This window comes from Pseudomonas sp. BF-R-30 (assembly GCF_019956175.1).
Classification (GTDB): Bacteria; Pseudomonadota; Gammaproteobacteria; order Pseudomonadales; family Pseudomonadaceae; genus Aquipseudomonas; species Aquipseudomonas jessenii.
In genome coordinates this window covers 1-57,671 of record NZ_JAHBDE010000023.1, presented here as the reverse complement: position 1 = coordinate 57,671, position 57,671 = coordinate 1, and the positions used below count along the sequence as shown (strand labels likewise).

The following is a 57,671-nucleotide window of genomic DNA, read 5'->3' as shown; positions in this document are numbered from 1 at the left end:
CTTTTCCGCGAAGGTGACCTGAGCATCGAACGGTTCTCCGAGCTGCAGCTTGATCGCAACTTCTCACCGCTGACCCTGGTACAGAATGAAGGCTCTTGAACCACTGGCGTTCGAGCGGGCGGGCATCAAATAACGGCAAACCAACTGGCGGGACCAAGGCGCTGCTTTTGCGTCTGCTGCCTGCTCAAGGGTGAGCGCGTCGTTGTTTCGTGATCGTTGACTGAGGGAAAAGATCTGCATATACAATCCGTTCTTTCAATTTTTGTTTCGGTAAGTCATGAGCGAAGAACGAGATATTCCCGAGCCTGAGCACGACCATCTGCTCGATCATGAATTCCATGATGACGAGTCATGGGTCGAAGAAGACGCTCAAGCAATTTTTGACGAAGAGGATGATGACGTTGATTTTCTTGATCAGATAGATCAAGAGGACTGACACAGCAAAATCTAAACGCAAGTAACCCAAAGGGCCCGCCCATCCGCACGGGTCTATATGCTTTGAATCAAGCCCTGGCAGCCGCCGGGGTTTTTTATGCGTGCGCCAGGCAGGGTGCGTTGCGCGCAAGCGCAACCAGCTCGGCTGTGGTGGTCACGCTGGTGACTTGGAGGTGAAAGTCCTCTACACACCCGGCAAGGGGAAGTGTTAGCCAGAGGGAAGGGTGTCGCGGGTGACTGCGAATCTGAAGGAAGCCCGAGGCAAAATGCTGGCCTGACGAACAGGAAGCGGATGAGGCGGGGTAGGGGGGCGAGTTTCCCCAAAGCCCAATACTTGCACGGAACGCTGCGACGTAGAAGCGACGTTAAAACACCCATTTTGAACGGGTCTTGCATTGCTTGGTTACCTGCTTCTGACACATTGACCTCAAGGTCATAACCGCGCCGAAATTGGCGCAATCCCAGTCCTTGGGTTTGCAGGCAAGGACTGGGGGTATCCGTTGCGTGAAGGCAGGAGGCTACTACGGAAGGGCAGTTCACGTTACTGTGCATTCATCCACGTTGGATGACTGGCCAGCCCGCTCTAACAATAACAGGGAGGTTTCAAATGATACCGAAGCTACTCGTGACTATTGGGATTGTCTTCTACGCCGTCGTTGTACCGGTGTTAGAGCTCAATGATACCCATGTTTTTAACCAGGCTTGGGAGCCCCACGCTCGGCTACATGAGGTCTGGCAGTTGTTCACCAATACTGCAATTGGTGCATTTAGCCTTTGGCTTGTGTGGCTCAAGGGTAACCTCCGCCTCTCCAGTCTTCTTACATTGTTTATTACTGGCGGGTTCTTGATGGCTTACTGGCTTCGAGAGTCTTACGGTGGATCGATGATCCTCACAGATGGCTCAGAGAAAATGATTCTGGGGGTGAACTTAGGCCTTCTTGCATACACCCTTGCAATTTTGTTGGCTGGTATCGCAGTTGTAATCGATCTGCGAAAACGAGCGGCGCGAGTCTCAATCTGAACTGAGGGAGGGGGCGCAGCCTAGCAGTTGTCAATCGTGAGGGATGGATGAAGGGGGCGGTCAGCAGGACGCCGTAGGAGGGAATCAATCTTGTACCAGTTTTTGTACCACTGACCGTGTAATTAGGGCGTAAACCGGGCATTTCCGAAGTAAGGAAGTGCCCGGTTTCATTGGCTCTGCGTACTTTGCCTTACCCCTTTAGAATCGCGGTGTAATTCTGCACGGAATTAGGCCAGCACTGCCTATCGTGAAGGGCTGCAATCCACCAGTCGTGATCAAACAGCACGCCATATCGAAACGAAAACTGCTGCCAGAAAAAACGAAATTGGAATTGGCAGTATCGATTGCACAGCAGTTAATTGCTTACCTGTGCGTCGAGTGACAATCCTGAACATGCCTACGACCAACACAAACGCTGTAATGAGCGCCCACCCATATTCACTCATGAGATACACCTAGCCATTCTTGTTTTACATTAAACATCGACTCCATAGGCCGCCCCAAAGCATAACGACTACTCTATCAACACACCTTCATAGCCGACCATCTGCTTGATCGCATTCACACATTTGCTAATAGATTGTCCGTTTTGGGTCGGCTGCTGCCCCTCGTAACTGGTCGTTATCGACCGAATGTAAGGAAGTAGGAACCTTTAAAGCCCACCCACCTACAACTCAGCAGCCACCTGCGAGCATTGTTACGTCCAGTAATCGACCTGATGATGCCAGCCGCTCGACAGAAGTCGCAATTCAATCCCGAGCAATCTTGTCATTTACCAAAGCTTAGGGCAGGGTCGATACCACTGACATCTCTGCCAAAGGAGTCACCCATGTCCAAGCTATATCCCAGTATCGATCCTGAGGGGCTGGTCGAGTACTCGGTGGTCTACACCGACCGCTCGCTCAACCATATGTCGCAGTCATTTCAAGGCGTGATGAAGAACATTTCCAGCACCCTGAAACAGGTCTACAACGCTCAGGCTGTAGCGGTGGTCCCGGGCAGCGGCACATTCGGCATGGAAGCGGTGGCGCGACAGTTTGCCACCGGCCAGCAATGCCTGGTGATACGCAACGGCTGGTTCAGTTATCGCTGGAGCCAGATCCTTGAGATGGGGAACATCCCGGCGGCTACCACGGTGCTGAAAGCCCGACCGGTCGAGACTGGTCGTCAGGCTGCCTACGCCCCACCCCCTCTGGACGAAGTGCTGGCAGCCATTCAGGCGCAGAAGCCGCAGATTGTCTTCGCCCCCCATGTTGAAACCTCATCAGGGATTATCCTGCCCGACGACTACTTGCGGGCCATCGGCGACGCCGTGCATGCGGTGGGTGGCCTGTTCGTGCTGGACTGCATTGCCTCAGGCACGCTTTGGGTTGATATGCACAAATGCGCAGTCGACCTGCTGATAAGCGCACCGCAGAAAGGCTGGAGCGCCTCCCCTTGCTGCGCCCTGGTGATGCTCAGTTCTTTGGCCCTCGAGCGCATCGAACAGACGCATAGCAGCAGCTTCGCCTGCGACCTGAAAAAGTGGCTTCAGATCATGCAGGCCTACGAACAGGGCGGACATGCCTACCATGCGACAATGCCCAGCGATTCTCTCGCGCGATTCAACGAAGTGATGAAAGAGACGCAAGCCTACGGTTTCGACAAGATCCGCGGCGAACAACAGGCTCTGGGCGATCGGGTGCGCGCAATGTTGACCGGCAAAGGCATCAAAAGCGTGGCCGCAGCCGGCTTTCAGGCCCCTGGCGTAGTGGTGAGCTACACCGATGATGCCGACATCAAGAGCGGCAAGAAATTTGCCGACCACGGCCTGCAGATCGCCGCCGGAGTGCCGCTGCAATGCGACGAGCCGGCCGACTTCCAAACCTTCCGCATCGGTCTGTTCGGACTCGAAAAGCTGCACAATATCGAGCGCACAGTCAGCACCCTCGAGCAGGCACTGGACGAGGTGATGGTTAACTAAGCCCTCATCTTGCCCGCAGCACATACCGAACTTGTGAATTCCAGGAATGCATCCTGCCCTGGGCACTGCCGGCCCATGGCGCTGATCTTCGACAAATATGACGCTGGTCGTCCGGACGTCATGTTAGAACCACAAGGGAAAGCCCGTGCACGTGTCTTACTGACACGTGCGCCCTTCAGCGCTATCAGAAAAGGTTTCCGATGAAGCCTTTCACGGGGCGGATGATTGGCGGCTTTATGACTTGGATCGACCCCAAGCGGACATCTGAATATCTGGCCGCTCGCGTAACGGATAAGGCCGTAAGATGTGTGCTTCATTGCCGATAAGGAAATCGTCATGTCACCGAACAAGGCTTGCCCGGTCATCCTCTCCAGTATTCCTGGCACACACATCCTTCTGTTCCGCCATCCAATAGCAGGCGTACAACTGGTCAAAGGGACAATCGAGACAGGTGAAACTCCGGCTCAGACCGCTCTGCGTGAATTAAGCGAAGAATCAGGCATAGAAGCTGCCTCGGTTGTCAGCGATATGGGCTGCTGGGACGCCGCGCATCTCGACCAGATATGGTCATTTCAACTGTGTTACACGCAGGCACTTTTGCCGGAGCAATGGACTCATCGCACGCTCGATGACCATGGTCACACCTTCAGCTTTTTTTGGGCTCCGCTCGATGATTTGCCGTTTGCCGACTGTCATCCGGTCTTCCGTCGAGCATTACGGTACCTGACTGCCACACTGACAGCGCAAGGTTATGTATTGGCTCATGATCAAAGCACAAACATATCGTCCGAAGCTCCGACTTGATGTTCGCAAGCGGCTTTCGAGCGGCTGTTTCTGGCCCTGGCTGTGTAAAAACGCAGGTGCCATTTTGAATTCTGCGTTGCTACGTGAAATCAGCCGGTGTTGCGGTCAGTCGGAAGACCTGAAATTGGCGTGGGAACGCGTTATTTGACACGACTCAGCCCGCTATTACTGGCCGAAAACGTTTTTACACAGTGTCGGCCGATTGCTGCCTGTCACGAAGGACCGAGATCGACCCTTAACGGACGCTCGCAAGGTGCCAATTGTCAGAGTGAGTTTTCTGTCTATGAGAAGTGGGGAAGCGGCAGCCGCAAATGAGGCTGCCGCCCAACCGCTAGTTAGGTATTGGAATGTTCACACCTTCCTTCTGCAGGTCTTCGCGCACCGACTGGAATTTCTGGTACTTGGAAATTTCCACCGGGCCGTCGTAGGTCATGCTTTGCATTTTGCGTGGAGGGTACTTGGCGTAGGTTTTCATCAGGTTGTTGATCGCGATGCTGATGGGAACCATCGACCAGGTGCGTTCGGTGAAGTTGCTCATGAAAATGTCGTAGCGTTCCTGCGGATCCTGCAACAGGTCGAAGACCTGCGGCACGGTCGCCACGTACTTACTCTCACCTTTCCAGCCCAGGTTGGAATCGACCGCCAAGCCACCGGTCTGGGCGCCGTTATCGCCGCGCAGGTTGAACACGGCCTTGAAGTTGCCGACACGGGCAGCACCAGGGGACAGTTCGTTCTCCGTGAAGTAGAACCATTCCTTGCGTGGGGATGGGCCGGTGCCAAGCAACACCGGGGACATGTCGTAACTGTCGAACATGATCGGCTGACCTTCGCGGTCTTTCTCTGGCAGTTTGATGCCGGCCACCGCGGCAAACGTCGCCATCAGGTCCAGTCCACCGATGATGTCGTGGTTTTTCACCGCGGGTTTGATTTTGCCCGGCCAAACCATGATCGCCGGCACCCGGTTGCCACCTTCACGTACCGTGCCTTTGGTGCCGCGGAAGGGCGTGTAGCCGGCGTCTGGATAAACGTCCTGCCAGGCGCCGTTATCGGTGGTGTAAACCACCAGGGTGTTTTTATCCATTCCCAGCGCTTTCAACTTGTCCATGATGCGGCCAATGCGGGTGTCGAGTTCCACCACCGAGTCGGCGTACTTGGATTTGGAGATCGATTTGTGCACGAACTCTGGTGCTGGCAAGTTCGGCTGGTGCACCTTCATGAAGTTGACGTTGATGAAGAACGGCTTGTCAGATTTGGCGGCGGTGTCGAGGAACTCCATTGCGGCTTTCTCGACATAACCGTCAAAGTAGGGAATCCCAACCACGCCGGGTTTTCCATCAATGACCGGCGTATCAACATACTCGCCATTGATCTTGAACTCCTCGACCGGTTTTTCACCGGCCTTGCCGGACAATGCGCCCTTGGTAACCTTGACGAACATGGCGCGAGTCTCCGGGTCCATGTCCGGGAACCATTCGGGATCTGCGTAGGTGTAGGCGTTGAGATGATAAAGACCGACGTATTTCATGACGTCGTAACCCTGGGCGTTGGGCATTGCATAATCGGCTTCGCCCAGGTGCCACTTGCCGGTGAAGTAGGTGTCGTAGCCACCGGTTTTCAGCACGGAGGCCAAGGTCCATTCCGCTGCCGGCAAGCCACCGCCCTGGCCCTGGAAGGCCACGGTGGTCATGCCGCTTCGGTTGGGAATGCGCCCGGTTTGCATGGCCGCCCGACCCGGCGTGCAACTGGGTTGGGCATAGAACGAGAAGAAGGTTGTGCCTTGCGCCGCCAGTTCGTCGATGCTCGGCGTCGGCATGCCGCGACCCACACCGCCGCCATAGGGGCCCAGGTCACCGTAGCCGGTATCGTCGGATACGATAAAAAGGATGTTTGGTTTTTCTGTCTGCGCTGCCTGGGTAAGGTTAATTGCCATCAGGAGGGAACATGCTAGGTACAATCTAGTGCGGTGCGAGAGCCTATTCATGTGGATTTCCTTTCTCAAGTTCCGATCCTTGTTGCGGCCGCTCAAACATCGAGAGCAATACAACAAGGAACTGCGTCAGTAATCCCCCCAACTTTTAGCCTGGACGGTTCAAGGGAACGGTGTAACGATTGGATCGAATCCCTCTTACCGTTCAACGCGCTCGTGAAGCCTAGTACGAAAAATTTCTATCTGTCTTATTTGGGGGGCGCAATTAGAGTCATTCGTCGCCTTTTTGCCCGTGATCCCACATCAGCTTTTTCTGGCTTTCGGTGTAATAGATCCGAGGTCTCTGCTTCATCTGCAACACTCCTTCTGCTTACACAGAATTTAGTTGTGTTGCATCGACCGGTTGAATCCACAACCCATTGCGGACACTCAGAATGATACGAGGAGGCGATTACCCTTTGTGTGAGCCAGTAAGTGACCAGGCTGTTTGGGCGAACCGACTTTTTCAACAGAACCGACCGTTTTCTGTCGGTCGAGATTGGCAGCAATGGGTTGATCAGCGCTGATCGCAATAAGGACCGTTTGGAGTGCTCTGTAGGTGTTGCGCCTGGCACAGAGCGACCAAGGCGGACGTCCACGGGGACAGCGCTCTGACCGCAGGCAACGGCCGTACTATAATTAATGTCTGTCAATGTTTGTGTGGCGAGCGCTCCAAAACGAATCAGGTATCCATAGCGTTCACCTGACAGGCAGAGGGCAGCACAGCAAATGGGATGGACAGTATATCTGATTACGCGAGAGAGGGTTCAGCCATGAAAATTCACTCCTTCCAGCATTATTCTCATGGTCTGGAAATGGCCGTTCACGATGCATGGATTACCGCCAAGGTGAAGTCGGCCCTGGCATTTTCCGATCCGACCCTTAGCCTGCATATCAATGTCAAAACCCATGCGGGCATAGTGGGGTTAAGCGGCCGCGTCAACACTCATAGACAGTGTGAGCAGGCCATTGGTCTGGCCCGTTCGGTTCATGGTGTCGCCGAAGTCGATGCCAGCGACTTGCAGACCCATGTGTTCACGCCAGGGAGTTTTCCAGAAGCGCCCAACGCCGAAGAGAGCACTGAGCGCCGGCCACAATCGTCAACAAAGATGGACGACAAATGATAATGGCAACTTTGTAGGCGCCGCGCTCCCAGTCGGGAACCGAGGTCTCTGCTTCATCTGCAACACTCCTTCTGCTTACACAGAATTTATTTGTGTTGCATCGACCGGTTGAATCCACAGCCGAAAGCAGTCACTCCGGCGCCATCATCAGCGCGAGTGTCATCTTGATGAGCTCTTCATTTTTGTCGATGGCTTCCAGGGCGCCGCGCACGTTGTCGGCGACATCGGCCGCGCTGCTCGACCCAGTTCGAATGCTCCAAGATGGCGGCTTCGAGGGCGAGCTGGTTTTCGTTGATCTTGAATAGCAGGGAAGGGAGCAGGTCTGAATTCGGCATAGGCGATTACTCGGCGGATGAGCGCATCGCAGCAGTGGCAGTACTGGTTCGCGTGATTGCCATGTCGTGGGTTACAGCGTTTCTGGTGATCCTGTGATATAGCTAGTGGCCATGTGTCTGCACATTTCAGTTACCATCGCGTATCTAGGAATAGTGAGCGACTACTCGCACGCGTTGCACATGGAAGGGAATCAATAACATGGATGGTGTGCGTTCTGTACAAGTTATCGCCGTGACCGGCGGAAAGGGCGGCGTCGGCAAGACGACTGTGGCTGTGAATCTTTCATTGGCGCTGGCGAAACTTGGAAGGCGAGTCGTATTGCTTGATGGCGATCTTGGCTTGGCGAATATCGATGTCCTGTTGGGGCTTTCCCCGCAGTACACGCTTGCCGATTTAATCGAAGGTCGCTGTGAGCTATCCGATGTACTTTTGCGCGGTCCGGGCGGGATACGAATCGTCCCTGCGGCTTCAGGCATCCAGAGCATGGTGCATTTGTCTCCGACTCAGCACGCAGGCCTGATCCAGGCCTTCAGTGAAATCGGCGACAGTCTCGATGTGCTGGTGATAGACACAGCTGCGGGCATCGGCGCGTCGGTGGTCAGTCTCGTCCGGGCGGCCCACGAAGTCTTGCTGGTGGTCTGCGACGAACCGACCTCGATCACCGATGCCTACGCACTGATCAAACTGCTTAATCGTGATTACGGAATGGACCGTTTCCGGGTGCTGGTCAATATGGTGCAGAGCCCGACGGAAGGTCGCGCGCTGTTCGCTAAATTGGCCAAAGTCACCGATCGCTTCCTCGACGTAACCCTGCGGTATGTGGGAGCGGTTCCGTACGATGAATGTGCGCGTAGGGCAGTGCAGAAGCAGCGAGCAGTCTACGAACACTTTCCGCGCTCCAAGTGCGCCCAAGCATTTCAGGAAATCGCTTTAATGGTCGACGCTTGGCCCTTGCTGGCTACCCCCAGAGGGCATATGGAGTTCTTCGTTGACCGACTCGTCCATAATTCGAGAAGGTGACATTTCTCTCCCGGCCGTATGAGTGGTGCGATTGTGGTGTCCGCTTCTGCCTAATAAGCCTGGAAGCGCTTTTGTTGGGTCGGCTTGCGCAAAACCTCCTCTGGAGGCCGCGTGTTTCCGTTTGTATACGCACAAAAAAGCGGGTGTTTTGCCCCCCCTTGTAAGTAGCTATATTCGTTTAGAAACAATAGGTTAGGCTGCTACAGCCCCCAGCATGGGGTGCTAGGGGGCGAGTGTTCGAATCACTCCGTCCCGACCATATAATTCAAAGGGTTGCGAGATTTTATCTCGCGACCCTTTTTTATTTTTGGTCGTTTTTACCCCTGCAAAACGACTGGTTCTGGGTGGATGCGTCTTACATCTTGTCCGGTTTGATACGATTTGTTCGCGATGAGCCTGTTTAGAAGACGACTTGGTTTGGCCGCAGCCATTGAAGCAGGTGTCAGGCGCTTCATTCTGGTCTCTGTCTTCCCCCGATGCGCTGCGTGGAAGCCCGTTATCCGAAGGTTTCGAAAATTACATTGCCGTGAAAAAACGAGCAGATGATCACTTGGTGGGGACGGATTTGAATTGGGTGGAAACGGCAGCGGCCAAGAGAAGGGGTTTACTTGCGGGTGATTCTTTATTTTGTTTATGTGGTCAGTCATCCTATGATTATCCTAAAACGACATCAATCGCTGTTTTCTTAGGTTGGAATGACACGTCGTGGCTCAGGCGCAGTGTTTGCACGAGCCGAGCCTGGTTAGATACCGTCCACGCAGCCCGGCGCTGACCCGCGAGCTTGAAACATTTATAAACACACTCGCTCAAGATTAGTTGTACGACGTCGTATCTAATGTGTTCGACTGCGCTCGTTCTCACAAAAAAAATAAATGGAGATACCCTCTATGACGAGCATTCCTTCCGTAGAAGGCCAGGCTGCGGCGCCCGCACAAAATCGATTTTCCCGAATACTCAAACTGCTGGGCCCAGGAATCATCGCCGTACTGTCCTGGCTGGGCGCAGGTGATCTGATCACGTCGTCCGTGGCCGGTGCCAATTACGGTTACGCAATGATGTGGGTGCTGGCGGTCTCTCTGCTCTTGAGATACCTGATCGTAAACATCATCGCTCGCTTCCAGTTGTGCAATAACCAAGGCATGACCATCCTGCAAGGCTATGCGCAGCTGAATCCCTTTTTCGCCTGGTTCATGCTCGTCTACGCCCTGCTGATGGGGCACTTGATGAACGCCTACATGATCAAGGGGGCGGGTGAGTCGCTGGCGATGCTGTTCAAAATCGACCAGCCACTGCTGTGTTCATTGGCGGTGGTACTCGCTGTGTGGATGCTGGTCGGTCGTAATATTTATTCGATGATCGAAGGCGTGATGAAGATGCTGCTGGCGATCATGACCCTGGCCTTTATTGCCTTGGCCGTAATGTCAGGTCCCGATGTCGCCGGTATCGTTAAAGGCACCATCGGCTTCAGTATCCCGCCGGATGAAGGCGTGCATGGCGCGCTGCTGGTGGCGGTATCGGTTATCGGCGCGGTTGCAGGCTCCATTGCCAACTTCGTGCATCCGTATGTCATGCGCCAAAAGGGCTGGGTAGGGCCGCAGCACAAGCGTGTTCAACGTAACGATTTGCTGTTTGCAGTGTTCGTCGGGATCGTCATCAACCTGGCCATCTGGATCGTCGGCGCGGAAATTCTGCGGCCCAACGGCATCGAGGTGAAGACCTTGGGCGACCTTGGCAAGGCGCTGGAAATTTTCTTTGGCCCGATTGGTTGGTATGTGTTCTTCATTGGCGTGTTCGCGACACTGTTTGCCAGTATTTCAGGCAAGACCACCGCGTTCCCGATGCTGATTACCGATGCCTTCCAACACGTTCGTCCTGAACGTCGCGAAAAGTACGGTAAAGAGTTTCATCATGATCCGATGCACAAATGGTTCATGCTTTTTATCCTGGTGACGCCGTTGATCTGGTCGCTGCCAGGCATGCCGGATTTCGTAACCCTGACCATTGGTGTCAGCGCGTTGAACATCATTGGCTTGCCGGTCATTTCCCTGGGCCTGCTGATCATGTCCAACCAGAAGTCGCTGCTGGACAAGAAATATCGCAACAACCTGTTTGAAAACATCGCGCTGCTCTTTGCTACAGGCCTCGCGCTGTGGGTCGCCTTCCAGTTGGGCGTCGATCTGTTTACCTGACACCGAGCCGCCAAGGGGACGCAACGTCCCCTTGGCGGCTAGCGTTCAATCAGTCACAGACCCTTGCGGCATTCTCCCGGCGAAACTGTCCACCAGGCTCGCCACCACCATCTCGCCCATCCGCGTGCGGGTCTGCAGCGTCGCGCTCGCGCGATGGGGCTGCAGCACCACTTTTTCGTTGGCAAACAGTGTCTCGGGGACGTTCGGTTCATCGACAAACACATCCAGCGCCGCACCCGCGATCTCACCAGCGGCAAGCGCCGCCACCAGATCGACCTCGTTGACCAGCTTGCCGCGCGCCACGTTGATCAGATACCCGTCCTTGCCCAGCGCCTGCAGCACCTCGGCATTGATGATGGCTTCAGCCTTGTCGGCAGCGGCCGCGAGAATCAGCGCATCACTGTTGCTGGCAAGCTGCTTCAGGTCGGCGATGAAGGTGTGGTTTACATCGCTCATCGGCTGCAAATCGGTGTAACTGATCGGGCAACCGAACGCTGTGGCGCGGGTCGCCACGGCACGACCGACCCGGCCCATGCCGACGATGCCAATGCGCATGCCGGACACTTGGCGCGCCAACGGCAACGGGGCCAACGGTGTCGGGCTATGGGGCCATTGGCCCGAACGCACATAACGATCACTGGTGCACAGACTCCGGCACACGGCAATCAATAATCCGATGGCCAGGTCCGCGACATCTTCGGTCAGCGCGCCGATGGTCGCGGTTACGCGAATTCCGCGATCCCTGGCGTATGCCAGATCCACCGCATCGGTGCCCACGCCATTGACCGCCACCACTTCCAGCTTGGGCAGTTGCGCCATGAGTGCCTGGCTGATACCGGTATGCCCGCCGGTGATCACACCGCGAATGTTCGCGCCGTGTTCCTGCAAATAAGCCTGCTTGTCGGCCTGCTGGAAGTAACGTCTGACGGTAAACAGCTCATCGAGCCGAGCGTTGATTTCAGGGATCAGGATCGGGCTGAGCTGCAAGACTTCTGGCTTCATATAAAACCTCGCGTAACGGAATAAAAAAGGCCGGTTTAACCGCGACCGGCAAACGGCATGGCGCTGGCCATGACGGTCATGTTCAGGACGTTCGCCTCCAGCGGCAGACCGGTGATGTAGCGCACGGCATCGGCCACATGCTTGACGTCCACCATCGGCTCCACGGCGATGGTGCCGTTGGCCTGGCGCACGCCTTTAGTCATGCGCACCGACATTTCGGTCAGGGCGTTGCCGATGTCGATCTGGCTGCAGGCGATGTTGAATTCGCGCCCGTCCAGGGCCAGGGATTTGGTCAGTCCCAGCACCGCGTGTTTACTGGCGGTGTAGGCGCTGCTGAAGGGGCGTGGGGTATGCGCCGAGATCGAACCGTTATTGATGATGCGTCCGCCCTGTGGCTGTTGCCGGCGCATCAGTCCGAAGGCACCACGGGCGCAGAGGAAAACGCCGTTGAGGTTGGTGTCGATCACGTTGCGCCACTGCTCGAATGTCAGTTCATCGAGCGGCACGGCAGGGGCGTTGACCCCGGCATTGTTGAACACCACGTCGAGGCGTCCGTATACCTCGGTGATGGTTGCAAACAGTGCATCGACACTGGCCGGGTCACGCACATCAGTGGGGACCGCCAACGCTTCGTGTCCTTCGCTGAGTGCCAATTCGACCAAGGCCTGCAACGGCTCCGGCCGACGTCCGGCCAATACCAGGGTGAATCCGTCGGCCATCAGAGCCAGGGCCACGGCGCGGCCGATTCCGCTACCGGCGCCGGTGACCAGGGCCACCTTTAAAGGAAGAGTGTTAGACATGTTGTTATCTCCTTTTTCAATTCACGAGGGCGTGTGCCGGGTTCAAGGCGCGCTGACCAACGCGCATTTCCAGTTGGCCGATGCCGGCGATCCCGGCGTTGATGATGTCGCCTGGTTGCAGCACATCGACGCCTGCCGGGCTGCCGGTCATGATCAAGTCACCGGCCCGCAGCGCTACCGATTGCGAGATGCGGCTGATGATTTCACTGACCGACCAGATCTGGCTGTCGAGGCTGTCGCGCTGGCGTTCTTCGCCGTTGACGTTTAGCCACAACTCGCCGTTCGGGTGTCCCGCGTGAGTCACCGGCACGATGGCGGTCATCGGTGCGGCGCCGTCGAACACCTTGGCACCTTCCCACGGCAAACCATTGCTTTTGGCCGCGCGCTGGACATCACGACGAGTCAGGTCAAGTCCGACGGCATAGCCCCAGACATAGGCCAGCGCCTGACTCTCCGGAATATTGGCGCCGCCTTCACCGATGGCCACGACCAATTCGATTTCGTGGACAAACTCTTCAGTCAACGGCGGGAAAGTCACTTCACCCGCCGCATCCACCACGTTGCTCGCGGGTTTCATGAAGAACACTGGCGGCTGACGGGACTGGCCTTGGGTGTCTGGCCAAGGGTAGTTGCGGCCGACGCAAAATACCCGGCCGACGGGAAAGCGCTGCTGGCTGCCGGCAACCGGCAAGGTCGCAGGCAGATCCGGGGTAAAAACGTATTCGGTCATAGTCATTTTTGTAGTTGTCCTGTTGGAAGCATCAGCCTACGGCGGCTTCGTTTTGCGAAGTTGGACGAATGCCACCTCGTGTTGGAGAAAAACGCTTTTCTGCGCTCAGCGCGCCTTGAGTTCGATGCGATACAAACGACCGAGCAGCAACGAATAGGACAAGGTACCCATCAGCGCCACGCCACCAATGAACCAGAAGGCGTAGGCAAACGAGCCTGTCGCGTGGACGATGCCACCAATCACAATCGGAGTGACAATCCCGCCGATGTTGGCGGCCAGGCTGGTGACCCCGCCGGTCAGTCCTATCAATTCCTTGGGCGCGACCTCCGACACTGCCGCCCACGACGAAGAAGCGATTCCCTGGGCGAAGAAGGCAATGGTCAGCACGGCAATGCAGATCACGTTCGAGTCGGTGAAATTCACCAGCACAATCGACATCCCCAGCATTGATCCGACCACCAATGGCAACTTGCGAGCGAAGGACATTGAGTAACCACGGCGTATCAGCAAGTCGGAGACGATGCCGGCGAGCAAGATGCCGACCGTTGCGCCCACGAACGGTAGCACCGCGAAGATCCCGGCCTTGATCATGGTCAACTTGCGTTCTTCGATCAGGTACGTCGGGAACCAGGTCAGGAAGAAGTACAGCGCTGAGGTGCTGGCGAACTTGCCGATGCAAATCGCCCGGATCTGCCGATAGCTGAACAGCTCGGCGATCTGCCGCCAGTTGAACCGGGTGCGTTCCTGGCTGCTCTTGACCAGTCCACCCCCGGCTTCGATGTACTTCAGTTCTTCCGGGCTGACGGTCTTGCAGTTCAACGGATCGCGGTACAGGTACAGCCAGATCACTCCGAAAACAATGCCGAGTAATCCGGTGCTGTAAAACACATGGCGCCAGTCATAGGTCGTGGCCAGCCATAACAGCACGCCCGTGAACAGTGCCGTGCCCAGATATTGGCCGCACACGTAAATGCTGCTGGCCAGGCCCCGTTCGCGGGCCGGGAACCATACCGTCACCGCACGGCTGTTGGCCGGAAAGGCTGGAGCTTCCATGGCGCCGACGGCTAGGCGCAGTCCGAACAACGACGCGAAGCCCGTGGCGAAGCCCTGGCACACGGTGACCGTCGACCAGCTGATCAGTGATACACCGTAAGTGAACCGGGAACCGAAGCGATCGGCAACAAACCCGGCGGGCACCAGGGCGAGGGCGTAAGTCCAGGCAAACGCGGAAAAAATCAGGCCCATTTCAATCTTGTCCAGGCCCAGGTCCTTGGCGAGGAACGGCGCCGCAATCGAAATGTTCACGCGGTCGATGTAGTTGATGATGGTTGCAATCAGCAGCAACGACAGCATGAACCAGCGCCTACGCGTCGGCAGTCGTTGTGGCAGCAGGGCGTCCCGGGCGCCGGCATTCACCGACGGCGCGGTGGACGGGGAGGTTTGCGAGTTCGACATGAGTAGACCTTTTTATTGTTAGAAGAATCGAGATGTTCGCGCGCAGCCGAAGCCGATGCCGCCAGTGTCGGGGCAGAGCAATCGCTACTTGAATGAGAGGCGCGGACAGCCGCTGTCAGGCGCTCAGATACGCCTTCGGACTGGCTCGATCTGGGGAGGGTTGGCGAGGGGGAAAATCAGGTTCATCACGTGCGCACCTTTTGATTGTTTTTGGACGGGTCGGGCTGCATTGGCTGTCACAGTGGTCGTACAACATCTCAAAATCAACGGGGGCGTTAGATCGTTTTTTCTTCTGAAAAAGGCGATTAATGCAGATGTCCAAGAAAAATCAAATCAGCTCATTTCCTTAGTCATGCTTCATGCGTTTAATAAGATTATGTTTTTAAAGGATTAATTATTTTTATGTGCTCGTAGTTTTTTGGACGGACGACAAATCACACACGGATACAATTAATTCTCTGAATTTCGTTGTCATCCTATGACATGTTGAGGTCAGCAGGGTCTGCCTTCACAATCAGCGCGGTCGCCGCCTGCATCGCGGCGCGACGACAACCTGTCCATGTACCTGTCGAGGATCCTCAGGCGATGTCGTCACCCAGTCGAGTACCCACTTACGTCATGCAGCAGCGCAGCGAATTGACGGACTTTTACATCCGCGACAAAAAGGGACGGCGCGCCGAAACCAGCCCGCATCGCCACGAGTATTTCCAGATCCAGGTCAACCTCGGTGGCGATACCATGCAGCACATCGGCAACGTCGAACGTCCGTTTCCGCGCAACACGCTGGCCTTCATCCTGCCGCATCGCGTGCACGTGATTCCGCATCCGGCCGACAGCAACTTCATGGTGATCAATTTTTCCCAGACCTTCCTGCTGCCGCATTTGCAGTGCGATCCGATGGATCTGGAGGAAGTCTCGATTCTGCTGGCGCCGGAGTTGTCGCCGTTCCGCTTTCAAGAGCATCTGGATTTCATTCTGGCCGATGAGGATTTCAACAAAGTCTGTGCCTTGATCGAACAGATGCGAGTCCTGGATGAGAAGCGTCAGTTTGGCACTCGCGAGATGCTCAAGGGGTTGTTGCTGCAACTGGTGGGGAGCGTTTGTGCCTTGTATGCCGAGCCGCTCAAACGATTGGCCGAAGAGAATGCCGCCGAAGTCAGCCGACGCGATGCGCTGAGCAGGATGTCGGAATACTTGCGCAAGAACATCGCCGACCCCGACCTCAACTTGATTAAAGTTGCGGCGGCGACCTACCTGTCCCCGACGTACCTGACGCATTGGCTGCGCAGGGAAATCGGCAAGACCTTCACCGAACTGGTGCTCGAACGCCGAATGCACGCTGCACGCAATTATTTGCTCAATGGCACACGACCGGTGGGGGAGGTGGCGAGGTTGTGCGGTTTCGCTGACGAGGCATATTTTTCGCGACGCTTCCGCCAGATCCACGGCCAGCCACCTGGGCAATTCAGACGTCAGCAACTCAATCCTGATACGCCGCAATCGCCGTCCAACACGTGATCGACAGTTGTAGGTGATGTGGCGCTAGATACGAGGTCGATCCGGGCGCACCGGATTGGGGATGGGGTGATCGGCAGTTGGGCGCAACGCAGCGCGCTGCACTGAGCGAATCGTTCATTCGCAGAGTTGGCCGTCAGTAAAATCTGACGGCCTTCGCTTGCCGCTCTTCAACCTGCAGGTGCCCCACAAACGCCACGTTGCTCAAGCGCGGTTCACTGCATCGGCACCTTGAGGTGGCAGGTGAACATCAGCTGTACTGATTTGCCGAACCAGCAGCGGATTTTAGCTTCCTGGAATGGGTCAGCTGATAAGCAATTGCCAACCAAATGAACCACCCTGGCATGACCAGTAAGGCAATACGAGTGTCAGGTCTTAATGCCAACAGGCAGAGAACAAACCCCAGGAACGCCAAGGAGAACCAGGCCATCGGCACGCCGCCAGGCATCTTGTAGGTCGATTGCGCATGCAGGTCGGGTCGGCTTTTGCGATAGGCAATGTACGACGCGAGGATGGTCGACCAAGTGAAAATCACCAGGATCGCCGACACGGTAGAAACGATGGTGAACGCTGTCATGACTTCCGGAACGATGAACAGCAGCAGTACACCCACCAGCATCAACAGTGTGGTAAACGCCAGGCTTAGCAGAGGTACGCTATTGCCCGACAAACGCCGAAAAATCCCAGGCGCATTGTCGTGACTGGCCAGTCCAAACAGCATGCGGCTGGATGAAAATACGCCACTGTTGGCCGATGAGGCGGCAGACGTCAGCACCACAAAGTTGACGATACCTGCTGCTGCGGGAAACCCTGCAACCAGAAACAGTTCGACGAAAGGGCTCTTGTTGGGCGAAACCTGCTGCCAGGAAGTCACTGCAATAATGCAGGCCAGTGCCAGCACATAAAACAGGATGATTCTCAGCGGAATCGAGTTGATGGCTTTTGGCAGGGTCTTCTCGGGGGAGCGAGTTTCGGCGGCTGCAGTACCGATCAGCTCAGTGCCGGCAAAGGAGAAGATTGCCATCTGGAATCCGGCAAAGAAACCAAACAGGCCGTTGGGGAAGGCCGCCTGTTTATCCAGCAGGTGGTTCAGGGATGCTGTAACGCCACTAGGTGATACAAAGGAGCTGGCAATCATCACCATGCTGACGCCAATCAGGGTGACGACGGCAATGATCTTGATGATCGCGAACCAGAACTCCACTTCACCGAAAAGTCTGACGGTCAGCACGTTTAGGGCGAACAGCGTCATCAACATACCGATGGCCGGGATCCAGGCGGGTACATCGGGGAACCAGTACTGAAAGAATCCGCCGACCACCACGGCGTCGCCCACCACCGCGACGCTCCAGCTCAGCCAGTACGACCAGCCGAGGAAGAATGCCGCCCGCGGGCCGAGGTAGGCACCGGCAAAATCCGCGAAGGTTTTGAAGTTCAAGTTGGACAGCAACAGTTCGCCCATGGCACGCATGACGAAGTAGACGAACAGACCGATGATCATATAAATGAGGATGATCGACGTGCCGGAGAGGGCAATGATCTTCCCGGAACCCATGAACAGGCCTGTACCGATGGCACCTCCCATGGCCATTAATTGAATGTGACGATTGCTGAGCGTGCGCTGCAGCGCGGGCTGTTCAACCCGCTCGGACGGAGTCGATTTCATTACAAAACCTCTTGATTTTATGTTTTTGAGTTTTGGCAGAAAGGTGGCTGTCTAGCGTTCTTGTTAGGGATGCAACGGCTACTGACGGTGGTGGTTTGCGGGCGGCAGGGTTCGCGTTCACTGCAGGGTGAGTGGCCCCTTGGCACTTTGTTCAGGGGCACCACTTGTGGCTATCAACTGGCCGTGCGCAGGCGCGAGGGGACGATTGCTGGCTGCTGATCAAGCAGTTGGTAGAGATTTTTTATGTTGGAAGGCGTCGGCACCAGATGGATGCGCTCACCGATGGCATGCTCTCGCGCCAGGTCGTGCACGTAGCGCAGTGACGAAAAGTCTTCGAGGGCAAAACCCACCGAATCGAACACGGTGACCTGTGCGTCGTTCTCGCGCCCCGGGACTTCGCCCAGGACAATCCGGAAGAACTCGACGACAGGAAAGTCGGGCTCCAGTTGTTGAATATCGCCTTCAATCCGGGTTTGAGGTTCAAACTCAACGATGACCCGGGCATTGCGCAGGATCTCGGCGTGCAGTTCGGTTTTCCCCGGGCAGTCGCCGCCGACGGCATTGATATGCATGCCGGGCTCGATCATCTCGGGCGTCAGAATCGTTGCATAGGCTTTGTCTGCGGTGACTGTGGTGACGATGTGCGCGCCCTTGACCGCTTCCTGTACCGAGTTGGCCAGAATCACCTCAATATCCGGGAATGCGGCCAGGTTGTGCTTCAATTTGAGTGAAGCGTCGCGATCGATATCGAAAATGCGTATTTGCTTGATGGACAGCATTTCGTGGAAGGCGAGGGCCTGAAATTCGCTCTGGGCGCCATTTCCGATGATTGCCATGATGCTTGCACCCGGGCGCGCCAGGGACTGCGCAACCAGGGCAGAGGTCGCGGCAGTGCGTACGGCAGTTGTCAGCGTCAGTTCGCTGAGCAATGTTGGATAGCCGCTGTGGACATCGGCCAGGACTCCGAAGGCCATGACCGTCAGCATGCCTCTTTGACCGTTGTCCGGGTGACCATTCACGTATTTGAACGAGTACTGCTGGCCGTCGTCGGTGGGCATCAACTCGATCACACCGTCTGCTGAATGATTGGCAGTGCGGGGCGATTTATCAAACTGCGCCCAGCGTGAATAGTCAGCCTCAATGTAAGCCGCCATTTCGCGGATGGCCCGACAGATTCCCACCTTGGCGAACAGGTGTGCGGCATGATCGACATCGATAAAATGAGTCATTTTTTTATTCTCCGATTCAGTAGTTGAAACGCTGCGATTCAGGGCATGACTCAGGCACGTTTGCTCTCGAAACCATGCAGTACGTTGACCGCATTGATCCCGATCTCATCGACCATGTAGCCGCCTTCCATCACGAACAGGGTGGGGCAGCCCACGCCCGCGATCAGCTCGCCGATGCCGATGAAGTCTTCGCTTTCCAGCAGGAAGTGGCTGATGGGGTCGTCCTTGAACGTATCGACGCCGAGTGAAATAACCAGTACTTCAGGGGCGAATTGCTGCAGTTTCCTGCAGGCGTGGAGCAGGGCGTTGCGGTAGCTTTCCCAGGTGGTGTTCTTCGGCAACGGGTAGTTCAGGTTGTAACCTTCGCCGTGGCCGGCGCCGACTTCGTGGCTGTAGCCTGAGTAGTACGGATAGGACACTGCCGGTTCGCCATGCAGCGAGACAAACATGACGTCGCTGCGCCCGTAGAAAATGTTCTGCGTGCCGTTGCCATGATGAAAGTCGACGTCCAGTACGGCGACCCGTTTGGCGCCTTGAGTAATGGCCTGTTGTGCGGCAATGGCGGCGTTGTTCAGATAGCAGTAGCCGCCCATGTATTCACGTGCTGCGTGATGGCCAGGTGGGCGACACAGGGCAAAGGCACTGTCGTGGCCTTCATCGATCAGCGCCAGTCCGGTCAGCGCGATATCGGCGCTGGTTTTTACCGCTTGCCATGTGGTGGCGGTAATGGGGGAGCCGGCGTCCATGGCGTAGAAACCCAGTTTGCCGTCGATGAAAGTCGGTACTTGCTCGTTGGCCAGATCGCGCACGGGCCATACCAGCGGCAAGGCATCGTGGGTGCGTCCGGTTGCGCACCATTCAGACCAGGCAGTTTCCAGAAAGGTTACGTAGCGCTCGCTGTGCGCGTTGACATAGCACGACCGGTCAAATGCTCGCGGTTCGATGACCTGGCCAAGCCCTACCTGTTTGACCCGATGATGGACGGTATCGGCCCGACTGGGCTGTTCGAAGGAGGGCTTGAGCACGCCGTCTTTCAATTCGGAGCCGTGGTGCAAACGGTGGGAATCACTGAAAACTGTAAACATTGTGCGCATCCGTTGATGTGAACCAGTGCAAATATTCTGTTCCGGTCGGGAGGCGCTTTCTTTGCTTTGTTTTCGTGTTTTACTAGATTGTTCGGGATTTATTACTCAGGAATGGCGTAATGCAGAAAAAATCATCCAGGCGCATCAGTCTCGACGACACCGACCTGGCGATTCTCGCGTTGCTGCAGGAGGACGCGAGTATTTCCAACGCCGAGCTCAGTGAGCGGCTGTCGTTAAGCCTTACGCCTTGCTGGCGGCGGCGTAAGAGAATGGAGGAGGCGGGCGTGATAAAGGGCTACCAGGCCAACCTTGATCGACGAATGCTGGGGCTGGATATCATGGCGTTCGTGCACATCCGTTTTTCCACCCACGCCGATCACGCTCCGGACGCCTTCGAGGCGGTGATTGCGCAATTGCCCGAAGTGTTGTCCTGTCACAAGATCACCGGGGATGCCGATTACGTACTGCAAGTGCTGGCAGAGGATCTAGATAGCTACAGCGACTTTATCGAACAGGTACTCAGGCGTCAGGTGGGTATTGCATCCATCCAGTCCAGTTTGTCGTTACGCGAGGTCAAGACCAGTAGCCGTATAGCGATACCCAAATCGAGCAGGGGGTAAAACGATTGAGGTAGTCCGGAGCCCCGACGATGACCCAGGCAACATTGGGCGACAGCCGCTGAACAATCATGCCTTCCTGAAAAACAGATCAGAAGGTGTAAACCTATTTCAGGACTACACAGCCATTAAAAAAAGCAGCCCTTTGGCACCGATAACATCGTTTCTCGGGCGCACCGCTTTTCAATATATTGGCCGCCAGATCTGGTGAATGACTCAACACTCACCACCCTCAGTGCGAGTAGTCTTAATGAACAATAAACCTGACAACGCAGGGCTTGATAACGCCGGAACCGGGACCCGAGCGGTCTGGGGCGGGGAGCAAGTCAGGCATCCCTACAACGCCACTCAAACACCGATCGTGGTCAGCGCCGCTTACGGTTACGACGACATCGACGTCTGGTACGACGTTGCGTTGGGCAAGACGCCGGGCTTTATCTACAGCCGCATGAGCAACCCGACAGTCGAGACCCTCGAAGCAAAGATTCGCGAGCTGGAAATGGCCGAGTCCGCCGTGGCCTTCAGCAGCGGCATGGCGGCGATCAGCAGTGTGCTTTTCACCTTCCTGGCCAATGGCGATCGTGTGGTGTCGACCAAGGACAGCTACGGTGGCACCAACAAGATTTTCGAAGAATTCCTGCCGCGCACGGGTGTGGAGGTGACATTGTGCGAGACGTTCGATCACGAGGAGATCGAGCGTGAAATCGCCAAAGGCTGCCAGTTGGTGTACCTGGAAACGCCGACCAACCCGACCCTGAAAATACTCGATATCCAGCGTCTGGTAGCTGCAGCCAAGCGCGTCGGTGCCGTGGTGGTGGCGGACAACACCTTTGCCACGCCGCTGAATCAGAACCCCCTGGCGTTAGGGGTGGACGTGGTCATCCACAGCGCGACCAAGTTCCTCAGCGGTCATGGCGATGTACTTGGCGGCCTGGTGTGCGGCAGCGAATCCTTGATGGCCAAGGTTCGTCATTACCGGGAAATCAACGGTGCGACGCTCGACCCGTTCTCGGCCTACATGATCATCCGGGGCATGAAAACGCTGGTGCTGCGCATGCGTCAACAGCAACGCAGTGCCCGTGCCCTGGCGGAGTTCCTCTGCACCGAACCGTTGGTTGAGTCGGTCAATTATCCCGGCTTGCCCGGTCATCCGAACCACGCTGTGGCGTGCGCGCAAATGTCCGGCTTCGGCGCCATCGTCAGTTTTGTTCTGGTCGGTGGGATGGACACGGTCAAGGTGCTCTTGCCACGTCTGCGATTCGCCCACTGCGCGGGCAATCTCGGTGCAGTGGAAACCATTTACGGCCCGGCCCGGACCACCAGCCATGTCGAGAACACGCTGGAGGAACGACTGGCTCTGGGTATCTCCGAAGGACTGGTGCGGGTCTCGGTCGGCATTGAAGACACTGACGATCTGCTCGACGATTTGAAGCAGGCGTTCGCGTTTGTCAGGTGTTCGCGCGATGAGCTGGCACAGGCAAACACACAGCACTCAAACAACAAAACGTGCATCGAGGCAGCAAGCTGAAGTTTTAACGTTAGTACCTCACGACAAGGCTGTTAGTGAGGCGTTCATGAAGTGGAATAATAATAAAACTTAGTGGCGACCTGTTTTTACTCTGCCCAGTAACTGATCGCAGACGTTAATGCGCGCCCTGACAACTTTCATGAGAACAACCATGTCCATAAAAGAAGAACAACTCACTACGCGTGCCGGTTTTAAACAGGAAATGCAGACGCGCCACATTGTCATGTTGGCATTGGGTGGCGTCATTGGTACCGGGCTGTTTCTCACGTCCGGGTACACTGTTAACCAGGCCGGTCCGTTGGGTGCAGTCATCGCCTACATCATTGGCGCACTCATGGTTTACATGGTCATGATGTGCTTGGGCGAATTGGCGGTGCAGATGCCGGAAACGGGTTCGTTCAGCACCTACGCCACGCGTTTTCTCGGACCCGGCACCGGCTACACCGTGGCGTGGTTGTATTGGCTGACCTGGACTGTGGCAATCGGCTCTGAATTTACCGCCGCCGGGATTTTGATGGCGCGCTGGTTTCCGGATACACCGGTATGGATTTGGAGCGCGCTGTTCGCAGGCTTGGTGTTTCTGACCAACGTGATTTCGGTACGCTTGTTCGCTGAGACCGAATTCTGGTTGTCTCTGGTCAAAGTGGTGACCGTGGTGGTTTTTCTGCTAATCGGTGGTGGCGCGATTATCGGTCTGCTGCATATCGATCAGGCTCACAGTATCGGGCTGAGCAACTTCACTCGCGAGGGGCTTTTCCCTACCGGTTTCATGCCGATTGCCATGACGTTACTGGCGGTCTCCTTTGCGTTCTCCGGTACTGAACTGATCGGCATCGCCGCGGGTGAAACCAAGGACCCCCAGCGCAATGTGCCACGTGCCATTCGCACGACCGTGCTGCGCCTGGCGATCTTCTTCGTAGGTACCATTTTCGTCCTGGCGACGCTGTTACCCCGTGAGCAGGCCGGCCTGGTAGAGAGTCCATTTGTCACGGTGTTCACTTACATCGGGATTCCCTATTCGGCTGACATCATGAACTTCGTGATCATCAGTGCCTTGTTGTCGGCCGCCAACTCCGGTTTATACGCTGCTTCACGGATGCTCTGGACCCTGAGTGACCAGGGTCACCTGCCCAAACAGTTCTCGGCCCTGACCCGCATGGGCACACCACTCAACGCCATTATTGTCAGCATGGCCGGTGGCGCCGCCTCTTTGCTCAGCAGCGTGTTTGCCGCCGACACCATCTATCTGGCGCTGGTGTCGATCTCCGGATTGGCAGTGGTGGTGGTGTGGATGAGCATCGCCGCGAGCCAGATTGCTTTCCGCCGTCACTATGTGGCCAATGGAGGCGATGTCCACGACCTTAAGTTCCGCGTCCGGGGTTATCCATGGGTGCCGTTGGGGGCGTTGGTCTGCTGCAGCCTGGCGTGTGTCGGGATTGCTTTCGACCCTGAACAGCGGGTAGCTCTGTACTTCGGTTTGCCATTCATCGCCTGGTGCTATTTCGTGTATTACATTACGCGCAAAAGCCGCGAGCGACGCTTGTCGGTTACCCCCTTGGCACAACCGTCCGATGCGTTCTAGGCACTGTCGACGGGGTGGGCAAGCGCGCTCGGTGGAGGGGGCGTCATTGAGGTTCAGACCATGAAGCAAAAGACGTTACCCCCATTGAACTGGTTGCGGGCATTCGAGGTGTCCGCCCGTTGCCTGAACTTCACCCACGCTGCCGAAGAACTGTTTTTGACTCAGGGTGCAGTCAGTCAGCAAATCCGCCAATTGGAAAGTCATCTGGGTGTGGCGCTGTTCAAGCGTTTGCCCCGTGGCCTGGGGCTGACCGAGGAAGGTCAGGCCTATCTGCCGGTCGTGCAGGATGCAATCACTCGACTGGCGGTGGGGACCAACGAGATTTTTGGCCAGCACAAACGCCGGCCGATCAAGGTGCGCGGCAGCCTGGCGTTTTTCGTGCACTGGCTGGCGCCCAAACTGGTGGATTTTCGCCAGGCCCATCCACAGGTCGACATCCGCTACATCAGCAACATCTGGGTCAAAGAACTGGATGGTGAGGACGACATGGAAATTCGCTGGGGCCATGGTCAATGGCCCGGCCTGGTGTCGCAGCGCCTGACTTGGGACACCTTGTTTCCGGTCTGCTCGCCAGCCCTGATGGCGAGTTCGCCGCTGACGGTGCCGGCGGACGTGGCGCACCATCCGTTGTTGCATGTCCTGGGTTACGAAGAGGGTTGGGGTTACTGGTTGAACATGGTCGGTGCAGACACCGTCGATTCGTCGACCGGCATGCAGTTTGACACACTGATTTCCACCTTGCGTATGGCCGAGTTGGGACAGGGGGTTGCCCTGGCCCGGTCCTCGATGGTTGAAGAGATGCTTCAGGACGGTCGACTGGTCGAGCCCTTCGACCAGCGCATCGAGGCCAGTGAGTCTTTTTACCTCGTACGCGGTTCCGGGGCCGACCAGCACCCCGACGCGGTCATGTTTTCCACCTGGCTGGTCGAGCAGGCACATCGTTTCAAATGAATGGCCGGAGCCAACCATGCACTATGTAAGTACCCGAAATTCGGCTGTTAAGGTCAATTTCGAAAGGGTCGTGTTGTCTGGAATTGCCGAGGACGGTGGGTTGTTCGTGCCGCTCGAACTGCCGCTGTTCAAACCACAGGACATTGCCAACTGGTCGACCTTGCCCTATGACGAACTGGCCTATCGGGTGATCAGTCCGTTTGTTGGCGAGACGATCTCCGAGACAGACCTCAAATGCATGCTCAAGGAGGCTGGCAGCCAATTCAGCCATCGGTCCCTGGCACCTTTGCATCAGGTAGATCGCAACGAATGGGTGTTGGAGCTGTTCCATGGACCGACCCGTTCCTCGAAGGATTTTGCCGCCCAGTTGCAGGCACGGCTGGTGCAATATTTTCTGCGCAAACGCGGGCGTCGCGCGGTGGTGCTCGGTGCCACCAATGGCGACACCGGACTTGCCGCCATCGAGGCATTCAAGCACGGCGACGAAACGGACGTGGTGGTGTTTTACCCGGAGGCAGGTGTACCGCAAGACCAACTCCAGCACCTGCAAGCGGTGGCGCATCCCAAGGTTCATCAGTTCGCAGTGAATGGCAGTTTCGACGAGTGCCAGGCCATCGTCACCCGGCTGTTCCTTCAGTGGCCGTACACGCAGCACGAGGCGATCAGTTTCAACTCCAGCAACTGGGTCAGTGTGTTGGCGCAACTGGTGTTTTATTTCCACGCCGTGCTGCAACTGGGGGGCGGTCAGCGTCCGATTGGTTTCAGCGTGCCAGCCGCGAGTTTTGCCGAGGTCTATGCCGGCTACATCGCGCAGAAAATGGGCTTGCCGATCACTCAGATAATCGTTGCGACCAACCAGAATGACGCGTTGCATCAGTTGTTTCTGAAGAACCACTACTCCAGGTTGCGAGCCAACAAGACCTTGTCGCCGGCCATGGACCTGTCGATCTTTTCTAACCTGGAACGTTTTCTCTGGGAACTCTACGGGCATGACGATCAGGCCGTGAGTGCGCTGATGGCAGCGTTCGAATCCAGCGGCGAGATGACCATCGCCAACGAGTTCTGGTTGCAGGCTCGGATGATCATCGACTCTTACGCGGTCAGTGATGAGGAGACACTGAAGGAAATTACCTCGCTGTATCGTGACACCGGTTACGTCATCGACCCGCATACCGCCACCGGCGTCCTCGCGGCCAGGTTGTATCGTCGAAGCCTGGTGGCGCCGATGGTTACCCTGGGGGAAATCTCGCCGGCCAAATCGGCGGTGCTGCTCGGCGAGCTGGGGGTCAGCACGCCAGCGCAACACCGTCCGGTCCCGGCGCAAGGGCCGGAGCAGCTTTGCCGGATTCAACCGGACGACCTCGATACCATCCATCAGCTGCTCGGCGCGCTGTGAAGGCGCGGCAACAGGAGGCCAAGTGAAGCGAATTCTGGACCCTCTCGATGAACACATCATCGCGGAACTGCGGCTCAATGCCCGGGCTGCCCACGCCGAGCTGGCGGCGAAGGTCAACCTGTCGCGCAATGCCGTGCGCCAGCGCATTGAACGGCTTGAGCGCGACGGGGCGATACAGGGTTATACGGTACGCACGGGGGAGGGGCGGCAAGCTTCTTCGAACATCAATGCGGTGATTTTCGTCTACCGCTACGACCGCATGCGTGGCGCGGAAGTGCTGCAGGCCCTGCGGGCAATACCGGAAGTCATTCAGTGCGATGTGATGAGTGGCGAGTTCGATCTGATGCTGCGGGTCGGCGCTGCCAGTCCGGAGCGGGTGCATAAGGTCTGGAATGAGATCTGCGCGTTGCCCGGGGTGGAAAACACGGTGACCTCATTCGTGCTGTCGTCCGTCGTCTAACCCCTTTATCGCTCTGAAAAAAGCCAACCTGTGTTGGCTTTTTTTATGCTTGGCGTTTTGCCCGGGTGCTGGTCAAAACGCCCACAAAATAGAGCAAATTGGCCTATTTCACTGCCCTGGTCGTGCCCCTAACCTAGAGCCCAACAACCCATCACCCGGATCAAGGGCATAAAAAAATGACTGAATACAAATTGGCGCTGGTTGGCTTTGGCGGTGTTAACCGGGCATTGGCTCAGCTGATTGCCGAACGTAACGAACAGTGGAATACAGAACTGGGTTTCACCCTGAAAATCGTCGGCGTGACTGACTTGTTTCTCGGTTCGGTGATTGGCCGCGAAGGGCTGGACGCGAATGTTCTCGCGCAATTGCCGGCAGTCAAAGGTGCATTGGCGCAACTGTCGGGTGGCGACGTCACTGCCCTCAATGAAACGGTGATCAAGGATTGCGGCGCGGACATTATTGTTGAAGCCACGTTTACCAACCCGGTGGACGGTGAACCGGCCACTTCGTTCTGCCGTTGGGCGCTGGAGGGCAGCCAGCATGTCGTCACCACCAACAAGGGCCCCATCGCCTTGCACGGCGCCGAGCTCAAGGCACTGGCTCGACGCAAGCATGTCGCCTTTGAATACGAAGGCTCGGTCATGAGCGGCACGCCGGTTATTCGCCTGGCCCGGCAGGCACTGGCAGGCAGCTCCATTGTCGGTTTTGAAGGCATTCTCAATGGCACGTCCAACTTCGTGCTCACCAGCATGGAAGGCGGCCTGGGGTTTGCCGAGGCCGTTGCCAAGGCCCAGGCGCTGGGTTACGCCGAAGCCGACCCGACGGCGGATGTCGAGGGTCATGACGTACGCCTCAAGGTGGTGATCCTGGCGAATGAACTGTTGGACGCGAAGCTTACGGTCAGCGACGTCACGTGCAGCGGCATTTCGTCCCTCAGCCTTGGCGACATCGAAAAGGCCCGGCAGGACGGCGCTCGCTGGAAGCTGATCGGGTCGGCGATGCGCCATGCCGACGGCTCGATCAGTGCCAGTGTCGAACCGCGGCTGTTGAACAATGACCATCCGCTGGCCAGTGTTGGCGGTGCAACGAACGCGGTGTCGTTTACCTCCGAACTGCTCGGTGCGGTGACGGTTTCGGGACCGGGAGCCGGGCGCACGGAAACAGCGTTTGCGCTGCTCTCGGACATCATCAGCATCCATCAATCCATTGCACGCAACCAGGAGTAAGCCTGTGAAACTATCGCGCCTGGTTCTGGATATCGTGGAGCCGCCCATTGAAGTCTTTAACGCCTATGACGGTTCCGTCATCGGTAGCGTAACGAATGTCTGTGCGTCGCAAGTTCCGCAGTTATTGGAGACGGGACGCAGTGGTAGACGAGCATGCGCCGCATTAGCGCGTCATCGTCGGGCTCGCATTCTTGAGCAAGCCGCAATCAATATTGAACGTGATGCCGGAGTGTTTGCCAGGCTGATCGTCGATGAGGCCGGAAAGACCCTCAAACAGGCGGAAAAGGAGGTCAAACGCTGCGTCAACACCCTCAAGCTATCGGCCGAGGAGGCCAGGCGCAATGCTGGGGAGGTGGTGCCTTTCGATGCTTATGAAGGCTCCGAATCGCGTCAGGGCTGGTTTTCTCGCGAGCCCTTGGGCCTGATCGTCGCGATCACGCCGTACAACGATCCGTTGAACCTGGTGGCGCATAAACTCGGTCCGGCCATTGCGGGCGGTAACGCGGTGATTCTCAAACCATCCGAGCTCGCGCCATTGTCGGCGATTAAACTGGTGTCTTATCTGGTCGCAGCAGGCTTGCCTGAATCAGTGGTTACAGTCGCCACCGGCGGCGCAGAACTGGGCAAGGCGTTGGTCGCCGCCCGTGAGGTGCGGATGATTTCCTTCACCGGCGGTTTCGTCACCGCAGAGCAGATTGCCCGCACGGCCGGGTTGAAGAAACTGGCCATGGACCTGGGCGGCAATGCGCCGGTAATCGTCATGGGCGATTGCGACCTTCAGGCGGCTGTCGAGAGTTGCGTGTCCGGAGCCTTTTGGGCTGCGGGACAGAACTGCGTAGGCACCCAGCGCTTGCTTATTCAGGCGTCGATTTATGAAGCGTTCCGAGAGCGTTTTGTCAGTCAGGCCCGTGCGCTTGTGGTCGGCGATCCATTACTGGCCGATACCGATATCGGCCCCATGATTACTGCGCATGCTGCGCAGAATGCAGAGCAAGTGGTGAACGAGGCCTTGCAGGAGGGCGCCACGTTGCTCTGCGGCCATCGGCGTGAAGGATCGTGCTATGCCGCCACCGTGTTGGAAAACGTCGATCACTCCAGTCGACTCTGGCGCAATGAAGTCTTCGCTCCTGTGGTGGTATTGCAGCTTTTCGAAACCTTCGATGAAGCCATTGCGTTGGCCAATGAGCCCGAATACAGCCTGCATGCCGGGATCTTCACCAATGATCTGGCTACGGCGATGAGTGCTGCCCGGAGGATCGAAGCCGGAGGGGTGATGATCAACGACTCTTCCGACTACCGCTTCGACGCGATGCCGTTTGGCGGTTCCAAGTACGGTAGCCTGGGCCGGGAAGGCGTACGTTTTGCCTATGAGGAAATGACCCAACCCAAGGTGGTGTGCCTTAACACGTTGGGTTAGTCGATTCGCGGTAAATGGATCAGCTCGTATGGCATTGGGTCGGTTTGGTCACCTGCCCAATGCGTTTTACTGAATGGGGAGAAGAAGTTGAATATTTCCACTGAGCTGGATAATCGCCAAAAAAGCGTCTGTTGCGTTCTGGGGGCGGGGGGCGGTGAGATCTGAAGAATGACGACTTCTGGCCGCTTTGTGCATGTCGTGGCCGACCGAAATCGAACCGAAGCTGGCAGCAAAGCTTTGAGGGGACGGACAGTATTAAAGAGTCTTCCCAGTGTGGGCGTACGAAGGGTCATAAAATTCGAGGACGGCACTGACCTGATCAACCTGAGTACCAGCGGATTGGCCTTTGCGAATCTCACTGTTGGAGAGCAGAACGGTGAGGCCGTCATAACCGTCACTGACCAGCCGGGTGTGGGAAGCATCACCTTGAGCGGTGTCCCACAGGCAGCCATCACCGAGGCGGACTTCGCCTTTACCTGAGTAATCGGCGCATGCTCACGCCAGGTGATGGCGTGAGCATGCCGAGGAAAAGGGGAGGTATTTCCTTGCTCCGAATGTGCTCGGAGGTGACTTGTGGCGGTTGCGATGATCTATGCCTGAATTCCTATGTCACCTTGTGCAGCTTGTAACGCTCGCTCCTCGGTCAGCGGCGTTAAAGTTGGTTGCGCGTTGCTGGCGTGCAAGTAAAGAAAGTAGTGCCCTGAATCGTCCAGCAATACCAGGCACAGTTCTGATGGCCGAAAGTTGTTACCGATATAAATACTTTCCTTGAGGATCTCGAAAGATTTGATCCCATGCTGTCGCATAGTCGTTTCAAAGGCTTCGTAAAGACCCTCTCTGCGGCGTAGATTGTTTCGAGCATTTAGCTTGAAAAAAACCACCATCAGCACGGCATAGCTGATAAGGAGTATCACAAGGGCGCTAGTCCGCATGCGTGGAGCTCCATGTCCTCTCAATCGCTGTGCATCTCAGTGTAGGCGCGTTCCTGGTGGAGTTTAAGGGAAGGCACGCATCAAAAAATTCTCATAAGGGTCAGGCGAGTCTTTTTCGGACTCGCCCATCTTTTATTTGGCGACAGGTCTCGCCGGGCTTGGCGATTGGCTGGTTGATAGTGACGGTCCAGCCATACGGTCCGTGCGTTACAAAATTCGCGTACGGTGCAAGAGCGCTGCCGTTGAGTCAGGTCGCGCGCGCCAGGATGGCCTGCGCACGGCCAATGACAGGCGCGTCGACCATTTGCCCGTCGAGCACGAATACACCTTCACCCGAACTGGCGGCGTCCATGATGCGTTGTGCCCAGAGCAGTTCCTCCAGACCGGGTTTTAGCGCTTGATGGATAATCGCCACTTGGCTCGGATGGATACATAACGCGCCACCAAACCCCATGTCGCGGGCAAACTGAACGGTGCTGAGCAGGCCGACGGTGTCCTGTATGGAAGGAAACACGCCATCCAGCGCCGGAGCGAGGCCGGCCACCCGAGTCGCGAGCAGTACTGCGTATCGAGCGTGACTCAGGATCTCTTCGGCGGCAGGACTGCCGGTGGTCAAATTCAGGTCCAGGCCCAGATCAAGACTTCCGAATGACAAGCGCTCAACGCCTTGGGTCTGGGCAATCGCTTGGAGTTCGGCCAGGCCCTTGGCGCTTTCGATGATGGGCCAGATCGGTTTTTGAGTATTGGCGCCCGTGAGAACGTGCTCCGCGCTTTCTGCTTTGGGTAGCAAAATACCGATCACGCCAGCGTGTCGTCGACAAAGCTCCAGATCCGCCACGTGGGCCCAGTGATCCGGAGCATTGACCCGCACCAGAATCCGGGCTTGCGGATTGTCACTCAAGAAGCGTTCCAGGTTATCCCTCGCCTGTTCCTTGAGGTTCTCCTGCACGGCATCTTCCAAATCAACAATGACCCGGTCCGCACCGGTAGCGATGGCTTTGGGTATGCGCTCCGGACGAGTGGCCGGGACAAAAAGGGCGGAGCGAACAATGGAGGTATTCATGGTGTTTCTCCCGCACTGAACTCGACTTCGCCGGTCTGCGCCGTGCCGTCCTGATTACCTGCCCAGAGCTGTGCCTTGCCGCTATCAATCAGGCGTCCGCCGACCTCGAAAGGCTGAGGCGAAATCAAGGGACGGACGCCACGGAAGGTGAAGCGCTTCAAGCGCGCGTTCGGGTGCGCTTTGGTAAACGCGCGCAAATTCAGCGTGGCGATCAAAGGACCATGCACCACCAATCCCGGGTAACCCTCGGTCTCTGTGACGTATGGCCAGTCGTAGTGAATCCGGTGGCCATTGAAGGTGACGGCGGAGTAACGGAACAGCAAGGTCGGGGAAGGGACGACCAGGTCCCGCCATTGGCCTTCCGGGATCGCCTCGGTGCCGCTCAGTTTGGGTGGAGTGGGTTCCCGATAGACAATGTCCTGCTCATCCTGCAGGGCGCGTTTGCCATCCTGAAAATACTCATGGCGCACCGTGACGAACAACAAGGAACCCGTGCGACCGTGCTTCTCTTCGACGTTGAGGATGGTTGACACACAGGTCACGTCAGCCTCCACCTTCAACGGCTGGTAAAACTCAAGTCGACTACCCGCCCACATGCGGTTGCGGTTGTGGGCGGGCGGCAGGAATCCCCCGAGCGCCGGATGACCGTCCGGGCCCAGTTCGTCGGCGGTAACCGGTTCCTGAAAAAACGCCCAGTGCCACAAAGGCGGCAGCGATTCACCCGACCGGGGTGCAGGCTCGCCCAACGTCGCGGCAATACGTTTGACCAAAGTAAAACTGATCCGGTCCTGGCTTTCCTGACGACGTCCAATCCAGGCTGAAAAATCGGAACTGCTCATATTTATCGCTCCTGTCAGTCGGCAATCAGGCCAGGGCGGCCATTTCTGGAATCGCTTCAAACAAGTCCGCCACCAGTCCGTAATCGGCCACCTGGAAGATCGGCGCTTCTTCGTCCTTGTTGATCGCAACGATCACTTTGGAGTCTTTCATGCCGGCCAGGTGCTGGATCGCGCCGGAGATACCGACGGCGATGTACAGCTGTGGAGCAACGATCTTGCCGGTCTGACCGACCTGCATGTCGTTGGGTACAAAACCTGCGTCGACCGCGGCGCGCGATGCACCGACGGCAGCGCCCAGCTTGTCGGCCAGGGCGTACAGGTGTTTGAAGTTGTCGCCATTCTGCATGCCGCGACCGCCGGAAACGGCGATCTTGGCAGCGGTCAGTTCCGGACGATCGGACTTGGCCAGTTCTTCGCCAACGAAGCTTGCGATGCCAGCGTCGTGGGCAGCGCCAACAGCTTCAACGGCAGCGGAGCCACCTTCAGCTGCAACCGGGTCGAAACCGGTGGCACGCACGGTGATCACCTTGACCGCAGCGTTCGATTGAACGGTAGCGATGGCGTTACCGGCGTAGATCGGACGCTTGAAGGTGTCGGCGCTTTCTACCGAGATGATCTCGGAGATCTGGTCAACGTCCAGGGCAGCGGCAACGCGCGGCAGGATGTTTTTGCCGTTGGACGTGGCGGCAGCCAGGATGTGGCTGTAGCCCGCAGCCCCTGCTTCTTGAGCGAGAGCAACAACCAGAGGAGCGATGTTTTCCGGCAGTTGATGCGCGTAGGCTGCGTTATCGGCCACCAGCACTTTAGCCACGCCAGCGACTTTCGCAGCGGCTTCAGCCACGGTACCAACACCCTGGCCGGCCACCAGAACGTGGATGTCGCCATGGATTTTGGCGGCAGCAGCAACGGTATTCAGCGTGACCGGGGCCAGCACTTTGTTGTCCTGCTGGTCAGTTGAAATGTCAGCAATAACCAGGATAGCCATTCAGATCACCTTCGCTTCGTTTTTCAGTTTTTCGACCAGTTCAGCCACCGACTTGACCTTGATACCCGCGCTACGTGCAGCCGGCGCTTCGACTTTCAACGTCTTGTTGGTGGAGGTGGTGGAAACGCCCAAAGCATCCGCAGTCACTACTTCGAGAGGCTTCTTCTTGGCTTTCATGATGTTTGGCAGAGACGCATAGCGCGGCTCGTTCAAACGCAGGTCGGTGGTGACGATCGCCGGCAGTTTCAGGGAAACTGTTTGCGCGCCGCCGTCGATTTCACGGGTCACAGCTACGCTGTCGCCGCTGATTTCGACTTTCGAAGCGAACGTGCCCTGACCGTAGCCACTCAATGCAGCGAGCATCTGGCCAGTCTGGTTGTTGTCGCTGTCGATGGCCTGTTTGCCAAGGATCACCAGCTGAGGCTGTTCCTTGTCGACAACAGCTTTCAACAGTTTGGCAACAGCCAGGGAAGTCAGGTCTTCGGCGGACTCGACGAGGATGGCGCGGTCGGCACCCAGAGCCAGCGCGGTGCGCAGTTGCTCTTGAGCGGTGGACGGGCCGACGGAGACAACGACGATTTCAGTCGCAACGCGCCCTTCTTGTATAGAGAGTTCTTTCAGGCGCACGGCTTCTTCCACGGCGATTTCGCAGAACGGGTTCATCGACATCTTGACGTTGGCGAGGTCGACGCCAGAGTTGTCGGCTTTCACGCGAACTTTCACGTTGTAATCGACCACTCGTTTCACAGCTACCAGGATCTTCATTGGGCAGTGTTCTCTCGAAAAACTTTGATCGTTGCCGTTAGATGGCACCGGTGGCACGCATTTGTTCAATGCGCTCTGCCCCCAGTCCCAGCTCCTTGAGCACTTGTTCGGTGTGTTGGCCAAGTCCTGGCACGGCATCCATGCGAGGTTCGAACGCACTGTTACTGCCGGGCGGGACCAGGCTCGGAACGGGGCCAGCAGAGGTTTCGACTGCTCGCCAGCGATCACGGGCCTGAAGTTGCGGATGGTCCCAGACACCTTGCATATCGTTCACTCGGGCGTTAGCGATTTGCGCCTGGTCCAGGCGATCGATCACCGCATCGAAGTTGAGCGTGGAGAACGATTCAACGATCAATTCCCGTAGCACATTGCGGTTTTCGACACGTTTGAAGTTGGCCGAGAAACGCGGGTCTTTGGCCAACCCGGGCGCAAGCAGCACCTTCTCGCAAAACAACTGCCATTCACGCTCGTTCTGCAAACCCAGCATCACCGTGGTGCCGTCACCGACAGGGAAGGGACCATAGGGGTAAATGGTGGCGTGTGCAGCGCCGGCGCGAGGGGGCGGAGGAGCTCCGTCATAGGCGTAGTACATCGGGTAGTTCATCCACTCGACCAGGCTTTCGAGCATCGAAACGTCGAGGTGGCTGCCTTCACCGGTGCGTTCACGCAACAACAGCGCAGACAGGATGCCGGTGTAGGCGTACATGCCGGCCGCGATATCGGCAATTGAACAACCGGCCTTGGCCATTTCTTCCTCGCCCTGGCCGCCGGTGACCGACAGGAATCCGCCTTCACTCTGGATCAGCAGATCGTAGGCTTTCTTCTTCTCGTAGGGGCCACCGGCGCCATAGCCTGAAATGTCGCAGACGATCAGGCGCGGAAAACGCTGGTGCAGCACCTCGAATGACAGCCCCATTCGCGCGGCCGCACCGGGCGCCAGGTTCTGCACGAGCACATCGGCGGTGGCCAGCAAACTGTCCAGCACGTCGGCGGCACAATCCTGCTTCAGGTCGAGGGTCAGGCTTTCTTTTGAACGATTGGTCCAGACAAAGTGCGAGGCCAGACCGTTGACGCGTTGATCGTAGCCCCGGGCGAAATCGCCTGTGCCTGGACGTTCGACCTTGATCACCCTTGCGCCGAGATCGGCCAGTTGTCGGGTACAGAAGGGCGCGGCAATGGCATGCTCAAGGCTGACGACGGTAAGGCCATCGAGCGGACGGATGCTTTTGGGCTGGCTCATGATTTTTATCTCTCTTGTTATCAGAAAGAGCGCGGCAGCTCGAGCAGGTGTTCGGCAACGTAGGACAAGATCAGGTTGGTAGAGATGGGCGCTACCTGATACAGACGGGTTTCGCGGAATTTGCGTTCGACGTCGTATTCGCAGGCAAAGCCGAATCCTCCGTGGGTCTGCAAGCAGGCGTTAGCCGCTTCCCAGGACGCTTTCGCTGCCAGGTACTTGGCCATGTTGGCGCTGGCCCCGGCGTTGATGCCGCTGTCGTATTCTTCGCAGGCACGCCAGCGCATCAGGTCAGCCGCTTCGATTTCGATGTGGGCTTCGGCGATGGGGAACTGCACGCCCTGGTTCTGCCCGATAGGGCGCCCGAACACCACACGGTCTCGGGCATAAGCACTGGCCTTTTCGATAAACCAGCGACCGTCGCCGATGCATTCGGCAGCGATAAGTGTGCGTTCGGCATTCAGCCCGTCGAGGATGTACCGGAAGCCTTTGCCTTCCTCGCCGATCAGGCTGTCAGCGGGGATTTCCAGGTTGTCGAAGAACAGTTCGTTGGTTTCGTGATTGACCATGTTGGCGATCGGCTGCACGGTCATGCCGTTGCCGATGGCCTCGCGCAGGTCGACCAGAAAGATCGACATGCCTTCGGACTTTTTCTTCACCTCGGCCAAGGGCGTAGTGCGCGCCAGCAGGATCATCAGGTCGGAATGCTGGATTCGCGAGATCCACACTTTCTGCCCGTTGATCACGTACTTGTCGCCGCGTTTGATCGCGGTGGTCTTGATCTTGGTGGTATCGGTGCCGGTGGTGGGCTCGGTCACACCCATCGATTGCAGGCGCAGTTCACCGTTGGCCAGTTTCGGCAGGTAGTAGCTTTTCTGTGCCTCGCTGCCATGACGCAGCAGGGTGAACATGTTGTACATCTGCCCGTGAACGGTGCCGGAGTTGCCGCCACAGCGGTTCACTTCTTCGAGGATCACCGAGGCCTCGGCCAGCCCGAGGCCGGAGCCGCCATATTCGACAGGAATCATCGCAGCCAGCCAACCGGCGTCGGTCAAAGCCTTGACGAAGGTTTCCGGGAAGCCTTTTTCTTCGTCGACTTTGCGCCAGTAAGCGGCATCGAATTCAGCACACAAGGCGCGTACGCCTTCGCGGATGGCATTGAGTTCATCAGAGTTGCGGTCGGTCATTATTATTCTCCTCAACGCGTCACGCATGGCATCAGCCCTGCGTGACCGGGTTCGGGTAGGGCGCAATCAGATCGGGTTGAAACCCAGCGCAGCACGAAAGCGATTTTTGACGTAGTGACCATCACGGGGTGGCAGCACCCGGGGTGGGTTTTCTGCTTTGATCTTGATCGTCGCGAGCTTGACGCCGTCACGGGTAGCGAAGCGTTCGCGCAGGTCGTGTACGCCTTCCATGTCGCGAATTTCGTCGGTCCAGCTGAAGCCGCAAGTCTTCGCCACCTGGTCCAGGGAAATACCGAAACCGGCGTGGCTGACTTGCATGCCGGTCTCACCAAAGTGACCGTTGTCCAGCACTGCGATGGTCAGGTTGGCGGGCTTCTGCAGTGCTACCGTGGCCAGTGCGCCGAATCCCATGAGTAACTCACCGTCACCGGTGACTACCACCACCGACTTGTCCGGCTGGGCATTCGCCAGGCCCAGGCCGACCGTTATTGCGCTGCCCATGGCAGCCCAGAGGTAATAATTCAGATCATGGTCGCCGGCGGCCATGACGTCATAAGACGCTGAGCCCAGACCGGTCACGACCAGCACATCTTTGCGGTCGGCCAGCAAGGCCTTGACCACTTCGCGGCGGCACAGGGTGTGGTTTGCGCTTACTTGACCCATTTCTTTTCTCCAATCAGGCGCTGACCGAGCAGCAGGGCAGTGGCGGAATCACCGTTGAAGGCCATGGTCGCGGCACCGTGCAGCAGCGGGGCGACGTCTTCCGGGACATCTGCGCGCCAGGTCATGACCTTCATCAGGTTCAGGGAGGCTTCGGTGGCCTGGCCCATCGGGTTCTGCCACGCGTTGAATTCGGCCCAGTCGCCGCGCATGGTGACCACCATCAACAGCGGGAAGCCGGCACATACCTGAAGTGCCAGGGTGTTGATGCAGTTGCCGACACCACTGGACTGCATCAATAGGGCGCCGCGCTCACCGCCGAGCCAGGCGCCGGCGAGGTAGCCGATGCCTTCTTCTTCGGTGGTGAGGACAACGGCCTTGATGTCCGGGTCGGCATACGACATGCGGATGGCCGCCGAGTGACCTGCATCCGGTACGAAGACCACGTGTTTGACGTCGTGGGCCTTGAGCACGCGGAATACATCCTCCTGCCAATCCTGTCCCACGGTTTGTTCAGCTTCTGTTGACATGCCCATCTCCCAAGCAGTGCTGCTTTTGTGTTTTCACACATTCTGGGAGTGCTGAAGGAGAACGACGACTACCGTTTTTGTCTTTGAGATATGCCCGTTTTATATAGCTGGACGGTGAATGCATGGCGCAGTGGCGAACTGCGATAACCACAAAGTATGGGAAGGGCAAAGGTGCTGAGCCTGGGCGCCTGGCCATAGCATTTGGGCATATCAGCTAGAGCGTGATCCGCTCTTATTGACGGGGTGGGGCTAGGGTAGTTTTCGGCTACGTGGTTACAGCGCGTAACCGACGCAACTACAACAATAAGTAGGGGGCACACCTAATGAAAAACAGGCTACCGGCTGCGGCAGGCATTCTGATCGCCATGCTATTGGGGATCCTTATCGGCTACATGATTTTCCTGAACTTCCCGGACAAAGCGGTGGCGACCAGAGTCGCCGGTTACATCTCGATCGTCTCTGACATTTTTCTACGCCTGATCAAAATGCTCATTGGCCCTCTGGTGTTCTCGACCCTGGTGGTGGGCATCGCACACATGGGGGATGCCAGCGCTGTCGGCCGGGTGTTCGGCAAGGCACTGGGCTGGTTTTTGACGGCCTCGTTGATCTCGCTGTCGGTAGGGCTGGTCATGGCCAACCTGTTGCAACCCGGGCATAACCTGGGATTGCCATTACCAGAGGTGACCAGTGCGACCAACCTGCAAACGTCGGTGTTCACCCTCAAGGATTTCATGACACATCTGGTGCCCAAATCTTTCGCGGAGGCCATGGCCACCAACGAAATTCTTCAAATCGTGGTGTTCTCGATATTCTTCGGCATTGCGCTGGCCTCCCTGGGCAAGAAAGCCGAGGGCCTGGTGAATGTCATCGAAGACCTGTCCCACGCGATGTTGAAGGTTACCGGTTATGTGATGAAGCTTGCTCCGCTGGCGGTGATGGCGGCCATGGCCGCGACCGTTTCAATTAACGGCCTGTCCATTCTGGTCAAGTTCGCCGTGTTCATGCGCGACTTCTATCTCGGGCTGATTGTGCTCTGGGTGATGCTGGTGTTTGCCGGCTGGATGTTTCTGGGGCGTCGGGTGTTCAAACTGGTGGTGCTGATCAGAGAGGCTTTCCTTCTGTCTTTCGCTACAGCCAGCTCCGAGTCGGCTTACCCGAAGATTCTTCATGCGCTGGATCGTTTTGGGGTCAAGCGCCGAATCTCGAGTTTCGTCATGCCCATGGGGTATTCCTTCAATCTTGACGGCTCGATGATGTACTGCACGTTTGCCGTACTGTTCATCGCTCAGGCCTATGGCATCGAGATGTCCATCGGCACGCAGATCACCATGTTGTTGACGTTGATGCTGACTTCCAAAGGCATGGCCGGCGTGCCCCGGGCTTCGTTGGTAGTGATTGCCGCGACGCTGACCCAGTTCGATATCCCCGAAGCCGGTTTGCTGCTGATTCTGGGGATCGACACCTTCCTCGATATGGGCCGCTCGGCCACCAACGCGGTGGGCAATTCCATCGCCACGGCTGTGGTGGCCAAATGGGAAGGCGAGTTGGTGAGTGAGGATGAGGCCGAGCGAGACGCCGCCGCGCTGGACGCTTCGGGTGGTGTGGGGGAGAAACCGCTGACTGTCTGACCCGTGCCGAGAAAAACGAAACCCGGCGATGGCCGGGTTCGTTCAAATACGCTTGGGTTAACGCAGGGCGCTACAGAACGCGCGGATGGCCTCGCAGGCCTTGCGCAATGAAGCATCATCCAGGGCATAGGCAATGCGAATGTAGGGGCCGAGGCCAAAGGCGCTGCCATGCACCACCGCCACATTCGCTTCGTCAAGCAATGCGTGGGCGACATCTTCATCGGTGAGCAGCGCTCGACCGCCCGCTGAGGTTCGACCGATCAGCCCCGCGCAGGAGGCGAACGCGTAAAACGCCCCGGCTGGGCTGACGCATTCAAGACCAGGTGTGGCGTTCAAAAGCTCCACCATCAAATCGCGACGCCCCTGAAAAGCGGCACGGCTTTCGCGGATGAAGTCCTTGGGGCCCTCCAGTGCGGCGAGTGCAGCCTGCTGTGAGATCGAGCTTGCACCTGAGGTTTGCTGACCTTGCAGTTTTTCCATGGCCTCCAGTAGCCAGCGTGGCCCGGTGGCAAAACCGATACGCCAGCCGGTCATGGCATAGGCCTTGGAAACACCGTTCATGGTCAGGGTTCGCGTCGCGAGCCGTGGTTCAACCTGGGCGAGGGTATGGAATACTTGATCGTCGAAGATCAGGTGTTCGTAGATGTCATCGGCCAGAATCAACACGTGAGGGTGTGCCAACAACACCTGCGCCAAGGCTTGAAGCTCATCCCGGCTGTAAACTGCGCCCGTCGGGTTGGAAGGCGAGTTGAGGATCAGCCAGCGGGTCTGCGGTGTGATCGCCGCGGTCAGTGCCGCGGGCGTCAGCTTGAATCCGGTATCGGCATCGCAAGTGACGATTCTGGTTTCACCACCACACAGTTGCACCATCTCCGGATAACTGACCCAGTACGGTGCCGGCACGATGACTTCGTCACCCTCATTGAGGGTCGCGGCCAGGGCGTTGTAGATCACCTGCTTGCCACCGTTGCAGACAAGGGTGTCTTGCCAGGTAACGTCCAGGCCGTTCTCACGACGGAACTTGGCGGCCACCGCTTCTCGCAGTGAGCGTACACCGGCGACCTGGGTGTAGCGGGTGTGGCCGTGTTCGATGGCGTGAATGGCCGCTTCACGTACATGTTCGGGTGTATCGAAATCTGGCTCGCCGGCGCACAGCGAAATGATCTTCGCACCTTGCGCCCGGCGCTCAGCCACTCTATCGATTATCCGATAGGTCGCGGAAGGTTGCGCACAGGCCAGGCGTTGGTTCAGACGTTGGATATCAGCGCTCATGCGCGGGTTCTCCATTCGGTAAGGTTCATCAGTTCCAGGGTCGAGCGACCTTCGGTCAATGCTTGCATCATCAGCGCTTCCTTGTTCGCGCGAGCTTCGCCTTCAGCGAGGGTACGTGCGGCATCCGACTTGGGAATGATGATCACGCCATCATCGTCGGCTACGACCAGGTCACCGACCGCCACGCCTACGCCATTGAAATTGAATGGCTGGCCCACGGAGGGCGCGCTGACCTTGACGGTGCCTTTGACCGAGATGCCGCGCGCGAATACTGGAAACTGGCGCTTCTTCAGTGCCGCGATATCACGGACGCCCCCATCAATGACCAGGCCGACCACGCCTGCCGCTTCGGCTGCCACGGTCAGCACTTCACCCCAGTAACCGGCGATGAAACTTCCCGTACCCACCACCAGAACGCTGCCGCGAGGTACGCGCTCCATTGCCAGGTGCAACGACAGGTTGTCACCCGGCGAGCACTCCAGTGGGTAGGCCGGCGCGGCGATGAAGGCACCGTCCCAGACGGGACGGATCGCGCTGTCGACCGCACAGGGCAGATGGGACGCTTCATACAGCGTCGAACTGCCCAGGATTTTTGCTCGTTCGTGGAAATTCAACGGGAGGGGGAGCGTGGTCATCAGACTTTCCTCTGCAGGTGGTGGTAACCCAGTGCGGCGCGGGCTTGCTTGAGGGTTTTGCCTTGAGCGATCAGGGCTCGGATATCGGCTTCGACCGACTCGATCTGGCGGGCGCACGCGGCCACTTCAGCTGCCCGGGCGCGAGGCACAATCACCACGCCGTTGGCGTCGGCCACCACGATGTCCCGGGCACACACACGGGCCGTGCCGACAGACACTGGCTGATTGACGGATTGAACCTGCACGCGGTCCTTGCCGGTGCGCATGAAGCGGCCCTTGCTGAAGACCGGATAACCGTCACCCAGGGCCTTGTTCACGTCACGGCATACACCGTCGATGACCGTTGCGGCGATCTGCCGGCTGCCGGCGTACTGGGTCATGATGTCGCCCCATACCGTGCAGTCGGTGCGGCCACCGTTGTCGATCACCACGACGTCACCGGGGAGCACGTCTTCGATGAAGTCGCCCACAGTACCGGGAGGCACGCTGGCCGAAACGTACTGCACGGTGAAGGCAGGTCCGACGATGACCTTGCTGTAATTGTCCAGCGGTGCCACGCCCAGGCATTGGCCGGGCAGGCCGAGTTTGTCCAGGGCATCGGAGACGCCAGGGGTGTCCAGGCCCTCAAACAGGGCGACAAGTGCTTGGTCTTCAAGATTCATCAGGAACGCTCCACCTGGATAGCTTCGAACTGGGTGTCATGCATCACTTCGGCCACTGAGCGGCCGCTGCGAACCGCTTCCACCATGCCGTCCTGGCGACGGGTAATGCGCTCGCCAAGATCGACTACCTTCTCGATGTAAGCCTGGGGCACGAACACTGTTCCGCAGTTATCGGCGATGACATAGTCGTCTTCGCTGACGTCGACGCCCGCCACATTGATCGTCACGGCGGCATCGATCTGCACCACCCGATTGCGCGCGCTGATCATGGTGACGCCACGGCCATATACCGGGTAGCCAATCGACTCGCTGCCATCGATATCGCGACTGAAGCCGTCGATGACCGTGCCGCGCACCTGTTTGCCGGCCGCGGCGTTGGCGAGAATATCGCCCCAGCAGGAAATGCCTTCGATACCGCCAGCAATGACCAGCACGCGGTCGTCGCTGTCGATCTGCTCCACCACCGGGGTGATCAGATGCACGGTGGGCACGCTGTCGGATTTTGGCGCCAGCAATACGGTGCTGGCGCGACCAACAATCTTCGGGCAGTTCCACAGCGGACGTAGTCCCACGGTGGCACCAGCCAGGCCGAGGAAGTCGAGGGCGTCGGATACCGTGTTGGTATCCAGCGCTGCCAAGCGATCCAGCAAACTCTTTTTGTTCATGGGGTAGCCCCTGCGGTGACGGAGGCGGCCAGTGTCGACGAGGCGATTTGATAGGTATATTACTAATCACAGAAGCGTTAGATACGCTAAACCTATGGAATAATCATGATCAATTTCCGTCTGATCCGTCACCTCTGGCTGTTCCTGGCCGTCGCCGAAGAGCAGAATTTCGGCCGTGCGGCCAAGCGGCTTGGCATGTCTCAGCCTCCCCTGAGCGAGCAGATTCAGGTGCTGGAACAGGCACTCAAGGTCCAACTGTTCGAGCGCTCGCGACGCGGGGCGAAACTGACCCCAGTGGGGGCGGCGATCCTGCCGGCGGTGCGTAAATTCGCCGAACAACTCGAGCGCCTGGAACTGGCGGTGGAGGAGGCCGTAGCAGGGCAGTCGGGGATGTTGACCATCGGTGCCATCTCCACGGCCATGTTTGACGTACTGCCCGGTCTGATCGAACAGATGAAAGACGATTACCCGCACCTGACCGTATCCGTGCGGGAAATCGACAGCGTAGAGGCCGTTCCGGCGCTGGAAGCCGGTGATATCGACCTGGCCTTCGCCCGTCTGGACGGTGATCTGGGCGCCTCGATCCAGTCACTGCCGTTGCTGGAGGATCGTCTGGTAGTGGCGTTACCCAGTGACCACCCATTGGCGGCGCGAACACGTATCAGTTTGTCCAGCCTGGCCAACGAACCTTTGCTGATGTTTTCGCGAAAGGTCAGCCCGGTCTATTTCGACTACTTGATCGCAACCTGCCGAGCCAGCGGGTTTTCCCCGCGAGTGCTGCATGAAGTGCGTTCGGTCGCTTCGCAAATTGCCTTTGTCAGCTATGGGCAGGGCATCGCCCTGGTACCGGCATCCTTGAAGAAAATGGCACCGGATAACGTGGTATTTCGATCATTGAGTCAGAAGCTTAACGTGGTGACGACGGCGGTGGCCTGGAATGCGGATCGGCCCAATCCGCTCATAGCAGAAGTCATTGCCCGACTGCGGAAAAAGGCCTGAGGCGAGCAAGGGCTGCGAGTGGGCAATCAATGATAGGTTTGGCGTATGGAAACGTTCCACAATTAGGAATTTACATAAGACTCGAACCGGCTGAAATTGGGCCTGTCGCCGATGACCTGTTTCGGCGGCAGTCCTATCGTCCAAGGAGTCATTTTCGTGACCGCATCCGAAACGTTCACTCATACGCAGCTCCCTTTGACCGTTGAGGGAGTCCAGCTGAACGTCGCCGCCATTCATCGAAATGGCAACCTGACGCCGATTGTGTTCCTGCATGGTTTTGGTTCCACCAAAGAGGACTACGCCGACATCGTGCAGCACGCAGAGTTCGCCGGGCACCCCTTCCTCGCCTACGACGCACCGGGCTGTGGTGAGAGCCAGTGCAGCGACCTTTCCAGTATTTCGATTCCTTTTCTGATGCAGACCGCGTTACAGATGCTGGACCATTTCGGTATCGAGCGCTTCCACCTGGTCGGCCACTCCATGGGCGGACTGACCGCACTGATGCTGGCCCATCAGTTCCCGGAGCGGGTAATCAGTTTCGTCGATATAGAGGGCAATATTGCTCCGGAAGATTGCTTTCTCAGCCGGCAGATCGATGATTATCCAAGCGATGATCCAGAGAAGTTTTTCACGGCTTTCATCGAGCGTGCCCGGCAGGCCCCGGCATACGCCAGCGCACTCTATTCGGCGAGCCTCAGGCAAAAGGTGCGTGCCGGGGCAGTGCGGGGGATATTCCGGTCGATGGTCGACCTTTCCGATAACGCCGACCTGATGAGCAGGTTTCTCGGCTTGAAGTGCCCGCGAATGTTCATGTACGGCGAGCAGAACGCTTCACTGTCCTACCTTTCGCACATCGAGGCACAAGGCGTGCGTTTGGCGCCAATTCCGGCCTGCGGCCACTTCCCCATGTACTCCAACCCCATCGCGATGTGGAAACAGATCGCCGATTTCCAGACTAGCAGTCGAACCGGGTAAGTCCGATCGCCCCGAGCGCTTCCCGATGTAGGGCGGGAGCCTGACTGCGGGCTCGCGGTCGCTATTCAACGCGTTTCATCTCACATGCCTGCCGCGGCGATGTGTGAGGGCGTGTGCATGCCTGTAATCCATAACAACAAGAGGTTCAAATCATGCTCGAAGTCATAAACAGCTTTCTTTCCGGAAAGCTCCTGATCGTACTTATCGTAGGCCTGGGTGGTTATTTCACGATACGTTCACGCTTTGTCCAGTTTCGCCATTTCCTGCATATGTTCGGAGCCTTTCGCGATAGCGTGCAGAAGAGTGCCGGTCAGATCAGCTCGTTCCAGGCCTTGATGCTTAGCCTGGCGGGTCGCGTAGGGGCGGGCAATATCGCCGGGGTCGGGTTGGCCGTGACGTTGGGCGGGCCAGGAGCGGTGTTCTGGATGTGGGTGACCGCGCTGGTAGGCATGTCCACCAGCTTCTTCGAATGCAGCCTGGGGCAGTTGTATAAACGATGCGATGCCAAGGGGCAGTTTCGGGGTGGGCCGTCGTACTACATCCAGTACGGACTGAAACAGGCGTGGCTGGGCAAGGTCATGGCCGTGTTGCTCCTGGTGACTTTCGGTTTTGCCTTCAACGGGCTGCAATCCCATGCCGTGACTCACTCGCTGAACAATGCGTTCGGCTTCTCCACGACCTACTCCGGTATTGCGATTGCCGTATTGCTCGGCCTGGTATTCATGGGTGGCATCAAGCGCATCGCTGCCGTCTCGGACCTGTTGGTGCCGGTCAAGACACTGGCCTACATTGGCGTGACCGTTTATGTGATCGTGCTTCAGTTTGACCATGTACCGGGCATGCTGGTGACCATTTTCAAAAGTGCCTTTGGCCTCGACCAGGCATTCGCCGGCCTGGTTGGCAGTGCCATCGTCATGGGCGTCAAGCGCGGGGTGTTTGCCAATGAGGCGGGTTTGGGCAGTGCGCCCAACGTAGCCGCCGTAGCGAAAGTCGATCACCCGGCGGCTCAAGGGGTGGTTCAAGCTTTCAGCGTCTTCCTGGATACCTTTGTGATCTGTACCTGCACGGCCCTGCTGATCCTGTTGTCGGGCTTTTACACACCAGGCTTCGAAGGCGATGGCCTGGTACTGACACAGAACGCACTGGCGGCAGTGGTCGGGGACTGGGGGCGCACGTTCATTAGCGTGGCATTGGCTCTGTTTGTCTTCACGTCGATCCTCTACAACTACTATCTGGGCGAAAATAACCTGCGCTTTTTACTGGGCGATAAACGTGCTGCGGTGATCACCTATCGGGGCCTGGTGTTGCTGTTGATCCTTTGGGGCGCCGTGCAAAATCTGGGCACGGTGTTCGCCTTTGCCGATATCACCATGACGCTGTTGGCTTTCGTCAATCTGATCGCCCTGGCGCTGTTGTTCAACGTCGGCATGCGCTTGCTGCGTGACTATGACCGGCAGCGCAAGGCCGGCATCAAGTCGCCGATATTCGACTCCAGCCAGTTCGCGGATCTTGATCTTGACTTGCAGGCATGGCCCCATCGGGAAAAGGTCGGCAACAGCATCCCTGAATCTGCACCACAGGTAGCACCTGCCTCTGCCGTGCGCTGATGAAAAAAGGGCCCATGACAAGTCATGGGCCCTTGAAGGTCGTCTGGAGATCCTCCGTCAATCAGACTCGCGCAGCATGGGGCTTTACACGTCCCTTCAAACCGGTACGTTCTTCAATCTCACCTGAGCCACTGATATAGCCGTAACGCGACAGGTTGGGCATCAGCATCGCGGCGATGAAGGTGATGGTCACGACCGCCGCTACGTAGAAGAAAAAGTACTCCTCGATGCCCTGTGAGCGAAGCGACAAGGCCACGTATTCGGCGGTGCCGCCAAATGCCGCATTGCCCACCGCATAGGGAAATCCAACCCCCAATGCACGTACGGCAGGTGGGAACAGTTCGGCTTTGACGATCCCGGCGATCGGCGTGTAGAGCGACGCAATGGCCAGACCGCCAAACACCAGCACGAATGCCATGAACGGGTTGCTGACCGACTGCAGCGAGTACAGCAGGGGGATCACCAGCAACATGGCCAGCCCGGAGAACATCAACATGTGCGCCTTGATACCGATGCGGTCGGCGAGCAAGCCGAACAGCGGCTGGCAAAGCATGAAGCCGATCAGGGCCGCCGTCATGATGAAGCTGACCGTTTCCGGGCTGAAGCCGGCGGAGATCACCAGGAACTTCTGCATGTAGGTAGTGAAGGTATAGAAATACAGCGAACCGCCGATGGTGAACGCCACCACCAGGGCAACTGCGCGTTTGTGTTTGAACATGCCGCGCAGAGAGCCGGCATCTTTGCGGTTCATGTCTTTCTTGTTGGCGGTTTCATGCATGGCGCGACGCAGATACACCACCACGACCGAGCTCAGCGCGCCGATGAAGAACGGAATCCTCCAACCCCACTCGCGCAACTCTTCACCGGTCAGGGTTTGTTGGAGAATGACGACGGTCATCAAGGCCAGCAGCTGACCGGCAATGATGGTGAAGTACTGAAACGAGCCATAGAAACAGCGACGACCCGGTGTCGCGATTTCGCTGATGTAGGTGGCGCCGGTGCCGTATTCCGCACCGACCGACAGGCCCTGAATCAGCCTGGCAACCACGAGCAGGATCGGCGCCGCGACGCCTATGGTTGCGTAGGTCGGCATGACGGCGATCAGCAGCGAGCCGGCGCACATCATGAACACCGAGATAATCATCGAGACCTTGCGGCCGCGAGTGTCAGCAATCCAGCCGAATATCCAGCCACCGAGCGGGCGCATGAAAAATCCGACGGCGAAGACGCCCGCGGTCGCCAGTAGCTGGCTGGTCGTGTCGCCCTTGGGGAAAAACGAAGCGGCGAAGTAGATGGCGGTGTAGGCGTAAATGAAAAAGTCGTACCACTCCACCAGATTGCCCGAGCAGGCACCCATGATGGCCTTGACGCGGTTGGGCGCTCTCATCGCAGCAGTTTGGGCTGCGTGGTCTTTGGCGTCTGTGATTGATGCGGACATGTGATTCACCCTTTTTTCAAGGCGAGGGGAGACGAGGAGCGCGCTGATGCGCGTCCGACGTGACTGGCTCGTTGGGTTTTGGGTTTAACGAAAAGGCGTGAACCCGCTCACGGCCGGATTTCCGTAGAGAAGGGGGAGGGTGGAAGCACGAGCGTGGCGAACGGTAGTGGCCCGGGGAAATCGGACGGGTGAGACGAAGCATTGAACATCATGGCGCGAGCCCTCGAATCTTATTCTTGTAGTGAGTCGAGCGCTCTTTGGCGCCGACGTTGATTGCACGCTACCGCAGAGTCAGGAGGGTAATAAGCCGTCAGGAAGGCCTAACTGATATACCTGAATTTTATAGCTTGGCGTGCAGCCCCGGCGGGCCGGGGGATACAGCCGGCTTGAAGGTCCTGGGGCCGCACGACACGGTGGTTGCGGGGCATTCCAAGGTGCGTAAATGCGATTACACTCACAGCACTTTCGCCGCATATCGCGCCGAGCCCGATGCTGACTGGCCTGGTAATGGATGTCGTTCAACTCAAAACCCTGATTCATGTTGCCGAGCTGGGCAGTCTCAGCAAGGCCTCGGATCGTCTTCACATCGCGCAACCGGCACTTAGCCGGCAAATTCGATTGTTGGAAAAGGAGCTCGGCACCTACCTGTTTGATCGACATGGTCGAGGCATGGAGATCACCGACGCCGGACGTGAAGTGTTGGCACATGCCACCCGAATCATGGAAGAAATGGAGTCCATTCGAAGTTCTGTTGTGGGCGCAAAGTCCTCTTTTCGGGGAACGGTCGTCATCGGCACGACGCCGACGGTCGCGCAAATTATCACTGTTCCATTGGTACGCAAGATCAAAGAGGCGCATCCGAATCTCGCCGTCAGGTTTTCCTCGGCCTTCAGCGGTTATCTGCTCGATTGGGTTCAGCGTGGCGAATTGGAACTGGCGATTTCTTACGATCCCCATCCTTTGCATACGCTGCGTATCGTGCCGGTGATGATGGAAAATCTGCTGCTGGTCGGTCCCGCCAGCGCCAACCTGCGTCTTGATACGCCGATATCGTTCGAGTCATTGGCTGAGCAGCAATTGGTATTGCCAAGCGCTCGACATAGCCTTCGCGTGATTCTGGATGATTGTGCACGTCAAGTCGGGATCAAGCTCAAGACCAGCGTTGAAGCCGACTCCTTCGGCGCCATGATCGATCTGGTCCGAAATGGCTTCGGTCTGACCGCTTTGCCTTTGGCATCGATTTACGCGCAGGTCGACGCTGGCGTGCTCAGTGCAGCCCCCTTGGTCGACCCCGTTCCCATGCGCAAACTGGTTCAGGTTTTTCCGGCCGACAGGCGGGTCAGTCCGGCCGCCAAATTTGTCGGGGATGCCTTTATCGAGATTGCCGCCGATCTGGTCAATCGCAAGATTTGGGCTGGACACATGCTTTGAGCCAACGGTGAACCTGTTAGCTGCGAGTGCCCCGTCCCCATACAAATCGCCCAATTATCCGTAGTTGCGCAGCTGCTTACGAGTTCCGCTTTGCTCACCACTGATGACACTGTCTTGAACCAACAAACGCGACTGCCTGGCGTATTCGGCATTTTTATTTTGGGGATGCTGCAAGTTCTGGTCTGGGGAGGTTCGTTCTTCCTGATGGCTGTCATGGCCGATCCGATCATGAAAGAGACCGGTTGGGCCAGCCAGTGGGTGTATGGCGCACTGTCTCTGAGCATTCTGGTTTCCGCGATGCTGGCACCGTTGACCAGCCGGCTTATCGCCCGGTACGGCGGCCGCCCCATCCTGGCCAGTAGCGGGCTGGGTGTCGCTATCGGGTTGTTTTTGTTGGCCATCTCGACCTCGTTGCCGATGTTTCTTTTGTCTTGGGCCGTGATTGGCGTCGGTATGGCGCTGGGGCTGTATGAAGCGCTATTCGCGGCTTTAGGTTCTCTGTACGGGGAGCGGGCGGGCAGTGCGATTACCGGGATCACGCTTATTTCAGGGTTTGCGACAACGCTGTCATGGCCCGCGGTAGCGCTGGTCATCGAGCACGTTGGCTGGCGCACGACGTGCGTGGCTTATGGGGTGTTATTGGTCATTGCCGTGGCACCGCTTTATCTCTGGGTGCTGGCGCGGGGCACGGGACCCCTCACAAAGAGCCCGGCAGTGAGTGATGAAAGTCTCTCAATAGACCGGCGGATCTACCTGTTGCTTACGCTGATCTTCGCGTTGGGTGCCGTGATCATGACGGCGATGTCGGTCCAGCTGATTTCATTGTTGCAGGGGCAGGGCTACTCGCTTGCAGCCGCTATCGGACTGAGCGCGTTGCTGGGGCCGAGTCAGGTAGGGTCACGTGTTCTACAAGTGTTTTCGCGAAAGCGACACCCGATCTGGACGACGTTGATCTCTGTGGTGTTCGTGGCAATTGGTCTGCTGTTTGTGACCATCTCTCCGGCAATGACCGCGCTGGGTCTGGTGATCTATGGTGCGGGTAATGGCTTGCGGGCGATCGTTCGAGGACTGCTGCCATTGGCCCTCATGTCGCCTACTCATTATGTTTTGCTGATGGGGCGCATGGCTCGGCCTTCGCTCATAGGACAGGCCTTGACTCCCCTCGCGGCCGGGTACCTGTTAGAGATCTGGGGCGCTGGCGGTGTGCTTGCGGGCCTGAGTTCGCTGGCGGTATTGAATGTGCTCCTGGTGTTGCTGCTGATTCGACTGGTATGAAAAGAACAGCTCTGATTGCCATCTTCCCTAAGGATCCGGCTGGCATCTTCAGCGGCCAGCGACTCGAGTTCTTTGATGGCAATTTTTGGTCATGAAATGGACTCCCCCTACTTTTACCCCCACAAAAACGTCGGCTCTTGATGGACGTTACTGGACTCTCGTGGAGCAGAACACCGCTGGAGCTCAAGTAAATACTCGCTTGGAAAAATCCAGAGTGAAATTTTCAAAGCTTTCAAGAAGTATGCAAAAAGGAGATCGGGTGCTAGGGGGCGAGTGTTCGAATTACTCCGTCCAGACCATTATTTCTGAGTGAAATCAGACACTTAAGCCAGTCAGCTAGTTCGGCTTTTTTGTGCCTGCGTAAAACCCGCGCAAAACTGGTGCAAAACTACCCGGTGATTTTGCTGATATTCAGGTCCGGAATCGCCTCTGGTCAGATGATTTCCTCGTGGTCACGTTGGTAGTTTTGGGTCATGCCTTCGCTCGCATGTCACGCGATTTTTTGCCCATCCTTTCCGACTTTCATGTACAGGTGCAGCGACAGCACTCGCACTTCGTGGAGGCCCGGCATCTATTCCTCCTTCCAACCTGCGTACCAGTTGGCCGCCTCCCACCGGCAGGCTGTATATGGATTAGTGGGTTATGCTGGAAGCAGGCAACGTGAGAACACAAACGGTCTCTCATCATGGATGGATCAAGATGAAACTGATTTTGGTTTTGCTTGTTGTTGGTCTGTTGGCTTGGAAGTTTTCCCCTGAATTACAGTCCTGGGTTGAGGCTCGGCCATCGAGTCCCCAAAGAATCTCTGCGGTCTTGATTGCGCCAAAGCCTGTTTCGGCTCCAGTCAAATGCGATGGGCGCAAATATTGCTCGCAGATGACCTCGTGCGCAGAGGCCACAAACTTTCTGCAAAATTGCCCAGGAATGGAAATGGATGGCGACTACGACGGGATACCTTGTGAGAAGCAGTGGTGCCGGTGACTAATCGCAGTTCGCCGGTAGGCTAGATGGTTTAATGAGATAAATTCTTAATGGAGTTGTTACTATGGAAAAGGCGTTTCGAAATCCGTTGTTTTTAACCGGGCTGCCACTAGTTGTCTGCGGTCTTGCTATCACTGCGCCGGGCCTTTGGATTCCTGGCGTGGTCTTGATGGTCGCTGGTTGGGCAAAGGGTAAGAAGCTTGTCTGACGTCATCGCCGCGACCCCTTGTCGATGAGCCAAGCCATGTAGCGCGGTGTTGTGATGACGATAATCATGGCTTTACCGTGACCGGGTGCGACAGAGGAGTGGGTGATTTTTTCGGGTTGGTCTACGCTCTGACTACGTTTTAATGCCGTTTTCGGCGAACCATTTGGCTCAGGCTACCGCTCGAAAGGACTCATATGAAATTCAATATCGTTGCCTTTGGCTTGCTTGCTGTTTTGGCTGGCTGCACAACTGCGGGCCCATATGTCACCAACATCTCAAGCGATGGACGTAACGGCTTGAATATCGAGAAGTGCTCCGTGAAGATGAATGCTTTCATGGGTACTGTTAGCACCACCGAATGTACATCCCAGAACGTTCAGCTCAGTCGCAGTAACTGATTTCAGGTTTCAGTTGGGTTTGTCTCAAGTCAGCTTCCCGTATTCTGCCAACTCGATCTGGTACTTCGCGGCGATCTGCTCGACCTGTGGTGTCGTCAGCTTTTCATCCAGGGTGCGCAGCTTGTTGCACTGCGGTGCGCAAACGCACGCCGGGGGAGACTCTGGAGGCCGAGGGTTAATATTCGAGCGGGCCGCGTGAGTGCCTGTTGACATCAATTAACGGATGAGCGAATTTAATCAAATCCTGTCATTTCTATATGTTTAGAAATGAGCCGAACAAAGCCTCGCCAGAGAAGTCTGCCGGGGCTTCGTCGTATTCGGCTTAGGAGAAAACATGTCTAGAGCTCAACGACGACACGATACGCGCCGCATAAAGGCTCGTTTTTATTCAAAGCAACGCGCTTACGAATGCTGGTCAACCAGCGAGAAAAACGCCGGGCTTTTTGCAAACAATGGGAAGGTATGTTCCTGTTGGATGTGCGGCAATCCCAGAAAACAAGGATTGCTCACCATGCAGGAGTTGCGAGCTGACCTTCCCATTCAAGAGTGAAAACAGAACCCGGCCACCGAGCCGGGTTCGGAACACAACGCCCCTCTTAACGCCGATCCAGCCAAACCGTTTGTGCATTACAGAATTCACGCACCCCGAAATGCGAGAGTTCACGGCCAAAGCCACTCTTCTTCACGCCACCAAAACTGACACGCGGATCGCTGGCGCTATAGCCGTTGATGAACACGCCGCCGGTTTCAAGTTCGCTGGCCATCTGCCGGGCGAGTTCGACATTGCGCGTGTAGAGGGTGGCGGTGAGGCCGAACTCGCTGTCATTGGCCAACTCCAGCGCATGGGCTGCGTCTCGGGCCGTGATGATTGAGGCCACCGGACCAAACAACTCCTGTTTGAATGATGTCATCTGATCGGTCACGTCGCCGAGTACAGTGGGCTCATAGTAGTTACCTGGGCCTTCAGCCTTCTTTCCACCCATCAGCAACGTCGCGCCTTCTTTCAGTGTGTCGCGCACCTGTTGATCCAGTTCATCGCGCAGATCGAAGCGAGCCATCGGGCCGATATAGGTAGTGGTAGCCAGTGGATCACCGACAACCAGTTGTTGGGTGGCCTCGACGAACTTGCGGGTAAATTCCCGGGCAATGCCTTGCTCGACAATCAGGCGTTTGGCTGCGGCGCAGACTTGTCCGGTGTTTTGATAGCGCCCGATCACGGCGGCTTTTACCGCCTCATCGAGGTCCGCGTCGTCCAGCACGATAAAGGGGTCGGAGCCACCCAGTTCCAATACGCATTTCTTCAGTGCGGCTCCGGCCTGAGCACCGATGGCCATGCCCGCTCGCACGCTACCGGTGAGGGTGACGGCCGCGATGCGTGGATCGGCGATCGCCTTGGATACACCGTCCGGGGTGACGTTGATGACCTCGAAAACACCTTCGGGGAAGTCCGCTTGCTTGAAGGCCTCCAGCAGCAGGTAGGTGCTGCCCATGACGTTTGGCGCGTGCTTGAGCACGTAGGTATTGCCGGCGAGCAGCGTGGGGACCGCGCCGCGCAGGACTTGCCAGATGGGGAAGTTCCATGGCATCACGGCGAGAATCGGGCCCAGGGGACGATATTCAATGCGTGCCTTGCCGCCTTCTACCAGAGTCGGTTCCGGGCTCAGCATGGCGGGGCCGTGTTCGGCGTACCACTGGCAGAGCTGCGCACATTTTTCAATTTCACCGCGGGCCTGGGCAATCGGCTTACCCATTTCCAGGGTGATCATGTTCGCCATGGCCTGTGCATTGTTGCGCAAGGCCTGACCGAGGTTGATCAACAGTTGCGCGCGCTGTTCAACCGGTTTGCCGCGCCAGGCGCGAAACCCGGTAGCGGCCCGCGTCAGCGCGGCCTGTAATGCCGTATCGGACTCGAAAGGGTAATGGCCGATCTGCTCGCCCGTAGCGGGGTTGATCGAAATGGCATGGGTAAGGCTGGATACGTTGGTCATGGCACCGTCCTGCGAGGTAGGAATGTGCTCAGGTTATGGGGCTATATGTTTTCTGGAAACTGAATAATAATGAGCATAACGTTCACGTTTGGAGAATGGCTTGGATCTGGTTCAGCTCGATATTTTCAAGGCTGTCGCCGAGCACGGCAGCATCAGCGTGGCCGCCCAGCATATCCACCGGGTGCCATCGAATCTCACGACCAGAATCAAACAGCTTGAACTGGACCTGGGTGTAGATCTGTTTATTCGCGAGAAGAGTCGCCTGCGCCTGTCGCCGGCCGGCTGGAGCTTTCTGGATTACGCTCGACGTATTCTCGACCTGGTTCAAGAGGCGCGCGCCACCGTGGCGGGTGAAGAACCGCAGGGAGCCTTCGCCCTGGGTTCGCTGGAAAGTACTGCAGCGGTACGTATTCCAGAGCTATTGGCCGCCTATAACCAGAAGCACGCCAAGGTCGAACTGGACCTGTCCACCGGCCCCTCCGGGACCATGATCGATGGAGTACTGTCCGGGCGGCTGGCCGCTGCATTTGTCGATGGTCCGGTGTTGCATCCGGCGCTGGAGGGCGTGCCTGCATTCGAGGAGGAAATGGTCCTGATCGCCCCAATCAACCATGACCCGATTCATCGGGCCAAGGATGTGAATGGCGAAAACATCTATGCCTTCCGCTCCAACTGCTCTTATCGCCATCATTTCGAAAGCTGGTTCGCCAATGGCGCGGCGGTGCCCGGCAAGATTTTCGAAATGGAGTCCTATCACGGCATGCTGGCCTGCGTCAGCGCCGGTGCCGGCCTGGCGCTGATGCCCCGCAGCATGCTCGAAAGCATGCCTGGATGCACGACGGTCAGTGTCTGGCCGTTGTCGGAGTCGTTCCGCTATTTACGCACCTGGCTGGTGTGGCGCAGGGGGACCGTGTCGCAGAGCCTGACGATGTTTGTGCGATTGCTTGAGGAGCGCGGTGTGGTGTTGATCGATAAATAGCGGAAAGTTAACGGTCTGTGCCGAAAAACCGGATAATGGCGGCCAAATCGTTTAGCTCGTTATTCTGGTAATCGCACATGGAAATCAAGGTCAACTTTCTCGACAACCTTCGACTTGAAGCCAAGTTCGACGACTTCACGGTGATTGCCGATCAACCCATTCGCTACAAGGGCGATGGCTCGGCACCGGGGCCGTTCGATTACTTCCTGGCTTCGTCGGCGTTGTGTGCGGCGTACTTCGTGAAGCTGTATTGCGAAACTCGCAATATCCCCACCGAAAATATCCGCCTGTCGCAGAACAACATTGTTGATCCGGAAAACCGCTACAACCAGATTTTCAAGATTCAGGTTGAATTGCCAGCGGACATTTCCGCCAAGGACCGTCAGGGGATCTTGCGCTCCATCGACCGTTGTACGGTAAAGAAGGTGGTGCAAACCGGGCCTGAGTTTGTGATTGAAGAGGTCGAAAACCTCGACGCCGATGCCCAGACGTTGCTGATGCCGCACTCGACCAGCGAGGCGGGCACCTACATTGTGGGCAAGGACCTGCCGCTGGAGCAAACCATCGCCAACATGTCGGGCATCCTGGCTGACCTGGGCATGAAGATTGAAATCGCTTCGTGGCGCAATATCGTTCCCAATGTGTGGTCGCTGCACATCCGCGATGCGCACTCGCCAATGTGTTTTACCAACGGCAAAGGCGCGACCAAGGAAGGCGCGCTGGCATCGGCACTGGGCGAGTTTATCGAGCGGCTCAACTGCAACTTCTTCTACAACGATCAGTTCTGGGGCGAGGACATCGCCAACGCGGCGTTTGTGCATTACCCGGACGAGCGCTGGTTCAAGCCTGGCCCGAAGGACGAACTGCCGACTGAAATCCTCGACGAGTACTGCCTGAAGATTTACGACCGGGAAGGCGAGTTGCGTGGTTCGCATCTGTACGACACCAACTCCGGCAACACCCAGCGTGGCATTTGTTCACTGCCGTTTGTGCGCCAGTCGGACAATGAGGTGGTGTACTTTCCGTCCAACCTGATCGAAAACCTGTTCCTGAGCAACGGCATGAGCGCCGGCAACACCCTGGCCGAAGCCCAGGTGCAGTGCCTGTCGGAGATCTTCGAGCGCGCGGTCAAACGCGAAATCCTCGAAGGCGAAATGGCCCTGCCGGATGTGCCGCAGGAAGTACTGGCGAAATACCCGGGGATTCTGGCTGGTATCCAGGCCCTGGAAGAGCAGGGCTTCCCGGTGCTGGTCAAGGATGCATCGCTGGGCGGAGAGTTCCCGGTGATGTGTGTGACCTTGATGAACCCGCGTACCGGTGGCGTGTTTGCCTCGTTCGGCGCGCACCCAAGCCTGGAAGTGGCGCTGGAACGCAGCCTGACGGAGCTGCTGCAAGGCCGCAGTTTCGAAGGCCTGAACGATCTGCCTCAGCCGACCTTCGAAGGTCAGGCGGTGACTGAGCCGAACAACTTCGTCGAGCACTTTATCGATTCCAGCGGTGTGGTCTCGTGGCGCTTCTTTAGTGCAAAACCGGATTTTGAATTCGTTGAGTGGGATTTCTCCGGTCAAGGCGAAAACTCCAATACCGAAGAGGCCGCGACCCTGTTCGGCATTCTCGAAGACATTGGCAAAGAAGTGTACATGGCAGTCTATGAGCACATTGGTGCCAAGGCCTGCCGCATTCTGGTGCCGGGTTACTCGGAAATTTATCCGGTAGAAGATTTGATCTGGGATAACACCAACAAAGCGCTGCAGTTCCGCGCTGACATCCTGAACCTGCACAGCCTGAGCAAGGTCGGCCTGAGATCGCTGGCCCAAGGTCTGGAAAACAGCGAGCTGGATGACTACACCGACATCACCACTTTGATCGGCATCGAGTTCGACGACAACACGCCTTGGGGCAAGTTGACGATCCTGGAGCTGAGGCTGCTGATTTATCTCGCCTTGCAGAAGTTTGATCAGGCCAAGGATCTGGTGGAAGCCTTCTTGCAATACAACGACAACACTGTCGAGCGCGGCTTGTTTTATCAAGCCGTGAACGTCGTGCTGGAAATGCAGCTGGACGATGATCTGGAACTGAGCGACTACGAGGTCAACTTCCGCCGGATGTTCGGCAACGAGCGGATGGACGCGGCGATAGGGTCCGTGGATGGCAGCGTGCGGTTCTATGGTCTGACGCCGACGAGCATGAAACTGGAAGGGCTCGACAGGCACCTTCGCCTGATCGAAAGCTACAAAAAGCTGCACATGGCGCGGGCGAGGGTGTCGGCTTTGTTCAACTGATAGCGATAACAAAAAAGCACCTTGGGTGCTTTTTTGTTTTTTGGCGGTCAGTCAATCGTCTGTGCGCGTGGGCTGATTTTTTGGCTATGACATGGGTTGTGGCTGCCTATGGGGAAGCTCTTCTATATAGAGGGGCGTTCTGGCTCCTCTATATAGGCACCCTTTGGGGTGTTTTGCTGCTTTCTGCAGCTTATTGATAGAAAACCTAAATCAGTGCTTGACGGCAGATTTCAGATCTCTATAATTCGCCCCACTTCCGGCGCAGTCGAAACGAAAAACTCCTTGGTAAACAAAGAGTTACGCAGTTTTCGGCAGCAGGTTGCTTCAGTTCATCGAAGCCGAAAGGGAGTTGAAAAAGAGGTGTTGACAGCAGCGTGTAACGCTGTAGAATTCGCCTCCCGCTGATGAGAGATCTGAAGCGCAAGTGGTTGAAGTTACAAAGGAAACTTTGAAAGCTTCTGAAAATAATCACTTGACAGCAAATGAGGCTGCTGTAGAATGCGCGCCTCGGTTGAGACGAAAGATCTTAACCA

General features: G+C 57.1%; 51 protein-coding genes and 3 pseudogenes (2 of these 54 only partly in view). 29 read left to right on the top strand and 25 right to left on the bottom strand.

Going from position 1 to position 57,671, the window contains the following annotated elements; genetic code table 11:
- On the top strand, positions 1-22 hold the final stretch of the coding sequence (locus KGB20_RS14560) for a hypothetical protein (RefSeq protein WP_191628325.1). It extends 167 nt beyond the left edge of the window; 22 of the gene's 189 nt are visible here — the last part of the coding sequence; its start codon lies off the left edge, out of view; it ends in the stop codon at positions 20-22.
- Positions 1-133: pseudogene (locus tag KGB20_RS14555) on the top strand (phage head morphogenesis protein); its annotated part reaches 12 nt to the left of the window's first position; the annotation flags it as partial. The gene KGB20_RS14560 and the pseudogene KGB20_RS14555, both read left to right, overlap by 34 nt.
- A 144-nt stretch (positions 134-277) precedes the next feature.
- Positions 278-436, top strand: coding sequence for a hypothetical protein (locus KGB20_RS14550; RefSeq protein WP_174245509.1), 159 nt, complete (start codon positions 278-280; stop codon positions 434-436).
- A gap of 606 nt (positions 437-1,042) precedes the next feature.
- A complete protein-coding gene (locus tag KGB20_RS14545) occupies positions 1,043-1,456 on the top strand; it encodes a hypothetical protein (RefSeq protein WP_150812535.1) in 414 nt (137 codons plus the stop codon).
- 829 nt (positions 1,457-2,285) lie between these two features.
- A complete protein-coding gene (locus KGB20_RS14540) occupies positions 2,286-3,419 on the top strand; it encodes an aminotransferase class V-fold PLP-dependent enzyme (RefSeq protein WP_150812536.1) in 1,134 nt (377 codons plus the stop codon).
- A 336-nt stretch (positions 3,420-3,755) separates the two neighbouring features.
- Positions 3,756-4,223, top strand: a complete 468-nt coding sequence (locus tag KGB20_RS14535) for an NUDIX hydrolase (protein ID WP_150812537.1) — start codon at positions 3,756-3,758, stop codon at positions 4,221-4,223.
- A gap of 331 nt (positions 4,224-4,554) precedes the next feature.
- Here the strand turns inward: KGB20_RS14535 and KGB20_RS14530 are convergent, their stop codons facing one another.
- Complete coding sequence (locus KGB20_RS14530) at positions 4,555-6,204, bottom strand: arylsulfatase (RefSeq protein ID WP_150812539.1); 1,650 nt, start codon at positions 6,202-6,204, stop codon at positions 4,555-4,557.
- A gap of 758 nt (positions 6,205-6,962) precedes the next feature.
- On the opposite strand from KGB20_RS14530, the gene KGB20_RS14525 reads away from it, so the two are divergent.
- Positions 6,963-7,313, top strand: coding sequence for a BON domain-containing protein (locus tag KGB20_RS14525; protein ID WP_150812540.1), 351 nt, complete (start codon positions 6,963-6,965; stop codon positions 7,311-7,313).
- Positions 7,314-7,443: 130 nt separating this feature from the next.
- Here KGB20_RS14525 and KGB20_RS14520 read toward each other — a convergent pair.
- A pseudogene (locus tag KGB20_RS14520) lies at positions 7,444-7,648 on the bottom strand (hypothetical protein).
- 199 nt (positions 7,649-7,847) lie between these two features.
- Here KGB20_RS14520 and KGB20_RS14515 point away from each other — a divergent pair.
- Both KGB20_RS14515 and KGB20_RS14510 read left to right on the top strand, forming a co-directional pair.
- The gene (locus tag KGB20_RS14515) at positions 7,848-8,669 is read left to right on the top strand and encodes a MinD/ParA family protein (protein WP_150812735.1); all 822 of its coding nucleotides are present in this window, start codon (positions 7,848-7,850) and stop codon (positions 8,667-8,669) included.
- Positions 8,670-9,556: 887 nt separating this feature from the next.
- Positions 9,557-10,858: an Nramp family divalent metal transporter gene (locus tag KGB20_RS14510; RefSeq protein WP_150812736.1), complete on the top strand. Its 1,302-nt coding sequence runs from the start codon at positions 9,557-9,559 to the stop codon at positions 10,856-10,858.
- Between the two features lie 45 nt (positions 10,859-10,903).
- Here KGB20_RS14510 and KGB20_RS14505 read toward each other — a convergent pair whose 3' ends face one another.
- The 4 genes from KGB20_RS14505 to KGB20_RS14490 form a co-directional block, all read right to left on the bottom strand.
- Positions 10,904-11,860 carry a 2-hydroxyacid dehydrogenase gene (locus tag KGB20_RS14505; protein ID WP_154910278.1) on the bottom strand — a complete coding sequence of 319 codons (957 nt, stop codon included), beginning with the start codon at positions 11,858-11,860 and terminating at the stop codon, positions 10,904-10,906.
- 35 nt (positions 11,861-11,895) lie between these two features.
- Positions 11,896-12,660, bottom strand: a complete 765-nt coding sequence (locus tag KGB20_RS14500) for an SDR family oxidoreductase (RefSeq protein WP_150812738.1) — start codon at positions 12,658-12,660, stop codon at positions 11,896-11,898.
- 16 nt (positions 12,661-12,676) lie between these two features.
- Entirely contained in the window at positions 12,677-13,396 is a 720-nt protein-coding gene (locus KGB20_RS14495; RefSeq protein WP_154910279.1) for a fumarylacetoacetate hydrolase family protein, read from the bottom strand.
- 99 nt (positions 13,397-13,495) lie between these two features.
- Positions 13,496-14,845, bottom strand: coding sequence for an MFS transporter (locus KGB20_RS14490; RefSeq protein WP_223532633.1), 1,350 nt, complete (start codon positions 14,843-14,845; stop codon positions 13,496-13,498).
- A 585-nt stretch (positions 14,846-15,430) separates the two neighbouring features.
- Between KGB20_RS14490 and KGB20_RS14485 the strand changes: the two genes are divergently transcribed.
- Entirely contained in the window at positions 15,431-16,363 is a 933-nt protein-coding gene (locus KGB20_RS14485) for a helix-turn-helix transcriptional regulator (RefSeq protein ID WP_150812741.1), read from the top strand.
- A gap of 247 nt (positions 16,364-16,610) precedes the next feature.
- Here the strand turns inward: KGB20_RS14485 and KGB20_RS14480 are convergent, their stop codons facing one another.
- The 3 genes from KGB20_RS14480 to KGB20_RS14470 all read right to left on the bottom strand — a co-directional run bounded on the left by KGB20_RS14480 (position 16,611) and on the right by KGB20_RS14470 (position 20,340).
- Positions 16,611-18,026, bottom strand: coding sequence for an amino acid permease (locus KGB20_RS14480; protein ID WP_154860564.1), 1,416 nt, complete (start codon positions 18,024-18,026; stop codon positions 16,611-16,613).
- A 173-nt stretch (positions 18,027-18,199) separates the two neighbouring features.
- A complete protein-coding gene (locus tag KGB20_RS14475) occupies positions 18,200-19,255 on the bottom strand; it encodes an ornithine cyclodeaminase (RefSeq protein WP_150812743.1) in 1,056 nt (351 codons plus the stop codon).
- A gap of 50 nt (positions 19,256-19,305) precedes the next feature.
- Positions 19,306-20,340, bottom strand: a complete 1,035-nt coding sequence (locus KGB20_RS14470; RefSeq protein ID WP_150812744.1) for a histone deacetylase family protein — start codon at positions 20,338-20,340, stop codon at positions 19,306-19,308.
- Positions 20,341-20,459: 119 nt separating this feature from the next.
- On the opposite strand from KGB20_RS14470, the gene KGB20_RS14465 reads away from it, so the two are divergent.
- The 9 genes from KGB20_RS14465 to KGB20_RS14425 all read left to right on the top strand — a co-directional run bounded on the left by KGB20_RS14465 (position 20,460) and on the right by KGB20_RS14425 (position 29,997).
- Positions 20,460-20,960, top strand: coding sequence for an Lrp/AsnC family transcriptional regulator (locus tag KGB20_RS14465; protein ID WP_154910280.1), 501 nt, complete (start codon positions 20,460-20,462; stop codon positions 20,958-20,960).
- Between the two features lie 247 nt (positions 20,961-21,207).
- Entirely contained in the window at positions 21,208-22,485 is a 1,278-nt protein-coding gene (locus KGB20_RS14460) for a cystathionine gamma-synthase family protein (protein ID WP_150812746.1), read from the top strand.
- Positions 22,486-22,636: 151 nt separating this feature from the next.
- Entirely contained in the window at positions 22,637-24,067 is a 1,431-nt protein-coding gene (locus tag KGB20_RS14455) for an amino acid permease (RefSeq protein ID WP_150812747.1), read from the top strand.
- Positions 24,068-24,127: 60 nt separating this feature from the next.
- Positions 24,128-25,018, top strand: a complete 891-nt coding sequence (locus tag KGB20_RS14450; RefSeq protein ID WP_150812748.1) for a LysR substrate-binding domain-containing protein — start codon at positions 24,128-24,130, stop codon at positions 25,016-25,018.
- A gap of 16 nt (positions 25,019-25,034) precedes the next feature.
- Entirely contained in the window at positions 25,035-26,414 is a 1,380-nt protein-coding gene (gene thrC / locus KGB20_RS14445) for a threonine synthase (RefSeq protein WP_154910281.1), read from the top strand.
- Between the two features lie 22 nt (positions 26,415-26,436).
- Positions 26,437-26,874, top strand: a complete 438-nt coding sequence (locus tag KGB20_RS14440; protein ID WP_150812750.1) for an Lrp/AsnC family transcriptional regulator — start codon at positions 26,437-26,439, stop codon at positions 26,872-26,874.
- A 176-nt stretch (positions 26,875-27,050) separates the two neighbouring features.
- Positions 27,051-28,100, top strand: a complete 1,050-nt coding sequence (locus tag KGB20_RS14435) for a homoserine dehydrogenase (RefSeq protein ID WP_154910282.1) — start codon at positions 27,051-27,053, stop codon at positions 28,098-28,100.
- Between the two features lie 4 nt (positions 28,101-28,104).
- Positions 28,105-29,517 (top strand): aldehyde dehydrogenase family protein, encoded by a 1,413-nt coding sequence (locus KGB20_RS14430; protein ID WP_150812752.1) that lies wholly within the window; start codon positions 28,105-28,107, stop codon positions 29,515-29,517.
- 168 nt (positions 29,518-29,685) lie between these two features.
- Positions 29,686-29,997: a hypothetical protein gene (locus KGB20_RS14425; protein ID WP_223532631.1), complete on the top strand. Its 312-nt coding sequence runs from the start codon at positions 29,686-29,688 to the stop codon at positions 29,995-29,997.
- Positions 29,998-30,107: 110 nt separating this feature from the next.
- Here the strand turns inward: KGB20_RS14425 and KGB20_RS14420 are convergent, their stop codons facing one another.
- The 9 genes from KGB20_RS14420 to KGB20_RS14380 form a co-directional block, all read right to left on the bottom strand.
- On the bottom strand, positions 30,108-30,449 hold the full coding sequence (locus tag KGB20_RS14420; RefSeq protein ID WP_154910283.1) for a hypothetical protein: 342 nt from the start codon (positions 30,447-30,449) through the stop codon (positions 30,108-30,110).
- 247 nt (positions 30,450-30,696) lie between these two features.
- Positions 30,697-31,512, bottom strand: coding sequence for an HpcH/HpaI aldolase/citrate lyase family protein (locus KGB20_RS14415; protein ID WP_154910284.1), 816 nt, complete (start codon positions 31,510-31,512; stop codon positions 30,697-30,699).
- On the bottom strand, positions 31,509-32,351 hold the full coding sequence (locus KGB20_RS14410) for a MaoC family dehydratase N-terminal domain-containing protein (protein ID WP_154910285.1): 843 nt from the start codon (positions 32,349-32,351) through the stop codon (positions 31,509-31,511). Before KGB20_RS14410 ends, KGB20_RS14415 begins: the two co-directional genes overlap by 4 nt.
- Positions 32,352-32,376: 25 nt before the next feature.
- Complete coding sequence (locus KGB20_RS14405) at positions 32,377-33,336, bottom strand: electron transfer flavoprotein subunit alpha/FixB family protein (RefSeq protein ID WP_154910286.1); 960 nt, start codon at positions 33,334-33,336, stop codon at positions 32,377-32,379.
- A complete protein-coding gene (locus KGB20_RS14400) occupies positions 33,337-34,101 on the bottom strand; it encodes an electron transfer flavoprotein subunit beta/FixA family protein (RefSeq protein WP_154910287.1) in 765 nt (254 codons plus the stop codon).
- A 37-nt stretch (positions 34,102-34,138) separates the two neighbouring features.
- Positions 34,139-35,341: a CaiB/BaiF CoA transferase family protein gene (locus KGB20_RS14395; protein WP_191626084.1), complete on the bottom strand. Its 1,203-nt coding sequence runs from the start codon at positions 35,339-35,341 to the stop codon at positions 34,139-34,141.
- Between the two features lie 20 nt (positions 35,342-35,361).
- Entirely contained in the window at positions 35,362-36,525 is a 1,164-nt protein-coding gene (locus tag KGB20_RS14390; protein WP_150812759.1) for an acyl-CoA dehydrogenase family protein, read from the bottom strand.
- A gap of 66 nt (positions 36,526-36,591) precedes the next feature.
- Positions 36,592-37,188 carry a thiamine pyrophosphate-dependent enzyme gene (locus tag KGB20_RS14385; RefSeq protein ID WP_150812760.1) on the bottom strand — a complete coding sequence of 199 codons (597 nt, stop codon included), beginning with the start codon at positions 37,186-37,188 and terminating at the stop codon, positions 36,592-36,594.
- Entirely contained in the window at positions 37,176-37,715 is a 540-nt protein-coding gene (locus KGB20_RS14380) for a thiamine pyrophosphate-binding protein (RefSeq protein ID WP_007896342.1), read from the bottom strand. The genes KGB20_RS14385 and KGB20_RS14380 overlap by 13 nt, the downstream gene beginning before the upstream one ends.
- 323 nt (positions 37,716-38,038) lie before the next feature.
- On the opposite strand from KGB20_RS14380, the gene KGB20_RS14375 reads away from it, so the two are divergent.
- Complete coding sequence (locus KGB20_RS14375) at positions 38,039-39,343, top strand: dicarboxylate/amino acid:cation symporter (protein WP_154910288.1); 1,305 nt, start codon at positions 38,039-38,041, stop codon at positions 39,341-39,343.
- Between the two features lie 57 nt (positions 39,344-39,400).
- On the opposite strand, the gene KGB20_RS14370 is transcribed toward KGB20_RS14375, so the two are convergent.
- The 4 genes from KGB20_RS14370 to KGB20_RS14355 are packed head-to-tail and all read right to left on the bottom strand — an operon-like array spanning position 39,401 to position 42,577.
- Positions 39,401-40,615, bottom strand: coding sequence for a pyridoxal phosphate-dependent aminotransferase (locus KGB20_RS14370; RefSeq protein WP_154860552.1), 1,215 nt, complete (start codon positions 40,613-40,615; stop codon positions 39,401-39,403).
- Entirely contained in the window at positions 40,612-41,250 is a 639-nt protein-coding gene (locus tag KGB20_RS14365; RefSeq protein WP_154910289.1) for an RraA family protein, read from the bottom strand. Before KGB20_RS14365 ends, KGB20_RS14370 begins: the two co-directional genes overlap by 4 nt.
- Positions 41,250-41,912: an RraA family protein gene (locus tag KGB20_RS14360; protein WP_154910290.1), complete on the bottom strand. Its 663-nt coding sequence runs from the start codon at positions 41,910-41,912 to the stop codon at positions 41,250-41,252. The genes KGB20_RS14365 and KGB20_RS14360 overlap by 1 nt, the downstream gene beginning before the upstream one ends.
- A complete protein-coding gene (locus KGB20_RS14355; protein ID WP_154910291.1) occupies positions 41,912-42,577 on the bottom strand; it encodes an RraA family protein in 666 nt (221 codons plus the stop codon). The genes KGB20_RS14360 and KGB20_RS14355 overlap by 1 nt, the downstream gene beginning before the upstream one ends.
- Before the next feature lie 105 nt (positions 42,578-42,682).
- Between KGB20_RS14355 and KGB20_RS14350 the strand changes: the two genes are divergently transcribed.
- The 3 genes from KGB20_RS14350 to KGB20_RS14340 all read left to right on the top strand — a co-directional run bounded on the left by KGB20_RS14350 (position 42,683) and on the right by KGB20_RS14340 (position 46,158).
- Positions 42,683-43,576: a LysR family transcriptional regulator gene (locus KGB20_RS14350; RefSeq protein ID WP_154910292.1), complete on the top strand. Its 894-nt coding sequence runs from the start codon at positions 42,683-42,685 to the stop codon at positions 43,574-43,576.
- Between the two features lie 156 nt (positions 43,577-43,732).
- Positions 43,733-44,551 (top strand): alpha/beta fold hydrolase, encoded by an 819-nt coding sequence (locus KGB20_RS14345; protein ID WP_154910293.1) that lies wholly within the window; start codon positions 43,733-43,735, stop codon positions 44,549-44,551.
- A gap of 152 nt (positions 44,552-44,703) precedes the next feature.
- The gene (locus KGB20_RS14340) at positions 44,704-46,158 is read left to right on the top strand and encodes an alanine/glycine:cation symporter family protein (RefSeq protein ID WP_154910294.1); all 1,455 of its coding nucleotides are present in this window, start codon (positions 44,704-44,706) and stop codon (positions 46,156-46,158) included.
- A gap of 61 nt (positions 46,159-46,219) precedes the next feature.
- Here the strand turns inward: KGB20_RS14340 and KGB20_RS14335 are convergent, their stop codons facing one another.
- Positions 46,220-47,596 (bottom strand): MFS family transporter, encoded by a 1,377-nt coding sequence (locus KGB20_RS14335; RefSeq protein ID WP_150812769.1) that lies wholly within the window; start codon positions 47,594-47,596, stop codon positions 46,220-46,222.
- A 489-nt stretch (positions 47,597-48,085) separates the two neighbouring features.
- Here KGB20_RS14335 and KGB20_RS14330 point away from each other — a divergent pair, with 489 nt between their 5' ends.
- Entirely contained in the window at positions 48,086-49,027 is a 942-nt protein-coding gene (locus KGB20_RS14330) for a LysR substrate-binding domain-containing protein (RefSeq protein WP_174245511.1), read from the top strand.
- Between the two features lie 165 nt (positions 49,028-49,192).
- On the top strand, positions 49,193-50,302 hold the full coding sequence (locus tag KGB20_RS14325; protein WP_154910311.1) for an MFS transporter: 1,110 nt from the start codon (positions 49,193-49,195) through the stop codon (positions 50,300-50,302).
- Between the two features lie 433 nt (positions 50,303-50,735).
- On the opposite strand, the pseudogene KGB20_RS14320 reads toward KGB20_RS14325, so the two are convergent.
- Positions 50,736-50,912 (bottom strand): annotated as a pseudogene (locus tag KGB20_RS14320) (integrase); the annotation flags it as partial.
- Positions 50,913-51,001: 89 nt separating this feature from the next.
- Here KGB20_RS14320 and KGB20_RS14315 point away from each other — a divergent pair.
- Both KGB20_RS14315 and KGB20_RS14310 read left to right on the top strand, forming a co-directional pair.
- Entirely contained in the window at positions 51,002-51,283 is a 282-nt protein-coding gene (locus tag KGB20_RS14315) for an excalibur calcium-binding domain-containing protein (RefSeq protein ID WP_150812770.1), read from the top strand.
- Positions 51,284-51,685: 402 nt separating this feature from the next.
- Positions 51,686-51,889: a hypothetical protein gene (locus tag KGB20_RS14310; protein ID WP_154910295.1), complete on the top strand. Its 204-nt coding sequence runs from the start codon at positions 51,686-51,688 to the stop codon at positions 51,887-51,889.
- Between the two features lie 596 nt (positions 51,890-52,485).
- Here KGB20_RS14310 and KGB20_RS14305 read toward each other — a convergent pair.
- The gene (locus KGB20_RS14305) at positions 52,486-53,877 is read right to left on the bottom strand and encodes an aldehyde dehydrogenase family protein (protein ID WP_154910296.1); all 1,392 of its coding nucleotides are present in this window, start codon (positions 53,875-53,877) and stop codon (positions 52,486-52,488) included.
- Positions 53,878-53,977: 100 nt separating this feature from the next.
- Between KGB20_RS14305 and ptrR the strand changes: the two genes are divergently transcribed.
- Both ptrR and KGB20_RS14295 read left to right on the top strand, forming a co-directional pair.
- A complete protein-coding gene (ptrR, locus tag KGB20_RS14300; RefSeq protein WP_154910297.1) occupies positions 53,978-54,856 on the top strand; it encodes a putrescine utilization regulator PtrR in 879 nt (292 codons plus the stop codon).
- 77 nt (positions 54,857-54,933) lie between these two features.
- Positions 54,934-57,138 carry an OsmC domain/YcaO domain-containing protein gene (locus KGB20_RS14295; protein ID WP_154910298.1) on the top strand — a complete coding sequence of 735 codons (2,205 nt, stop codon included), beginning with the start codon at positions 54,934-54,936 and terminating at the stop codon, positions 57,136-57,138.
- The last annotated feature ends 533 nt before the right edge of the window (positions 57,139-57,671 follow it).

Coding starts and splice junctions, on each gene's coding strand:
- KGB20_RS14550 (WP_174245509.1), top strand. CDS start 278: ATGAGCGAAGAACGAGATATTCCCGAGCCTGAGCACGACCATCTGCTC.
- KGB20_RS14545 (WP_150812535.1), top strand. CDS start 1,043: ATGATACCGAAGCTACTCGTGACTATTGGGATTGTCTTCTACGCCGTC.
- KGB20_RS14540 (WP_150812536.1), top strand. CDS start 2,286: ATGTCCAAGCTATATCCCAGTATCGATCCTGAGGGGCTGGTCGAGTAC.
- KGB20_RS14535 (WP_150812537.1), top strand. CDS start 3,756: ATGTCACCGAACAAGGCTTGCCCGGTCATCCTCTCCAGTATTCCTGGC.
- KGB20_RS14530 (WP_150812539.1), bottom strand. CDS start 6,204: ATGAATAGGCTCTCGCACCGCACTAGATTGTACCTAGCATGTTCCCTC.
- KGB20_RS14525 (WP_150812540.1), top strand. CDS start 6,963: ATGAAAATTCACTCCTTCCAGCATTATTCTCATGGTCTGGAAATGGCC.
- KGB20_RS14515 (WP_150812735.1), top strand. CDS start 7,848: ATGGATGGTGTGCGTTCTGTACAAGTTATCGCCGTGACCGGCGGAAAG.
- KGB20_RS14510 (WP_150812736.1), top strand. CDS start 9,557: ATGACGAGCATTCCTTCCGTAGAAGGCCAGGCTGCGGCGCCCGCACAA.
- KGB20_RS14505 (WP_154910278.1), bottom strand. CDS start 11,860: ATGAAGCCAGAAGTCTTGCAGCTCAGCCCGATCCTGATCCCTGAAATC.
- KGB20_RS14500 (WP_150812738.1), bottom strand. CDS start 12,660: ATGTCTAACACTCTTCCTTTAAAGGTGGCCCTGGTCACCGGCGCCGGT.
- KGB20_RS14495 (WP_154910279.1), bottom strand. CDS start 13,396: ATGACTATGACCGAATACGTTTTTACCCCGGATCTGCCTGCGACCTTG.
- KGB20_RS14490 (WP_223532633.1), bottom strand. CDS start 14,845: ATGTCGAACTCGCAAACCTCCCCGTCCACCGCGCCGTCGGTGAATGCC.
- KGB20_RS14485 (WP_150812741.1), top strand. CDS start 15,431: ATGTCGTCACCCAGTCGAGTACCCACTTACGTCATGCAGCAGCGCAGC.
- KGB20_RS14480 (WP_154860564.1), bottom strand. CDS start 18,026: ATGAAATCGACTCCGTCCGAGCGGGTTGAACAGCCCGCGCTGCAGCGC.
- KGB20_RS14475 (WP_150812743.1), bottom strand. CDS start 19,255: ATGACTCATTTTATCGATGTCGATCATGCCGCACACCTGTTCGCCAAG.
- KGB20_RS14470 (WP_150812744.1), bottom strand. CDS start 20,340: ATGTTTACAGTTTTCAGTGATTCCCACCGTTTGCACCACGGCTCCGAA.
- KGB20_RS14465 (WP_154910280.1), top strand. CDS start 20,460: ATGCAGAAAAAATCATCCAGGCGCATCAGTCTCGACGACACCGACCTG.
- KGB20_RS14460 (WP_150812746.1), top strand. CDS start 21,208: ATGAACAATAAACCTGACAACGCAGGGCTTGATAACGCCGGAACCGGG.
- KGB20_RS14455 (WP_150812747.1), top strand. CDS start 22,637: ATGTCCATAAAAGAAGAACAACTCACTACGCGTGCCGGTTTTAAACAG.
- KGB20_RS14450 (WP_150812748.1), top strand. CDS start 24,128: ATGAAGCAAAAGACGTTACCCCCATTGAACTGGTTGCGGGCATTCGAG.
- thrC (WP_154910281.1), top strand. CDS start 25,035: ATGCACTATGTAAGTACCCGAAATTCGGCTGTTAAGGTCAATTTCGAA.
- KGB20_RS14435 (WP_154910282.1), top strand. CDS start 27,051: ATGACTGAATACAAATTGGCGCTGGTTGGCTTTGGCGGTGTTAACCGG.
- KGB20_RS14425 (WP_223532631.1), top strand. CDS start 29,686: ATGACGACTTCTGGCCGCTTTGTGCATGTCGTGGCCGACCGAAATCGA.
- KGB20_RS14420 (WP_154910283.1), bottom strand. CDS start 30,449: ATGCGGACTAGCGCCCTTGTGATACTCCTTATCAGCTATGCCGTGCTG.
- KGB20_RS14415 (WP_154910284.1), bottom strand. CDS start 31,512: ATGAATACCTCCATTGTTCGCTCCGCCCTTTTTGTCCCGGCCACTCGT.
- KGB20_RS14410 (WP_154910285.1), bottom strand. CDS start 32,351: ATGAGCAGTTCCGATTTTTCAGCCTGGATTGGACGTCGTCAGGAAAGC.
- KGB20_RS14405 (WP_154910286.1), bottom strand. CDS start 33,336: ATGGCTATCCTGGTTATTGCTGACATTTCAACTGACCAGCAGGACAAC.
- KGB20_RS14400 (WP_154910287.1), bottom strand. CDS start 34,101: ATGAAGATCCTGGTAGCTGTGAAACGAGTGGTCGATTACAACGTGAAA.
- KGB20_RS14395 (WP_191626084.1), bottom strand. CDS start 35,341: ATGAGCCAGCCCAAAAGCATCCGTCCGCTCGATGGCCTTACCGTCGTC.
- KGB20_RS14390 (WP_150812759.1), bottom strand. CDS start 36,525: ATGACCGACCGCAACTCTGATGAACTCAATGCCATCCGCGAAGGCGTA.
- KGB20_RS14385 (WP_150812760.1), bottom strand. CDS start 37,188: ATGGGTCAAGTAAGCGCAAACCACACCCTGTGCCGCCGCGAAGTGGTC.
- KGB20_RS14380 (WP_007896342.1), bottom strand. CDS start 37,715: ATGTCAACAGAAGCTGAACAAACCGTGGGACAGGATTGGCAGGAGGAT.
- KGB20_RS14375 (WP_154910288.1), top strand. CDS start 38,039: ATGAAAAACAGGCTACCGGCTGCGGCAGGCATTCTGATCGCCATGCTA.
- KGB20_RS14370 (WP_154860552.1), bottom strand. CDS start 40,615: ATGAGCGCTGATATCCAACGTCTGAACCAACGCCTGGCCTGTGCGCAA.
- KGB20_RS14365 (WP_154910289.1), bottom strand. CDS start 41,250: ATGACCACGCTCCCCCTCCCGTTGAATTTCCACGAACGAGCAAAAATC.
- KGB20_RS14360 (WP_154910290.1), bottom strand. CDS start 41,912: ATGAATCTTGAAGACCAAGCACTTGTCGCCCTGTTTGAGGGCCTGGAC.
- KGB20_RS14355 (WP_154910291.1), bottom strand. CDS start 42,577: ATGAACAAAAAGAGTTTGCTGGATCGCTTGGCAGCGCTGGATACCAAC.
- KGB20_RS14350 (WP_154910292.1), top strand. CDS start 42,683: ATGATCAATTTCCGTCTGATCCGTCACCTCTGGCTGTTCCTGGCCGTC.
- KGB20_RS14340 (WP_154910294.1), top strand. CDS start 44,704: ATGCTCGAAGTCATAAACAGCTTTCTTTCCGGAAAGCTCCTGATCGTA.
- KGB20_RS14335 (WP_150812769.1), bottom strand. CDS start 47,596: ATGTCCGCATCAATCACAGACGCCAAAGACCACGCAGCCCAAACTGCT.
- KGB20_RS14330 (WP_174245511.1), top strand. CDS start 48,086: ATGCTGACTGGCCTGGTAATGGATGTCGTTCAACTCAAAACCCTGATT.
- KGB20_RS14325 (WP_154910311.1), top strand. CDS start 49,193: ATGCTGCAAGTTCTGGTCTGGGGAGGTTCGTTCTTCCTGATGGCTGTC.
- KGB20_RS14315 (WP_150812770.1), top strand. CDS start 51,002: ATGAAACTGATTTTGGTTTTGCTTGTTGTTGGTCTGTTGGCTTGGAAG.
- KGB20_RS14310 (WP_154910295.1), top strand. CDS start 51,686: ATGAAATTCAATATCGTTGCCTTTGGCTTGCTTGCTGTTTTGGCTGGC.
- KGB20_RS14305 (WP_154910296.1), bottom strand. CDS start 53,877: ATGACCAACGTATCCAGCCTTACCCATGCCATTTCGATCAACCCCGCT.
- KGB20_RS14295 (WP_154910298.1), top strand. CDS start 54,934: ATGGAAATCAAGGTCAACTTTCTCGACAACCTTCGACTTGAAGCCAAG.